Origin of the sequence: Flavobacterium aquaticum (genome assembly GCF_003259835.1) — a bacterium.
Classification (GTDB): Bacteria; Bacteroidota; Bacteroidia; order Flavobacteriales; family Flavobacteriaceae; genus Flavobacterium; species Flavobacterium aquaticum.
On record NZ_QLMI01000005.1, the window covers coordinates 230,687 to 288,269 of the forward strand.

Below are 57,583 nucleotides of genomic sequence, written 5' to 3' on the forward strand. Positions count from 1 at the left end.
TATATAATTTGTATTTAAGGATATAATTTACACTTTTAAAAGTGTGTAAGCTATTTCACTGCTATCATTGAGATTTCAATATTTACATTTTTTGGTAAACACGCTACTTGTACGGTTTCTCTAGCTGGTGCTGTTGCTTCATCAAAGTAACTTCCGTAAACAGCGTTAATTCGTGTAAAATCGCCCATGTTCATGATGAAAATGGTGGTTTTAATTACGTTTTCAAACGTCATGTCGGCTGCTGCTAAAACGGCTTTCATGTTTTCCATCACTTGTTTGGTTTCGGTTTCAATATTGTCTAAAACCAACTCCATAGTAGCTGGGTTTAAGGCAATTTGCCCTGAAGTATATAAGGTGTTGCCAACTAAAACCGCTTGGTTGTAAGGTCCAATAGGAGCTGGCGCTTTGTCGGTATAAATAATTTTTTTCATGTTGTAGATTTATTATTGTCTGAAAACTCGGTCTGGTAATTGACGTTTGTCGTATTTAATATCGCTTAAGATTGAAGATGAAATTCCTATGAAAAAGCCCCAGTAAGTATTAGTTCCAAATGGAACCCAGTTGAAACTCATTCTCCAACTTTCTAAATCTCTTTCAAAACGGAATTGTGTAAACGTAACTCCTTTTTGTACAAAATCATATCCAGATGAAAACCCAACTTTCCATCTTGGCGCTAATTCAATATTTCCAGATGCCATTAAAGAGTGAGAAGCAATTTCGTCTTGTCGGTTTGAATTGTTATAATTTATAGAATAGGCAATTCTTAAATCCCAAGGTAGTTTTGTATTGTACCATTCAGAATTTTTTTCTTTTTTATCGCCTTCTTTATCTTTTCCAAACAAACTCTGGCGATTATCACTTAAATCAGCTCCAACGCCAAATAAATCATCTTCACGACCTCCATTTTGAACATTTTGATCAGAAGTATTACTTTTTTTATCGCCATCAGAACTTGAAAAACTATAGTTTAAAGTTAAATTGGCACGAGGTAATCTCAATAAACTTCCTCCGTTATCAATATTAAATTTTTCTATTCTTTTTCCTGAATTATCAATAGCATAAGGGTCAAGTACAGCGGCAAAGTTGATGTTCATTTTTTGTTTAAACAATTGTGTTCCACCACTAACTGAAATTTCTTTTAATTTTAATGAATCGGCAGTAAAATCGTAACGTGTAGAAAAGTTTAAATTGTTTAAAAGCATTACTTTTTTAGTTTCACCTTTCTTACTGTTTTTATCTTTTACCTTAGCTTCAAATGTATTGCTTAAGGATAAATTCATTGTATTGGAAACATTATTTGAAGGCGAACCAAAAAGACCTCCGTCAAATTTCGTATAATCATCAAAATTAATTCCAGTTGCATCTAAAGCATAGCGTTCAAAATATTGATCAAAACTTGGCGTAAAACCATATGAAATATTAGGTCTCATTACATGACGAATAGCTTCAATTTTCTTGTCTTCTCCAAAATTGAATGTTCCGTAAATTGTGGTACCAATACCGGCATTAAAATTATAAGTTCTATAAGATTCAAATCCTTTTTGATCTACAGTAACTACTTTATTTTCTGTAGCACTGTAAAACTTTTCAATTGTGTTAAAAGTCCATACTTCATTATAATTAGCACTTGCTGAAATACTAAAATATTTAAAAACTTTAAAGTTAGTACTAATAGGAATAGAGTGTTGAAAACCTGATCGTGCATCTCTAAACATTTGAGGTTTAAAGAATAAAGAATCTGTAGTACGAATTCTATTTTCACCTCTAATATTATATTGAAAACTAATGTTTTTAATAATTCCTTTTTTAACTCCATCTCTTGATGCAAAAGGGAAAACACGATCAACACTTGCTTGAAATGTTGGAAGTGTCATATCTATCTGTTGCGTATTTGTGTTTTGAGAGTGCGTAGCAGACATAGACATATTTACCTGCGGAACCGTTTGAAAGGTCTTTGAATAGGAAACAGAAGAACTTAAGTTATTATTAACCGTTGACCCAATATTATTCAGATTAACAGATTGTCTAAAATATTGACTACTTCCTAAATTTACCGAAGCCGAAAATCTCGAATTTGGCGAAGCTTTTGAATCTTGGTTATGCGACCATTGAATGTTGTATTGCCTTGATTTTGAATAATCTGGAAATCCTTTTTCACTTTGAATGTTATTTTCAAATCTAACATTAGCTCTACCGTTAAATTTGTAGCGTTTGGCATAACTGGTTTCGGCTCGTAAACCATAACTACCATTTGTGTAATAATCTCCTAGAACTGCTAAATCGTAATAATCGCTTAGTGCAAAATAATAACCTCCGTTTTGTAAAAAGTAACCTTGTTGATTATTTTGTCCTGGCGTTGGCATAATAAATCCAGAGGTACTTTTCTCTGTCATTGGAAAATAACCAAAAGGCAACCAAATAGGAGTAGGAACATCAGCAATATACATTTGAGTAGAACTAATTACTACTTTTTTCTTTGGAACAAATTTTACTCTTTTAACCAAAAAGTAATATTCAGGATCTTCAATATTTGTAGACGTAGTCATACGTGCATTCTTCATGAAATAAACCGAATCATTTTCTTTTTTTGAAATTTCAGCCTTTATGAACAATTCGCCTTGTTGCGTTCTCGAATTCCAAACTTTAGCTCTTTTTGATTTGGTATGAAAAATAATCGAATCAGGTTCAACCACATTTTCCCCTTGTTTAAAAACAGGTCTTTGAATGTAATTCCCTGCAGAATCTTTTAATCGGCCAGCATAAACTAGGTTTTTTTCGTAGTCTAAAACTATCCGTCCTGCTTTAAGTTCAAAATCGGTATAATAAATTTCGGCTTCATCATGAAGGGTAACTGTTTTTTTCTTTTGGTCTAGCTTTTCATAATCTTTAGCTTTCATGTTTACAACACCATCTAAAAAAGGTTTTTTCTTTTTTATAGTGTCTTTAGTGGTAGCAGTAGAATCTTTTACTTTTTCAATGTCAGATTTTGATAAAGTAACCGTATTTGGTATGGGAGTTTCTTGAGAAAAAACGAAAGTAGTTCCTAATGTTAGAAAAATTACTGAAAAAACGATATGAATTAACTTGGTATGCAATGCTTTTAATAGTATTTTTGTAAAAATTTGGCTCACTTTTTGAAGTGTCAAACTTACATATATTTTTTTGCAAAAATAATGTTTTAATAAAATTATAACTTATAAACTTATCAATTGTTTTATGCCATCTAAAAAAAACACTAAATATCTGTCTTTACTGGTTTTATTTTTCACTTTCAGCTTTGCATTTGCTCAGAATACTTCTAAATTTAAGGTGGTTTTAGATGCGGGTCATGGTGGAGAAGATCCAGGAGCAATAAAAAACGGAATAAAAGAGAAAGATATTGTTTTAGATGTTGTGTTAAAAATTGGAAAGATTTTAGAAAAAAACAATAACATTGAAGTGGTTTACACTAGAAAAACAGATGTTTTTATCGGATTAAAAGAACGTGCTAATATTGCTAATAGAGCAAAGGCTAATTTATTTATTTCAGTACATTGCAACGGTGTAAAAAGTACAGCCGCAAAAGGAACAGAAACTTTTGTTATGGGTATGTCACGAACTGATACGAATTTAGATATCGCTAAAAAAGAAAATGGAGTTATCTTTTTAGAGAAAGATTACAACGAAAAGTATAAAGGATTTGATCCAAATAATCCAGAAACATTGTTGGGTTTAAAAATTTTACAAGAAGAATTTTTAGATCAAAGTATTAGTTTAGCATCTGAAATTGAGAAGAACTTTGTTAAAAATAACAATCGCTTTTCAAGAGGTGTAAAACAGCAACCTATTTGGGTTTTAGATGCTACAGTTATGCCTGGAGTATTGATAGAATTAGGCTTTGTTTCGCACCCAGTTGAAGGTAAATATTTAAGTTCTGAAAGTGGAAAAGAAGAAATGTCGGAATCGATTTCAAAAGCGATTTTAACGTATAAAAATAATTTTTTCAATGCTAATTCTGTTGCTGAAATAGAAACTGTAGTTATAACTAAAGCTTCAAATGATAATAATTTAAGTATTGAAAATGAGATAAATAAAACAAAATCAGCTAAAACGTATTATAAAGTTCAAATTTCAGCTGGAACAAAAAAATTAGATACAAAACCATCAAATTTTAAAGGTTTAAAAAATATTACAGTTGAAAAAGATAAAAAATTATACAAGTATTTTTACGGAGAAGAAACTGATTATAATGCTTGTAAGAAAAAATTAGAAGAAGCAAAGAAAAAAGGATATACTTCAGCTTATATAGTAACCTTTACGAATTAATTATCAATTGCATATGTTTAAGAGAATTGTTTTTGTAGTGATTGCATTGAGTGTTTTTTCTGGATACAGTCAAAACCAAAAATTTAAAGTAGTATTAGATGCTGGTCATGGTGGAAAAGATTATGGCGCTGTTTATCACGGTAATATTGAAAAAAATATAGCCTTGAAGACTGTTTTGCGAGTTGGTGCTATTTTAGAAAAAGACCCACAAATTGATGTTGTTTATACTAGAAAAACAGATGTCTTTATCGAATTACAACAACGCGCTAATATTGCCAATAAATCAAAAGGAAGCATTTTTGTTTCCATGCATTGTAACGCAAATAAAAATCAAGCAGCGTCTGGAAATGAAACTTATGTAATGGGTATTACTCGTAATGCTTCCAACTTAGAAGTAGCTAAAAATGAGAACGAGGTAGTTACTTTGGAAACCGATTATAAGATTAAATATGATGGTTTTGATCCAAATTCGCCCGAATCAGTTATCGGAATTTCTATTTTGCAAGAAGAACATCTTGATCAAAGTATAGAGTTAGCTGGAAGAGTTCAGGAATTTTTCACTAAAAAAACCGACAATAAAAATAGAGGTGTAAAGCAAGCTGGATTCTTAGTATTACGTCAAATTACAATGCCAAGAGTTCTAGTTGAAATGGGATTTGTATCAAATAAAGAAGAAGGAGAATTTTTAAATTCAGAAGAAGGTCAAGAAAAATTAGCTGAAGCTATTGCAGGTGCTATTATGGATTATAAAAATGAATTTTTCAGTCCTTCTAATAATGATAATAAAGAAGAGGATAAACAAGAAGTAATTGTTAAAGAAACACCTAAAAAAGAAATTCCTGTAAAAACCCCTGAAAAAATGGTTGATAAAGGAATTGTGTTTAAAATTCAAATTTCTGCTAGTACTAAAAAATTAGATACAACACCATCAAATTTTAAAGGGTTAAGTCCAATTTCAGTAGAACCAGCTGGTAGTTTATATAAATATTTTTATGCTTCAGAAAAAAGTTATGACGAAATCAAACAAAAACTGGAGATTGCCAAACAAAAAGGATATTCTACTGCCTTTATTGTAGCTTATAAAGATGGAATAAAAATAAGCGTAACCGATGCAATAAAATAAAATAAAAGTTTATTTTTGTTAAAAATTATTAAGCTTTGAAACTAACAAGAGAAATCAAAACCGCCGTCCTCGTTATTGTATCTATATTATTATTTATATGGGGATATAATTTTTTAAAAGGAAAAGACTTATTTGAAACTAGTACTCGAGTTTACGTTGTATATGATAATGTAGCCGGACTTGTAAATTCTGCACCTGTAACTTTGAACGGATTAGCTATTGGTAAAGTAAATTCAATCGACATTCAGCCTGATGGAAAGTTATTGGTAGAAATGCAGATTAATACAGATTTTCCAATTTCTAAATCAAGTGTAGCTGAAATTTACGATTCGGGATTAGTAGGAGGGAGACAAATTGCTATCAAACCAAATTTTCAAGATAAAGATTACATTAAAACTGGTGATTACCTAAAAGCTAGTAGCAAATTAGGTTTAACAGATGCTTTGGCTCAACAATTAGAGCCTCTACAATATAAAGTTCAAAAACTATTAGACAATGCAGATGTTTTGTTTTCTAATGTAAACGATATTTTAGACGAAAAAACAAAGCAAAATTTAAAAAGTAGTATTTCTGAATTGCACAAAACACTTTCTGAATTTAGCGAAATTTCTAACAATCTTAATGGTTTAGTAGCTGATAACAAGCCTAAACTAAATTCGATGTTAACAAACTTTGATAAAACATCATCTAATTTAGAAAAAATGTCTGACTCACTTGCAAAAGCTAACTTGGGTCAAACCGTTAAAAATTTAGAAAAAACATTAGCAAGTGTTGATAAAATCATGGGTGACATCGAAAAAGGAAACGGAACCATGGGTAAACTAATGAAAGATGAAACCATGTACAATAATTTTTCTAAAGCTTCAAGCGAGCTAGAATTATTATTGCAAGACCTTCGCTTAAATCCAACACGTTATGTAAATGTTTCTCTTTTTGGTAAAAAGAACAAGCCATACGTAGCGCCAGTAAACGATACAATTAAAAAGTAAATTTTATACGATGCAATTTTTAGATAATATTTTCTTCGCATTGCTTTTAGCAATTGGTATTGGTTATTTTGCAATTAATGTAAAAAAACTAATTCGTAATATTAAATTAGGACAAGATATAGATCGTAGCGATAATTCTTCTGAACGTTGGAAGAACATGACTATGGTTGCTTTGGGCCAATCTAAAATGGTAAAGCGTCCCGTTGCAGGATTTTTACACATTATAGTATATGTTGGATTCGTAATTATCAACATCGAAGTAATTGAAATTATCATTGATGGACTTTTCGGAACTCATAGAGTTTTATCTTTCATGGGAGGATTTTACGATGTGTTAATTGGTTCTTTTGAAATTCTAGCTTTCTTAGTTTTAATTACCGTTATTATCTTTTGGATTAGAAGAAATGTTACCAAATTAGGTCGTTTTGCTAGTTCTGACTTAGATGGAAAACCAAGAAATGATGCTAATTACATCTTATATTTTGAAGTAGTGTTAATGACGTTATTCTTATTAATGAATGCGGCTGATTTTCATTTACAAAATTTAGGAATTGGTCATTATAATCAAGCAGGAAGTTTCCCGATTTCTCAATTTGTTGCTCCAATGTTCAACGGAATGAGTGAAGGTTTGGTTGTAATTATCGAAAGAGCCGCTTGGTGGTTACACATTGCCGGAATTCTAGTTTTCTTAAACTATTTATATTTCTCTAAACATTTACATATTTTATTAGCTTTCCCTAATACTTTCTTTGCTGATTTAAACGCGAAAGGGAAATTAAACAATTTAGAAAGTGTTACAAACGAAGTAAAATTAATGATGGATCCAAGTGCTGATCCATTCGCAGCGCCAGCAAATCCTGATGCTGTTCCAGCTAAGTTTGGTGCTTCTGATGTTCAAGATTTAAATTGGGTACAATTATTAAATGCTTATAGTTGTACGGAGTGTGGTCGTTGTACATCTTCTTGTCCGGCGAATCAAACAGGTAAAAAATTATCGCCTCGTAAGATTATGATGGATACGCGTGATCGTTTAGAGGAAGTAGGAAGAAATATCGATTTAAATAAAGGTGTTTTTGTTGATGATGGAAAATCATTATTAAATGATTACATTACTCCAGAAGAATTATGGGCTTGTACAACTTGTAATGCTTGTGTAGAAGAATGTCCAATTAATATCAGTCCGTTATCAATTATTATCGATATGCGTCGTTACTTAGTAATGGAACAAAGTGCTGCTCCAATGGAACTAAACAATATGATGAGTAATATTGAAAACAATGGTGCTCCTTGGCCTTATAATCAAATGGATCGTTTAAATTGGGTAAACGAATAATTTTACATTAACTATCATAAATAGTATATAATATGTCTGAAAATTTAATTGTACCAACAATGGCCCAAATGATGGCCGAAGGAAAACAACCTGAAATTTTATTTTGGGTAGGTTCTGCTGGTAGTTTCGATGACAGAGCAAAAAAAATCTCAAGAGCTTTCGTTAAAATTTTAAATAGAGCAAATGTAAATTTTGCAGTTTTAGGTACCGAAGAAAGTTGTACAGGAGATGTTGCGAAAAGAGCTGGAAATGAATTTTTATTTCAAATGCAAGCATTAATGAATATTGAATTGCTTAATGCTTACGAAGTGAAGAAAATTGTAACCTGCGATCCACATTCTTTTAACTGTTTAAAAAATGAGTATCCTAGTTTAGGTGGAAATTATGAAGTTTTGCATCATACACAATTTATTCAACAACTTTTAAAAGAAGGACGTATTGATTTTAATAAAGATACATACAAAGGAAGCCGTATAACGTTTCACGATCCTTGCTATTTAGGTAGAGCAAACAATGAATATCAAGCTCCAAGAGACATTTTATCTCAAACAAATGCCAATATTGTTGAAATGAAACGAAGCAAAAGTGCTGCGTTATGTTGCGGAGCTGGTGGCGCTCAAATGTTCAAAGAGCCTGAAAAAGGAAATATGGATATTAATGTTTTAAGAACTCAAGATGCTCTTGAAACTACTCCAAATATTATAGCTACAGGTTGTCCATATTGCAATACCATGATGACTGATGGAGTAAAATTTGCACACAAAGAAAACGAAGTTAAAGTGTTAGATATTGCAGAAATAATTGCAAATGCACAAAATTTATAATTCAAAACAAAACATGAAAAAACTTGTATTATTACTTATCCTTGTTGGAAACGTTGCTTTTGCACAAAAACTTACAAAAGAACAACTAATCGATAAAATGTCTGATGTTGGTTGTGAATGTGCTACAAAACAACAAGTTACTAAAGAAAATTTAGAAATAACATTAGGACTTTGTATTCTTGAAGCTTTAAATAAATACGAAAAAGATGTTGAAAGACATTATGGTAAAAATGTCATCACTAATGACAAAAAAATGGAAGAATTAGGTTATGATATTGGATTAAAAATGGGAGCTAAATGTCCATCAGTTTTTATGAATATGGTGGATGAAGAATCAGATACAAATGGTGAAGAAGTAGTTGAAGAAATTCCTGATGCAGTACTTACAGGAAAAATATCAGAAATTAAATCAGAGCAATTTTTAACTTTTGTTGTTAAAGAAGATTCAGGAAAAAACAATCAATTTATTTTATTAAGTAGTTTTGATAATGCCTTTTTATTAACAGACAAAGTGCTAAAAGTTTCTGATGCTGTTGATGTTACGTATTATGAAATGGATTTATTTGATGCTAAACTAGGTAAATTTGTTTCGTTTAAAATTGTTACTGATATCGTAAAAAAATAAACATGTTTGTACCCTTCGATACTTTACCTGAAGAATCAAAAATTTGGATTTATCAATCTAATAGAAAATTTTCTGATGAAGAAATTCAAGATATTGAAAAGGACTTAACTTCTTTTTTAGAAAATTGGACTGCGCATGGACAAAACCTTGAAGCTTCTTTTGTAACGCGTTATAATCGTTTTATAATTATTGCTGTAAATCAAGAAGTTCAAGCTGCAACGGGTTGTTCAATAGATGCTTCGGTACAATTTATTCAAAACTTAGAGCAAAAATACAATGTAGATTTATTGGATAAAATGAACGTTACTTTTAAAGTAGGCGATCACGTTGCTTTTAAACCTCTTATTGAGTTTAAAAAAATGGCAAAAGAAAAAGCGGTTTCAGAAAACACAATTGTCTTCAATAATTTACTTAATACATTAGGTGAGTGGCAAGATTTTTGGGAGGTTCCTGCTAGTGAAAGTTGGCATAACAGATTTTTTTAGCTTCATTTTTCAAAATATCTCATGGATAGCGATATATTTTTATTAAGCATTTCAGGACATGATAAACCTGGATTGACATCATCATTAACAGCTGTTTTAGCAGAATATGATGCCAATGTTCTCGATATCGGTCAAGCTAACATTCACGATACACTTTCATTAGGAATTTTGTTCCAAATCAAATCGGGAAAAAAATCGGCTGCCGTTTTAAAAGATATTTTATTCAAATCCTATGAATTAGGAATTAAAGCCAAATTCAAACCAATTCCTCTTGATGAATACGAAAAATGGGTCAATCTTCAAGGAAAAGATCGTTATATTGTAACACTTTTAGGAGAAAAATTAACAGCCGAACAAATTTCTCAAGTAACGAAAGTAATCTCTGAAAAGAACTTAAATATTGATGCTATTAAGCGATTGACAGGAAGAGTTTCATTAGTAAAAGAAGATGATTATCCAAGATCTTCTATCCAATTATCCATTCGTGGTGAAATAAAAGATAAATCTGAATTTACCGAAAAATTCATGGCTATTTCGTCTGAATTAAATTTAGATATCGCCTTTCAAGAAGACAATATTTTTAGAAGAAATAGACGTCTCGTTTGCTTTGACATGGATTCGACTCTAATCCAAACTGAAGTAATTGATGAACTTGCCGAACTTGCTGGTGTTGGCGAACAAGTAAAAGCCATTACCGAATCTGCTATGCAAGGCGAAATTGATTTTCAAGAAAGCTTCAAGCAAAGAATGCTTCTTTTAAAAGGTTTAAGTGAAGAAGTTCTAGAAGAAGTTGCTGTAAATTTACCTATAACTAAAGGAGCAAGGAGATTAATTGATACTCTAAAATCATACGGATTTAAAACCGCCATTCTTTCTGGTGGATTTACTTATTTTGGAAAATATCTTCAAAAAGAATTAGGAATCGATTACGTTTATGCTAACGAATTAGAAATCAAAGACGGAGTTCTTACTGGTGGATATCTTGGCGAAATTGTAGATGGTAACAAAAAAGCAGAATATCTTAAAGAAATCGCTCGCAAAGAAGGAATCGATATCAATCAAACCATTGCTGTTGGTGATGGTGCAAATGATTTACCTATGTTAAATCTAGCTGGTTTAGGAATTGCTTTTCATGCGAAACCTAAAGTAAAAGATAATGCACAAAGTTCTATTTCAAGCATTGGTTTAGATGGTGTTTTATATTTGTTAGGCTATCACGACCGTCATATCGATTTGATAGATTAATTTCTTGAAAATTAAGTTTTCCATTAGTTAACAACTTTCTTCATAAAATAAACCTAAAACGCTTTATTTTAAAGTTAAGATGTAGTATTTTGGCATGGATTTAGTTCTAAGTTAAAAAATCAAACTAAAATTTATGCAAAGAGTGCTCACACTACTGTTTTCGGTAGTTTTCATACATATATCATTTTCCCAAAATAAAACCAAACCTGTTTTAACTGCTAAAAAAGTAGTTTCACAACAAGTTTGGGTTGACAGTATTTACAACCAATTTTCGTTTGAAGAAAAAGTAGGGCAGTTGTTTATGGTTGCCGCTTATTCAAACAAAGACGAAGCTCATAACAAATCCATCGATAAATTAGTTGAAGAATATAAAATTGGAGGATTAATTTTCTTTCAAGGCGGACCAGTACGTCAGGCGAAATTAACGAATCGTTTTCAAGCAAAAGCAAAAGTACCTTTGTTCATCGGAATTGATGCCGAATGGGGTTTAAGCATGCGATTAGATTCTACCTATCGTTATCCTTGGAACATGACGCTTGGAGCTGTTCAAGACATGAAATTGATTGAAAAAGCTGGAAATCAAATGGCAAAACAATCAAAACGAATGGGAATTCATTTCAATTTTGCTCCTGTTGTGGATATCAATACTAATCCAAAAAATCCCATTATTGGTAATCGTTCGTTTGGGGAAACAAAAGAAAATGTTACCGCCAGAGCTATCGCATTAATGAAAGGTTTACAAGACGAAGGCGTTTATGCAACAGCGAAACATTTTCCAGGACATGGCGATACTTCAACCGATTCGCATCATACTTTACCCGTTGTAAATTTTGATAAAAATCGATTGAATGACGTGGAGCTTTATCCTTATAAAGAGTTGATTAAAAACGGATTAACAAGTGTAATGGTAGCGCATTTGAATGTGCCAAGTTTAGAACCTAGAGCGAATTATCCAACCTCAATTTCGTATGCTGTTGTAACTGATTTGTTAAAAAAAGAATTGCAATTTGAAGGTTTAATTTTTACCGATGCCTTGAATATGAAAGGTGCAAGTAATTTTAAAAAACCTGGCGACATTGATTTAGAAGCTTTTTTAGCTGGAAATGACGTTTTGTTGTTTGCTGAAAATGTTCCGGTTGCGATTAAGAAATTCAAAGAAGCGTATGATTCAGGTATAATTACAGATGAACGTTTGATGTATTCTGTTAAAAAGATTTTAGCTCACAAATACAAATCTAATTTAAATAACTATCAACCCATCGTTTTAGATAATTTATATCAAGATTTGAATGCAGTTGAATATGACGCATTGAACTATAAATTATACGAAAATGCAGTAACTGTAATCAAAAATCATGTTAAATTAGTTCCTGTTCGCGATATTGAAAAAGAAAAAATTGCGTATATCAAACTAGGAAATGACAAATCAGACACTTTTTTATTGAACTTAAGAAATTATGCTTCTGTAAGTGAAATTACAAATAAGAATTTAGATTCAGTTTTAGTACAATTGCAAGATTATACGAAAGTAATTATTGGGTATCACAAACAAGATGGCGCATGGAGAAATCACAATTTGAATTTCAAAGAAATGCTTTGGATAAACCAAATTGCCAAGCAAAACGAAGTGATTTTAACTTGTTTTACAAAGCCATATTCATTGACTAATTTAAAGAATTTTGAAGATATTGAAACCATCATCGTTGCCTATCAAAATAATGATATTGCGCAAACGATTGCCCCTCAAATTATCTTTGGAGCAATGGGAGCAAAAGGAAAATTACCAGTTTCTATTGACGATGAATTCAAAGTAAATGAAGGAATAGAAACTTTAGAAATCAAACGTTTAGGATTTACAATTCCTGAAAATGTGGGGATGAATTCTAAAGTTTTAATAAAAATTGATTCGATTGCTAATCATGCTATTTCTAAGAAAATGACACCTGGACTTCAAGTGGTTGTAGCTCGAAAAGGAAAAGTTATTTATCAAAAATCTTTTGGAAATCATACTTATGAATCGAGCCAAAAAGTTAGTAATTCAGATGTTTATGATATTGCTTCCTTGACTAAAATTGTAGCTACTTTACCTAACGTAATGCAAGAATTTGACAAAGGACATTTAACTTTAGAAACTAAGTTAAAATCCATGTTACCAATGGCTAAAAATTCTAATAAAGCCAATGCAACAGTTTTAGATATGTTAACGCATCAAGCTCGTTTTCAACCTTGGATTCCTTTTTATAAAGCTACATTAGACAGTCTGAACCGTCCAAGTACTCATTTTTACAGAAGTGAATTTTCTGATGAATTTCCAATTCACGTTGCTGATAAATTATATTTGAGAAAGGATTATAATGATACGATTGTAAAAACAATTTTAGACAGCGAATTATTGCCAAAAAAACAATACAAATACAGTGATTTCTCTTTTATTTTATTCAAAGAATATTTAGAATATCACAATAAAAAATCGCTTGAAGATTTAGCACACGCTAATTTTTTTGAGCCTTTAGGAGCCAATACCATAATGTATAATCCGTTGCGAAAAATGAATGCAAATAGAATTATTCCAACGGAAAACGACACCTATTTCAGACATCAACTAGTTCAAGGATATGTTCACGATATGGCTGCCGCGATGCAAGGTGGAATTTCAGGACATGCTGGTTTGTTTTCTAATGCTTTAGATGTTGCAAAAGTGATGCAAATGTATCTCCAAAAAGGAAGTTATGGCGGAAAAACCTATATTTCCGAAAACACTTTTAATATGTTCAATACCTGTTATTTCTGTAAAGATGGAAATAGAAGAGGGGTTGGTTTCGATAAACCGCAATTAGGAAATGAAGGTCCAACTTGTGGTTGCGTTTCACTAACGAGTTTCGGACACACCGGTTTTACTGGAACTATGACTTGGGCTGATCCAGAAAAAGAAATTGTATACGTTTTCTTATCAAATAGAACATATCCAGATTCAAACGCTGCGAATAAATTATCAAAAGAAAATATCAGAGAAAATATTCAAAAAGTAATTTACGAAGCGATTGTTGAGTAATTTTTGTAAATTTAATTCTCTAATTTCAAAAAACGAACCATGACATCAGAAGCAACAACAGTAGAGCAATACATCAACGAAGCTCCAGAAGATAGAAGAGAAGCATTACACAAACTAAGAAATATAATTTTAGAAAATCTTCCAGAAGGATTTAAAGAAGGAATGGGTTATGGCATGGCTGGTTATGTGGTGCCGCATTCAATTTATCCTCAAGGTTATCATTGTAATCCAAAACAAGCGTTGCCTTTTATGGGATTTGCAAGTCAAAAAAACAGCATCAATTTCTATCATATGGGAATATATGCTAAGCCTGAGTTGTACGATTGGTTTGTAACGGAATATCCAAAACATTCGAAACAAAAATTAGATATTGGAAAAAGTTGTTTGCGTATCAAAAAACCTGAAAATATTCCATTTGAATTGATTGGTGAGTTGGTAAAAAAAATCTCAGTACAAGATTGGATAGCTACTTACGAAGCGGCTTTTAAAAAATAATTTTTAACAAATGTTTTAGAATTGCCAACGTTAGAAGTGGTAATTTTATTTCAAAATTTATATAAATGAAAATTGCTATAGTTTGTTATCCTACATTTGGAGGAAGTGGTGTTGTGGCAACCGAATTAGGTTTGGAATTAGCCAAAAGAGGACACGAAATTCACTTCATTACATACAGTCAACCTGTCCGTTTGGCTTTATTGAATCCTAATGTACACTACCACGAAGTTCACGTTCCAGAATATCCGTTGTTTCACTATCAACCTTATGAATTAGCGCTTTCAAGCAAATTGGTTGACATGGTAAAATTGTTCAAAATTGATGTTTTACATGTGCATTATGCTATTCCACACGCTTATGCGGGTTACATGGCAAAACAAATGTTAGCAGATGAAGGAATTCATATTCCAATGGTCACCACGCTTCATGGAACCGATATTACTTTAGTTGGAAACCATCCATTTTATAAGCCAGCTGTAAGTTTTAGTATTAATAAGTCGGATGTAGTGACGAGCGTTTCTCAAAGTTTGAAAGACGATACGTATCGTTTATTTGATATTAAAAACGAGATAGATGTTATTCCAAATTTCATTGAATTAAATAAAGAGAAATTAAAAGAAAACATTCCGTGTCATCGTTCTTTAATGGCGCCTGATAATGAAAAGATTATTACACATATTTCGAATTTTAGAAAAGTAAAACGTATCGAAGATATTGTGAGAATCTTTTTTGAGATTCAGAAAGAAGTACCATCCAAATTAATGATGGTTGGAGAAGGTCCAGAAAAAGAAGGAGCAGAGCAATTGTGCGAGCAATTAGGAATTCAAAACAAAGTTATTTTCTTTGGAAACAGTAATGAAATTGATAAGATTTTATGCTTTTCAGATTTATTCTTACTACCATCGGAAACTGAAAGTTTTGGTTTAGCTGCTTTAGAAGCAATGGCATGCGGAGTTCCTGTAATTTCAAGTAATTCAGGTGGTTTACCAGAAGTAAATAAAGATGGTTTTTCGGGTTATCTAAGTGATGTTGGTGATGTTGCTAAAATGAGTAGCGATGCAATTTCACTTTTAAAAGATGAAAATAAGTTGGCTCAATTTAAAGTAAATGCTTTAGCAACGGCTAAACTTTTTGATATTCATAATATTGTACCTTTATATGAACAGGTTTATTTAAAAGCCATAAATTCTAAAAAATGATCAAATTTTTACCTTTTTTATTACTAATGTTATCTTGTAGCAGTAATGCACCTAAAGAAGTTTTAGATACCACATATACCATTATTTTTAAAAGTGAAATGGGCGGGTCTGAAAAAGCAGGTCATTTGTTAATTCAGGATAATGAAACCTATATTCAATTTATTGAGTCACTAAAATTAGATGAATCGCAATATGCTAATTTCTTAAAAGTAGATTTTAAGAAAAAAAATGTTTTGGTTTTATATCAGGGTCAAAAAAATTCAGGAGGTTATACGATTGATATAGAATCTGTTAGTAATAATGATAATACAATAGTTGTTAAGAAAAGTGAAATTGGACCCAAAAAAGGAGAAATGGCAACAACTGTAATGACAGCTCCTTATTGTGTAGCTTTAATTCCAAAAGGAAATAAATTAATTATAGAATAAAAAAAAGTCCCGATTTAATCGGGACTTTTTAATTAATCAAATTTGTATCTAATTCCTAATCCTAAATCTGGACCAAAACCATCTCTAAATTCTGTGTAATCACCTCCAAAATAAATTTCTGGTCTAAAATCTAAAGATAATTGTAATGGAATTTCTTTAAAGTTATATTCAATTCCAATATCACCAGCAGCTAATACAAAACTTCCGCTGTCTTTGAAATCGTTTTTATTGTAACTCCAACTTCCAACACCAGCTCCAACACCAGCATACCAGTTAAAACCTCCTTCAATGTTCCATACCCATTGGTATAAACCAACTAATTTAAAAGCATCAACATCTTTACTGTTTCTCCAACCTAAATCGAATTCTAAACGATTATTAGAATCTAAACCTCTCTGATAAGAAATTTCTCCACCAAAACCGTCGTTGTCACCTAAACGCAACCCTAATGCGTTCTTAGAAATGTCCTGAGCCTGTGCGCTGAATGCTAAGCCTAGTAGCATAATAGCAGATAAAATTACTTTTTTCATATAAATCTGTTTTTACAAATATAGCCAATTCTTCACAAATACTATGCCAATTTAATTTATAATGTAAGTGTCTAAAAATTCTTCTTGTGTTTGTGTATTTGTTGGAGGAACTCCAAATTCATCTGCAATAAAACTATTAATATTATATGAAGATACAGTATTTGTATAGACAACCCCAATTCCATCTGCTAAATATTGAGTTGAAACTAAGACATCTTGCGCAGCTAAAGCTGTAATAGTTTGTGGTGATCCTAAAACTGTAATGACTGTAGTTATACTTACGTTTAGTTTAATTTTAGTTGATTTAACATTAGAATAGGTAACACCATTAGTTGCAAAAGTAGAAAGAGTTTCTCCTCCATAACTTTGTAAAGAATAGTTAATAGTTAAAGGATAACCATTTACAGTTTCATTAATTGAACCTGTAACTGCCGAACTATTTAAAGCTTGGTTATTTGAGGCATTACTATTAAAAATAACAAAATCATCTAAGGATAAATCAAGATTAATCGGTAAGTTTTGACCTGGCGCTAAAGATAAATCGCCCGATAAAAGTAATTTTGAATCACTTTTTCTAACACCATTATTTCGTAGTGATGAGGAATAAAATCCAGTAGCTACATCATCTCTTGTTTGAAACTTTTTATAGGTTTTAGTATTAAAAACAACATCACCTGAAATATATAAAGAATCTCTTGAAAGTGTTCCTTCGCTATCTACATCATAAGTCCAGTAGTTATTATTGTTTAACGGAATTTCAAAATTAGTTCCATTATTTCCATTTTCATCATCACTTGAACACGATAGGAATAATATAGAACTACATAAAATTGTTAAAAGAATGCTTTTTTTCATGTTATTTTGGGTTAGATTAATATGCTAATTTACTGTTTTAACTTAAATTATTAAAAATATTTATTTAAAAATTCGATTTGTTTTTTATTTCCACTGTTTTTTAAATAATCATTACATTTGTTACAAGATGTTTTATAAACTCAGATAATACTTAGCTATGGCAGGAAATACTTTTGGAAAATTGTTGAAATTAACCACTTTTGGAGAATCACATGGAGAAGCTTTAGGCGGAATACTAGACGGTTGTCCTGCTGGAATTACTTTAGATTTTGAGTTTATTCAAGCAGAAATGCAAAGAAGAAAACCAGGTCAATCTTCTATTGTTACCCAAAGAAAAGAAGAAGATGAAGTGCAATTTTTATCAGGAATTTTTGAAGGGAAAACTACCGGAACTCCAATTGGTTTTATTATTCCAAATAACAATCAAAAATCTGATGATTATTCACATATAAAGGATACTTATAGACCCAGTCATGCTGATTATGTTTATGAACAAAAATACGGTATTCGCGATTATCGTGGAGGAGGAAGAAGTTCAGCTCGCGAAACAGCAAGTAGAGTAGTAGGTGGAGCTATTGCAAAGCAAATTATTTCCGAAATCAAAATTAACGCATTTGTTTCATCTGTAGGCGAAATTTTCATCGATAAACCTTATCAAGATTTAGATTTTTCAAAGATTGAAAGTAACGCTGTTCGTTGTCCTGATTTGGCTACAGCCGAAAAAATGGAAAATTATATCAAAGTAATTAAAAAGCAAGGAGATACTATTGGAGGAACAATTACTTGTGTCATTCAAAATGTTCCAATAGGTTTGGGCGAACCTGTTTTTGATAAATTACATGCCGAATTAGGAAAAGCAATGCTCTCAATAAATGCAGTAAAAGGATTTGAATTTGGTAGCGGATTTTGTGGCGCTAAAATGAAAGGAAGCGAGCACAACGATTCATATAACCCAGATGGAACTACAAAGAGCAATCTTTCAGGAGGAATTCAAGGCGGAATCTCAAATGGAATGGATATTTACTTCCGAGTAGCATTTAAACCCGTTGCAACATTAATTCAAAAGCAAGAAGTTTTAACCAATCAAGGTGAAATTATTGAGCAACAAGGAAAAGGTCGACATGATCCATGTGTAGTTCCAAGAGCTGTTCCTATTGTGGAAGCAATGGCAGCTTTAGTAATTGCAGATTATTTTTTATTAAATAAATAAGAAAAGATGCATTTTTATTTATGCATAGTTTGTTGTAAGTATATTTTAAAATACAACCCTGTAAAATTAATACTTTACAGGTTTTTTTGTGGAGCAGAGTAGAGGCGATTCGAACTTTTTTAAGGATGATCTGAGACAATTATATTTGATATTTCTAAAATTCCAATGATAAAATCAATTGAAAACAAGAGGAATTTGCCTTGGTCACAAACCGTTTTCTTATAGCTTAACCATAAATTAATATTAAAAAACATTATTACTTCTAAATTTTGCAGTTTTTTTTATGATTAACCCAACTATTAATCTGTTTCTTTAAAATAAGTAAAGGTAAAATTCTAAAATTCTTTTTGCTAAATTTTTTTTATAACATTTTAATATTTTTTTAACTTTTTTTCGAAACATGATTTATATCATATTAAAGGATGTTTTTGTCCTTTAATTTTGACCTATAAAATGATAGTAACGAAACTATTATTGAAACCAATATTTAAAACTAATTTTTTCTACCATGAGTAATTTTATTAAAAAAGTTTTGGTATTATGTGTGGCTTGTGCAGCAAGTATCGCATGTAAACAGAACGGTGACTCAACAACCAACTATGCCGATATTTCAGTTGGTGACGAAATGATTGCAGAATTAACAGCTCCTCCATTTGTGCCAAAACCTGTTGGAGATCGTCCTGCTAAAAAATTAATAGTAAACATGGAAATCAAAGAAATCGAAGGTGAAATGGCCGACGGTGTTAAGTATGTTTACTGGACTTTTGGAGGTAGTGTTCCAGGAAGTTTTATTAGAACTAGAGTAGGTGATGAAGTTGAATTTACCTTAAAAAATCACCCAGACAACAAATTACCTCACAACATCGATTTACATGCCGTTACTGGTCCAGGTGGTGGCGCAGCTTCATCTTTAGTAGCACCAGGACATGAAAAAACTTTTAATTTTAAATGCATCAATCCAGGATTATATGTGTACCACTGTGCTACAGCTCCTGTAGGGATGCACATTGCAAACGGAATGTACGGATTAATTTTGGTGGAACCAGAAGGTGGTTTACCTCCAGTAGATAAAGAATACTACGTAATGCAAGGTGATTTTTATACGAAAGGAAAATACGGAGAACCTGGAATGCAACCTTTTGACATGACAAAAGCAGTAGACGAACATGCCGATTATGTGGTGTTTAATGGAAAAGTTGGTGCTTTAACAGGGGACAAAGCTTTAACAGCTAAAGTAGGTGAAACGGTTAGAATTTACATGGGAAATGGTGGACCAAATTTAGTTTCCTCTTTCCACGTTATTGGAGAAATTTTTGATAAAGTTCACATTGAAGGTGGTGATATGATTAATAAAAATGTTCAAACAACTTTAATTCCTGCCGGTGGTTCTGCTATTGTGGAGTTTAAAGTAGATGTTCCAGGAACTTTCATTTTAGTAGATCACTCAATCTTCAGAGCGTTCAATAAAGGAGCTTTGGGAATGTTAAAAGTAGAAGGTGCTGAGAATGCTAAAATTTATTCAGGTACAACCCAAGAAGGAATTTATCATCCAGAAGGTGGAACGATTCAAAACATGCCAAAATCAGCTAATGGAAAAGATGTTGTGGTAAATAAAACACTTGCACAACAAATTACAGATGGTAAAAATATTTATGGAAGAACTTGTTTCGCTTGTCACCAATCTGAAGGTCAAGGTATTCCAGCGGCTTTCCCACCATTGTCTAAATCTGATTTCTTAAATGCAGATCCAAATAGAGCTATCAATGCAGTTCTTCACGGATTAAGTGGCGAAATCACTGTAAATGGTAAAAAATACAATTCTGTAATGACTAGTCAAAACCTTACGGATCAAGAAATTTCAGATGTTTTAACTTATGTATACAACAGTTGGGGTAACAATAAAACAAAAGTAACTCCGGAAATGGTTAAAACACAAAGAGCAAAACCAGCTCCAAAAACCAATAAAGATATACACTAACACATTTTAAATTAATCATGGAAACTCAATTTATAAAACGATTTCACTACTGCCTAATTTTATTATTTTGGGTTTCCATTTCTCTTTCTCAGGTGCCCAAAGATATGGTAACCATTGGAGCAGGAAGTTACGTTCCGTTATATGGAACAACAGATAAGAAACCAGTGAACATCAAATCTTTTTTGTTGGATGTGTATCCGGTAACGAATCAACAATATTTAGAATTTTTGAAAAAAAATCCGAACTACAGAAAATCAAAAATCAAACGCCTATTTGCCAATACAACTTATTTATCAGAGTGGAGTAGCGATTTAAGTTTCGGACAATTAAATCCAAATGCGCCTGTAACTAACGTTTCTTGGTTTTCAGCTAAAGAATACTGCGAATGTCAAGGTAAAAGATTAGCCACTTTAGATGAATGGGAATATGTAGCCATGGCCGATGAAAAACGAAAAGACGCTCGTTCAAGAGAAGAATTCAATAAATACATCTTGAGTTGGTACGAAAAAAACAAAACTTATAACAATTCCGTAGGGAAAACATTTAAGAATTACTGGGGTGTTTACGATATGCACGGTTTGGTTTGGGAATGGACTTTCGATTTCAATAGCATTTTTTTATCAGGAGAATCTAGAAAAGATAAAGATACCGATAAAGATTTGTTTTGCGGAAGCGGTTCTGTCAATGCCACCGATTTAATGAATTATGCCGCTTTTATGCGTTACGCTTTCAGAGGCAGTATAAAAGCAAACTATACTACAAAAAATTTAGGTTTCCGATGTGCCAAAAACATCGCTAATTGAGTTTTCAATTAAAAAATTGAGTCATGAAAAAGATAATTTTATTCGTAATTGCTTCCCTTTTATTAATCGGATGCAATTCAAAAGAGGAAAAACAAGACATAAAAGATAAACCAATAACCGATTTATCAATTTACAACTTGCCTGAAAAATGGACCAATCAAGACGGAAAAGATATTGAATTGAAAGAATTAAGAGGAAAAGTTCTTGTTATGGTGATGATTTACACTTCATGTAAAGCGGCTTGTCCAAGATTAGTTGCTGATATGCGAAATATTGAAGCCAAAATCCCAGAAAAATACAAAGACAAAGTCCAATTGGTTTTAGTAAGTATTGATCCAACGGTTGATACTCCAAAACGATTAAAAGATTTCTCTATCGAAAATAAAATGACAGGAAATCAATGGGTTTTCTTGCGTTCAAATGAAGAAAACACCAGAGAATTTGCAGCAGTTCTAGCCGTAAATTATAAAAAAATATCTCCGATAGATTTCTCACATTCCAATATCATTAGTGTATTTAATGCAGAAGGTGAACTAGCATTCCAACAAGAAGGCTTAGGGGTTAGTTACGATAAAACGGTTTCAAAAATCAAAGATGAAGCGGCAAAAATATAGTAGTGGCTTCCCAAAAAATCAATACAACATGAAACTTCAAAATAAAATGTTAGTTGCGGTTGCTTTTGCAATTTCAACTGTAGGTTCTTTTGCTCAAGAGTTAGATGTCAACCTACAAATACGACCTCGTTTTGAATACCGAAATGGTTTCAAAGAATTAATGAAAGACGATTTTTATCCCACTTCATTTGTTTCCCAACGCTCAAGAATGAATTTTTTTTACAAACAAGAAAAATTTAAAGCCAATGTATCGTTTCAAAACGTAAAAGTTTGGGGTGATGTGGCTACAACTTCTCCGTCGGATAAAAACGGAGTAGCGTTATTCGAATCTTGGATTTCGTATGATTTCAATACGAATTGGACAGCAAAATTCGGTCGACAAGTACTTTCTTATGATAATCAAAGAATTATGGGCGGAATCGATTGGTTGCAACAAGGTCAAAGTCACGATGCAGTTTTGATTACCAATAAGAAAAATGGCTACCAATTGGATTTCGGAGCAGCGTTAAATAATAACAACGAAGCCTTATACGAATCTGCTTATGTGACGAACTATAAAAACATGCAGTTCATTTGGTTCAACCAAAAATTTTCAAAACTAAGTTTAAGCTTTTTAGCATTGAATAATGGCTACCAATATGAAAATTTGGTAGAAAATAAATTTCAAGTTGCCTATTTACAAACTCTCGGAACTTATGGAAAATGGGATGCTTCAAAATTTTATGGTGATTTCGGTTTGTATGCTCAAACAGGTGAAGCTGCCATCACTAATGATAAAGTTGCTGTTGGTGCGTATTATGCGGGATTTAATTTGGGATATAAATTCACCAATCCTTTCAAAGCCGAATTAGGTTTCGAATATTTATCTGGAAAAGATCAAAATGATACCGATACTAAAATAAAATCGTTCACGCCTTTATTTGGAACCAATCATGGATTCAATGGTTTAATGGATTATTTCTACGTTGGGAATCATAAAAATTCGGTTGGATTACAAGATTTTTATACCAAATTTATTTACGACAAGAATAAATGGCAAGTAACGTTAGCTCCACATCTTTTTTATAGTGCTACTTCAGTTTACAACATGGCTACTTTAGAAGAACAAGATAGCTATTTAGGTACAGAAATCGATTTAACAGCTATTTATAAAATGGATAAAAACTTTGTAATTTCTGGAGGTGTTTCAAAAATGTTTGCTAGCAACACTATGGAAATTTTAAAAGGTGGAAATAACAACAATTGTAACAATTGGGCATGGGTAATGGTTTCATTTAATCCGCAATTGTTTACCTACAAAAAATAGATTAATTATAAATGGGTTATTTTTAATTAAAAAAGGACTGCTAATTATTTTAGCAGTCCTTTTACTTTAAAAAGAGTCGCTCTGTTTACCAAAACGACTCCGTTTAAAGAACCTAATTAACTAATAAAACTTATCTTGTAAAACAATGGCACTTGGAAACAAAATATTATTTTCTAAATGAATGTGCGCATGTAAATCCGCTTCAAATTCTTGTAACATTTGATAAGTTACTTTGTAAGTGTTGCAAGCATCAGCTGGCGGTGTATAATTGTTTGATAATTCTACAATTTTTTCAAATCGTTCACCTTCATTTTCATGTTCTTCCATCATCATCGCAATAGGATTGGCCACAGAACCAAATCCGGGATTGTTGATTGGAGTATTATTTCGATTAGCTTCTACCATTTTTTTGATAAAAGGAAACAGAATTAACTCTTCTTTTTTCATGTGTTGCGTTAATTCGTCGGCGCTTCTTTTGAATAGTTTTTTAATTTCAAAAAGTTCTGGATGTTGAGCACCGTGAACTTGTTCCAATTTAAGTAAAAACGATAGTAATTGTGGAATTTTTTCTTCCACATAACGATGGTGTTTTTTCTCAATATAATCAATCAACAAATCCAATTCCCAAGATTTAAAATCGATTCCTTGACTGTTGTTGTTTGCCGTAACACGTTCTAATTCGTCTAAAAGCGCATATTTATCAATGCCTTTTTTTGCACATACTTCATCGATTGTTCGGTTTCCTTTACAACAAAAATCGATACCTAACTGACTGAAAACACCCGCAGTTCTGTAATCATCTGCTACTATGTTTCCCACTGTTTTGTTTGAATCTATAACCATATTTTTATATTTAATTTAATAAAAGACAAATTTATCCTTAATTTAATTTCTATTGTATGATTTGAATCATAACGAATGTTTTTTTTTGGCAGTTATTTTGTATTTAATTAAAGGATAAAAACATCCTTTATAATTTCTAACTAATATCTAAAATATGTTATCAAAATCACAAGCACGAGCATTTTTTTTAGGTGGAACCGTAGTAACGTTTTTAGTCTTTATCGGCTTAACTATTTACTCGTTCATGCCTAAAAATGATCAAACTTATCATGATAAGATTGATGCAAAAGTTATTCGAGGAAAAGAAATCTGGGAATCGAATAATTGTATGGGTTGTCATACCATACTTGGAGAAGGAGGCTACTATGCTCCAGAACTTACTAAAGTAATCGAAAGAAGAGGAGAAGGCTATGTAAAAGCCGTTTTACAATCGCCAGTTCCTTGGGGACCAAAAGGCAGAAAAATGGTAAAATACGAAATGAACGATGCCGATGCCGAAGCCATGATTGCTTACTTCAAATGGATTGGAAATATTGATTTGAATGGTTTTGACCGCGTGGTTTCACCTTTAGCTAAAGACAAATAATCCAAAATATAGAGTTATGAAATATAAATCACAAAAAGTAGCGTATTGGTTCTTTGGATTATGCATGTTATTATTTGCATTACAAATTATCTATGGTTTTATTATGGGCTTTGCCCGAATTGGAATGGATGGTCTTCACGATTTTATTCCGTTCAATACAGCAAGAGCTGTTCACACGAATTTATTAGTAGTTTGGTTATTAACCGGTTTTATGGGAGCCGCTTATTATATCATTCCTGAAGAAGCGCAAAGAGAATTAGTCAATGTAAAATTGGCTTATGTACAGTTGATTTCCTTGGCGGTTGTCGGCGTTTTAGCAATCGTTGGGTATCACTTTAATATTTGGGAAGGTAGAAAATTCCTTGAAATTCCAAGAGAATTAGATGTTTTAGTTGTAATCAATGTCTTACTGTTCTTAGGATTAATCCTCACCACTTTATACAAAGCAGAAAGACGAACCACAACTTCATTAGTTTTAACAATGGGATTGGTTTTCGCAGCATTATTATACTTACCTGGTATGATTTGGTTCGATAGCCAAGTTACCGATTCATTCTTCCGTTGGTGGGTAGTGCATTTATGGGTTGAAGGTGTATGGGAACTAATCATGGGAGGTATTTTATCATACTTATTAATCAAACTTACTGGTGTTGACCGAGAAGTTATTGAGAAATGGTTATACGTAATTGTTGGTTTGACATTCCTTTCAGGTTTATTAGGAACAGGTCACCATTACTACTACATCGGAGTGAATAAAATTTGGTTAATCGTAGGTGGAATTTTCTCTGCACTAGAACCATTAGCGTTCTTAGCAATGGCATTATTTGCAGTGTACATGTACCGAAAAGGAGAAAAATCACATCCAAACAAAATTGCGTTATTCTGGACGATCGGTGCTTCTATTGTATCTTTCATTGGAGCTGGATTGTTAGGATTTGCGCACACTTTACCACAAACCAACATTTATACTCACGGAACTTTAGTAACAGCAATGCACGGTCACTACGCTTTCTGGGGCGCTTACGCGATGATTGTTTTAGCGATTATTAGCTATGCTTTACCAAACATTACTGGAAGAAAATTATACGACAGCACAAGAGGTCACATGGCATTTTGGTTGTCTAATATCGGAATGTTAGGAATGACAGTAGCTTTCGGTGTAGCAGGTGTTGCCCAAGTGTACATGGAACGTAAAATGAAAATGGATTTTATGGATGTTCAAAACGAAATCAGTATTCACTTTGTCGTATTGTTGCTTTGTGCTACATTATTTACAACCGGAATTACCTTATACATTTTAGAGTTTATCAAATACGGTAAACCTACAGATGAAGCTCTTATAAAAGAATAGTTATTAATTATTTTAGGTTAGAATTATACAATTAATAACCAGCCGAGACCAATTGCTCAGAGTTGTCGCTGCCCGCTTTTGGTTTCGGTTTTTTCAAAAATAAATTGCCATGATAGTAGCAGAAAAAACCATATTTTATAAAGCAGTAGGTTCAGAAATTGAAATTTTCAATCAAATCAACCAATTGCGCTTACCTTTATTATTAAAAGGTCCAACAGGCTCTGGAAAGTCCCGTTTTATCGAATATATGGCGAATGAAGTTAACAAAACATTAGTCACCGTAAGTTGTCACGAAGAAACTTCAGCAACCGATTTAATTGGACGCTTCATTATCAAAGGAGCCGAAACCATTTGGATTGACGGACCTTTATCCATAGCTGTAAAAAACGGTTACATTTTATATTTAGATGAGGTTGCCGAAGCACGTCCAGATGTCATCGTAGCCATTCACTCCTTAACCGATCACAGAAGAGAACTTTTCATTGATAAATTAGGAGAAACCATCAAAGCGCATCCTGATTTTCTATTAGTTGCTTCATTTAATCCAGGATATCAAAAAGGATTTAAAGAATTGAAACCTTCTACTCGTCAACGATTTGTTGCACTTTCATTCGATTATCCAAATCCAAAAATCGAAGCCGAAATTTTAATTAATGAAACCGGAATTCAAGCAGATATCGCTCAAAAGTTAGTCGCAATCGGAACAAAAATTAGAAATCTTACCGAGTTAGGGCTAACCGAAACTGTTTCCACCCGTTTATTAGTGGACGCCGCGAAACTTATCAATAACGGATTACCAAAACGATTAGCCGTTCACGTTGCCGTTGTTGAACCTTTAACAGATGAGCAAGAAACCATTCAAGCTTTAAACGATTTGTGCGATTTAATGATTTAAAGATTTGAGATATGGGCTTAGAATTAGACGAAATTATCTATAAAAAAGTACTCAAGTACTTTAAAAATAAACGACTCAATGATGCCGAAATTCTGAGCCGTCAAATCAACTTATCTGACATCAAACCGCGATTGACGCTTTTTGCGAGAGCGATTTGTGGTGCGCCAATCGATATTTTTCCAGCCGAACGAGAAGGCGGTTACAAAAACAAAAACTTTTTTCTTCCAATAAATTGTTCACTTTTCCCAACAAAAGAAGAAAATCTGAAATTCTATTTTTTCAGAACGGTGTATTTGAGCATTCAAAAACAACTGAATTTCAATTGGGATAACCAAGATAATTCAACTGAACTTTCTTTAGAAAAAGCTTTTGAAACAGCGCCATTAGTCATTGGAAAAATGTTTGAAAATTATCCATCTATGCAAGAGTTTTATTATGATGCGGTACCAAAATTACCCGTTAATAAAAAAGACCAATCTATTGATTATTCTTGGTTGTATGGAAAGTGGATGAAAAACACACCCGAAATTGAATCCGAAAATGTATTGCAAAATTTCGATGACAATACTAAAAAAATAAAAAACAATGTCGTAGCCGAAACCACACTTCATGCGAAAGCCGTTGAAGAAATTGAATCGCTTACTATCGACAAAAAACAACAAGAAGATTATGTGTTAATGCACAGTTTTGAGAAAATTGAAACTGTAGAAGAATTCAACGGAAATTGGCGCGATTTTGATGGAAAAGACGATTTAAAAGACCATCAAGAAGCCTTGGAAGAAATGAACATGAAGTTTACGGTTCGTGTGGATGATATGGTACATTCTGTATATCAAGCCGATTTTGTTGAAAATACTTCCATTGCCGAAAGTGCTGAGGTAGATGAAAAAGGCTTTCATTTAAAATATGATGAGTGGGATTTCAAAAAACGAAATTACTTGACTAATTTCTGTAAAGTGTATCCAAAAACCCAACTCAAAACTCACGAGACTTATTATAAAAATACGATGGCGAAGTACAAAACCACTTTAAATGGTTTACGAAAAATGCTTACCAGCGTAAATAATAAAATGCAACAACAACGAAGACAATTACAAGGTGACGCTTTCGATTTAGACGCGTTAACCGATTTATATACCGACATTCATTCTGGAAAATCGCCAGACGAACGCATTTATTTATCTCAAAGAAAGAAAAACAAAGACATTGCGATTTTAGTTTTGTTAGATATTAGTCTTTCAAGCGATGGTTATGCCGCAGGAAATCGAGTGATTGATGTAGAAAAAGAAGTTTCCATTTTATTTGGCGAAATTCTGCACGAGTTCGACATTGATTTTGCGATTGACGGATTTTATTCCAAAACCAGAAATTTCACGACTTATCTCACTTTGAAAGATTTCAACGAAAGTTGGAACAAAGCCAAACATAAAATTGGAGCTGTTGAGCCTAATGGTTATACTCGAATTGGTCCCGCATTACGTCACGCTGGCGCACGAATGGATCAATTGGATGCCAAAAACAAATGGATTATCGTGCTTTCAGATGGAAAACCAAACGATTACGATAAATATGAAGGACAACACGGCATTCAAGATATCAAACAAGCGTTGCGAGAATTAAATGAACGAAAAATCAATTCGTATGCCTTAGCCATTGAAGCGCAAGCCAAATATTATTTACCGCAAATGTTCGGTCAAAATCATTATCAAATATTAACGTCTCCTGAAGCTTTACTAAAATCATTGGTAAAACTGTACGAGAAAATCAAACATCAATAAAATGGCAACATCAGAAACACATACAAACGTGATTGAAGGACATCCCATTCATACTTATTTCGTAGAAACCGATTTGATTCATCAATTATTAGAAGAATTAAATGTCATTAATCCAAAAGAAGAATTTCAGAAATTTTACAATGTATTTAATCATTTAGCAACTGTTGAACGACGCTTTGAACGAAAAGAAAATCAATTATTTCCGTTTTTAGAACAAAAAGGTTGGACAGGACCATCTCGCAATATGTGGTCGTTTCACGATACGATTAGAGAAATGTTTCGCATTGTTAGAAAAAATTTGGAAGACCAAGATTTCACTTCAGCCAAATACAATACCAATTTAATCTCTCAAAATTTATATCGTTTACTAGAAGTAGAAGAAAACGTGTTGTTTCCAAATGCTTTAGAAATGCTATCTGATGAAGATTGGATTAAAATGAGAAAAGGAGAAGATGAAATAGGTTGGATGTTATCAGAAGCGCCACCAAAATTCCCAAAAGAATCCGAATACATTCATCCTTCTCAAGATACAGAACGCAGAACCGATGTGGTTTTCAACGAAAATGCAGCGCATTACGATGAAGGCTTCATGACAATTGAACAAGTAAATCTACTTTTCAAAACCTTACCTATCGATTTAACTTATGTTGATGAAAACGATAAAGTAATTTTCTACAATCGAGGTGAAGAACGCGTTTTTCCAAGAAGTGCCGGAATTATTGGTAGGGAAGTTCGTTTTTGTCATCCGCCTAAAAGTGTAGATACCGTTTTGCAAATTTTAGAAGCGTTTAGAAAAGGCGAGCAAAACGAAGCTTCTTTCTGGATTAACTACAAAGAACGTCTGATTTACATTCGCTATTTCGCAGTTAGAGATACTCAAAAACGATATAAAGGCGTAATCGAAATGTCGCAAGATATTACCGATATCAAACAAATTAATGGCGAAAAACGATTGTTGGAATGGAATAATTAATAGAAAGAGTTATGAGAATTATAGGTACTATTTTATTCAGCATTTTTATCATCTTTATTTTTTCGTGTGAAACTGTTGAGCATCATCATGTTCCAAAAACCGCAAATGAAGCTTTGAAAGAATTGATGGAAGGAAATCAGCGTTATGTTAATAATGTACCGATGCATAATGATTTTATTGATGAAGCACATCATTCAGAAAAAGACCAACATCCGCACACTTTTGTGTTGTCTTGTATCGATTCTCGTGTACCACCTGAAATTGTTTTTGATCAAGGAATTGGAAATTTATTTGTAGCTCGTGTAGCTGGAAATATTGAAGATCCAAACATTTTAGGAAGTATGGAATATGCTGTTAAAGTAAAAGGAACAAAATTGTTGGTGGTGTTAGGACATTCCAATTGTGGTGCGGTTCAAGGTGCAATTGATAATGTGAATTTGGGACATCTAACCCAGTTAACCAATCAAATCAAAGTGGCATTTAGTCATCACAGAACGTATCCATTACCCGAGCATTTATCAAATGAAACAGGTCGATTGAACGTGCTATCCACCATAGATCACATTCTCTCTTCAAGCAAAATTATTAGAGAGTTGGTCCATCAAAAGAAAATAAAAATAGTAGGAACATTTTACGATTTACACACAGGTAAAGTTGAATTATTACAATCATGAACAATACAAAATCAATATATTATCCGCCTGGAGGCATTTTAATTTGGATTATCATTTATTTGGAACTCATCACATTCGGAATGGCAATTTTAGCATTAGCATATTACGGTTCGGAAGAGCGTGAATTGTTTCACAACAGTAGTCTAAAACTGAACAAAACAATTGGAATAATAAATACGATTCTGTTGTTAACCAGCGGCTTTTTTGTAGCCAAAGGGATTTACTTTTTTAAAGCCGCTAACATCAAAAAGACGTTGTTTTATTTCAATTGTGCAATGGTTGGAGGTCTTGGATTTTTAGTTTTAAAATCATTCGAATATTACGAAAAATTACAAGCCGGATTGCACATGGATTACAATTCTTTTTTTAGATTTTATTGGTTATTAACGGGTTTTCATTTTATACATGTTTTGGTGGGATTAGTAATTTTATTAGTCATTACATTTTCCATCAAGAAAAAACAAACCGAAGCATCCTTTGAAGACATCGAAGCAAGCGTCAGTTTTTGGCACATGTGCGATTTAATTTGGTTGCTTTTATTCCCAGTACTTTATTTACTTTTTTAAATGTAAGATTATGAAAGATACGATTTCTTCTACGTTTATTTTGTTGTTGGCACTGACTATAATTGCTGCTTTTTTAGCATTAAATGTAAGTGCAGAAATTATGGCAACAACGGTTGTGACTTTAGCTTTGATTAAGTTTTGGTTGGTAGCTTTTCAGTTTATGGAATTAAAAAAAGCGCATCCTTTTTGGAAATATTTGATATTAGGTTTTGGTGGTTTAATGGGAATTATTTTAGTGATTTTAGTTTAAATTCTTCTAATTTTCAAAGCATGATAATAATCATATATTAATCTGAAGGATTGTATTTTATTTGTCACTATTTATTTTGGTAAGAGATAAATCGAACACAAAAATTAACCAAGAAAACAATATGACTTTACAAAAAAACGTACACACTTTTCACATTCCTGTTATGGGATTGGCTTTCACTATTGATAGTCCGGTGCGAGTGGCACAATACGGAATTGATTCTGTAATCTCTATCATGGATGATGATTTGATTGAAAAAATGACCGCTTTTTATGCCGAAAAATTCAAACAACCTTATGAAGAAATCTCACAAAAAGTTGAAGATTTTAGGGCCAAAAGAATTACCAATTATTTGAATTTACTCGATACAGTTGTCACTCAAAAATTCGAAAGTTTCAAATCAGAATTGATTGAAAAAAGAACGCAATTAGAAGATTTTATCTCCATTTTGCCAACAACTTCCGAATTGAAAATCAAATTAGAGCATTTAATTGATTCAGGAAAAACCAATATGATGGAATTGAAAGCAATCTTAGACCATCATTTTGCACCAGGTAGTATTGATGTGAACATCATGACAAAAATTGATAAAGATAATTTTAGTGATGACGAACAATTACCTGTAATTTATAACGATGCCCATGCTGCTTTACGTGGTTTTGTAAACAGTACCACAAATTCATCCGTAGTTTTTTCTGCTGGAATGAATCCAAGATTGTATAGTTACATGGAAACTTTTGATGCTTTTTATCCAAATACAAACGGACAATTTCATAAGAAAATTATTTTGAAAGTAAGTGATTTCCGTTCGGCGATGATTCAAGGAAATTTTCTAGCTAAGAAAGGACTTTGGGTTTCCGAATATCGAATCGAATCAGGTTTAAATTGTGGAGGTCACGCTTTTGCTACTGATGGTTTTTTATTAGGCCCAATTTTAGAAGAATTCAAAAAGAAAAAAGAAGAATTAATTCAATCAGCCTATTCACTATTTACAAATGCTTTAGCATCAAAAAATAAAATAGTTCCAAACGAACCACCTGTTTTAAAAATCACAGTACAAGGAGGCGTTGGAACAGCAGAAGAACATAAGTTTTTATTAGACCATTATCAAGTGGATGCTGTGGGTTGGGGTTCACCATTTCTTCTAGTTCCAGAAGCTACTTCAGTTGATGCGGAAACTAGAAAATTATTAGCCGATGCTAAAGAAAAAGATTTGTATTTGAGTAACATTTCACCTTTAGGAGTTCCTTTCAACACAATTAAAGGAATGACAAATGATTTCTTTAAAAGCCAACGCATTGCTTCAGGAAAAGCAGGAAGTTCTTGTCCAAAGAAATATTTAGCTTTAAGTAAAGAATACAAAAAAGAAGGCACTTGTACCGCTTCAAAAAAACATCAAGACAAGAAATTGGAAGAGTTAGAAGCAAAACGTGATGTCATTTCGTTCGAAACTTACACGAAAGAATACAATTCAATCACAGAAAAATCATGTTTGTGTGTGGGATTAGCAAATGCAAGTCATATCGAATTAGGAATTCCAATCAAAGGTCAAGCGCAAGGTGTTGTGGTTTGTCCTGGTCCAAACATGGCTTATTTTTCTAGAGAATTTTCATTAAAAGAGATGATTCAGCACATTTACGGCAAGAAAGAAATCGAAAATCATACCGATAGACCTAATATGTTTGTAAAAGAATTAGGCTTGTATGTTTCGTATTTGACTAACCAAATAAATGAAGCTTTCGAGATAACTCCACAACAAATCAAAAAATGGGAAACTTTTAAAGCAAATCTTTTAAATGGAATAGACTATTATAAATCAATTTTTCAAGAAAAGAATTCAAAAATTCAAAATGATATTTTACAATTGGAATTACAATTAAACAAATTAGAATTTAATACAATTTCTGTTTAAAATATAATTACTTAATACTGAGGGTTATTTAATTTTTATAAGTAGGTTTTTGCAAAAGGCTGTTTCCAAAAAATGGAAACAGCCTTTTTTGTTCAACAATTGTTAATAATAAAGATAAAAATATCCTTTTTTATGATTGTAATCATACTTTTAAAGCACTCAATTTCAGAAATTTGTAGTAATAATTTTAATATTAAAATATCATGAACAAATCAATTTTACTTGTTTTATCTCTTGCTGTAGCTGTAGCATGCGGTAAAAAAGAAGCATCTGCCGAGGATAATTATCAACCTGCTGAAGGTGAAGCAACAACAGAAGCAGCCGCTGATCCGGCTTCGTATGATCCAAAACGTGGCGAAGGAAAATACGACACTGTTGAATTAGGCGCAACATTAGACCAAGCAATGGCTTCTAAAGGGGAAGAAGTTGCTGGTGTAAAATGTACATCATGTCATAAAATGACTGATGAAAAATTAGTGGGTCCAGGTTGGAAAGGCGTAACTGAAAGAAGAACACCTCAATGGATTATGAACTTTATAACTAATCCAGATCCTATGATTGACAAAGATCCTGAAGTGCAAGCACAATTGGAAATTTGTTTGGTTCGTATGCCTAATCAAGGTATTTCAGACGATGAAGCTAGAGGAATTCTAGAGTATATGCGTAAAAATGACGGTGTAAAATAAACGTAAAAAGGTATTGTGTTAAGTGAAAGTAATGCGATACCTTAATTTAACTACATATATCATGAAAAATAAATTTGTACAGGCAATTTTAGTAATTGCCTTGGGAAGTGCGTTTGTGACTTCTTGTAAGCCAAAAAGCTCAGGAGATGCTGTAAGTGGCGACGCTGCTGAGAAAGCGTATGTTGCACCAGGAAAATACGATGAGTTTTACAATTTCGTTTCAGGTGGTTTTAGTGGACAATTAAGTGTTTATGGATTACCAAGCGGACGTTTATTCAGAGTTATTCCTGTATTTTCGGTTGACCCAGAAAAAGGTTGGGGATACAGCGAAGAAACAAAACCAATGTTAAACACTTCTCACGGATTTGTGCCTTGGGACGATTTACACCACACCGAAATGTCTCAAACTAACGGTGAAGTTGATGGTCGTTGGGTTTTTGGGAATGCTAACAATACCCCACGTATTGCTAGAATTGATTTAAAAACATTTAAAACGGCTGAAATTATCGAGCTTCCAAACAGTGGAGGTAATCACTCTTCTCCATTCATTACAGAAAATACAGAATATGTGGTAGCGGGTACTCGTTTTAGTGTTCCTGCCGATTATTCTAATGGAGACGTTCCAATCAATACTTATAAAGAAAATTACAAAGGACATATCAGTTTTGTAAGTGTTGATAAAAAATCGGGAGAAATGGATTTGGCTTTCCAAATTGTAACTCCAGGTGTAAATTTTGACCTTTCGCATGCTGGTAAAGGAAAATCTCACGGATGGTTCTTTTTCTCTTGCTACAATACAGAACAAGCCAACACATTGTTAGAAGTAAATGCTTCTCAAAAAGATAAAGACTTTATCATGGCTGTGAACTGGAAAAAAGCAGAAGAGTACATCAAAGCAGGAAAAGGTAAAAAACAGAAAGTGAAATATGCGCACAACACTTGGGATGAGCATACACACTCTGCTAAATCTGTTATGAAAGATGAAGTATTGGTTTTAGATGCTTCTGAATTAAAAGATATTTGTTATATGATTCCTTGTCCAAAATCACCTCACGGTTGTGACGTTGACCCAACAGGAGAATTCATCGTAGGTTCTGGTAAATTAGCAGCTTTAATTCCTGTATTTAGTTTTGATAAATTACAAGCAGCTATAAAAGGGAAAAAATTTGAAGGCGACTATGGAGGAATTCCAGTTGTGAAATACGAAGCAGCTTTACATGGTGAAGTTCAAAAACCAGGTTTAGGTCCATTACACACTGAATTTGACGGAAAAGGAAATGCTTATACGACTTTCTTCGTTTCTTCTGAAGTAGTGAAATGGGATATCAAAACCTTAAAAGTATTAGACCGCGTTGCAACTTATTATTCAGTAGGTCACTTATGTATTCCTGGTGGAGATAGTAAAAAACCATTTGGAAAATACTTAGTAGCGTACAACAAAATTACAAAAGACCGTTATTTACCAACAGGTCCAGAGTTAGCGCAATCAGCACAAATATTTGATATTAGTGGCGATAAAATGAAACTAATTTTAGATTTCCCAACTATCGGAGAACCGCATTATGCACAAGCAGCTCCAGCAGATTTAATTCGAAACAATGGGCAGTTGAAATTCTATAAATTAGAAGATAATAAACATCCATACGCTGCAAAAGGTGAAAAAGAAGCGAAAGTGGTTAGAGAAGGAAACAAAGTGCATGTGTACATGACATCTATCCGATCTCACTTTGCTCCTGATAATATTGAAGGTGTTTTCCTTGGTGATGAAGTATATTTCCACGTAACCAACTTAGAACAAGATTGGGATGTACCTCACGGATTTGCTGTGAAAGGTGCTAACAATGGTGAATTATTAATTATGCCAGGAGAAACTACTACATTAAAATGGATTCCAGATAGAGTAGGAACGTTCCCATTCTACTGTACCGACTTCTGTAGTGCATTACACCAAGAAATGCAAGGATACATTAGAGTATCTCCAAAAGGTTCAAATGTTCCATTACAATTTAGTTTAGGAACAAACGTACCAGCAACAAAATAAATTTTTAACAAAAGGGACAAAGTAACTTTTGTCCCTTTTTTAAACTCAATTGTATGGAAACTACAAAACTTGCTTTAGTTTCAAAAATCTTTTTATTTATTATCGCAGGATTGTTTATAGGTTCTTTATTTGTTCCTATGTGGCAAATCGATTTAGATGCGCCTCAATATCCTGAAGGTTTGGTGCTAAAATTACATGCTAATAAAATTGGTGGCGATGTAGAAATCATTAACGGTTTAAATCACTACATCGGAATGGCAACTTTACATACCGAGAATTTTATCGAATTTAAAATTTTGCCTTACATCATTGGTGCTTTCGCTTTGATTTCTTTAGCTTTAATTTTTATCAATAACAGAAAATTCGTACTAGCTTTTTTCGGAACCTTTATACTTTTCGTTATCTTAGCAGGAGTAGATTTTTACCGATGGAATTACGAATACGGACACAATTTAGATCCAAATGCCGCAATTAAAGTTCCTGGAATGGCCTATCAACCACCGTTAATTGGATACAAACAATTATTGAATTTTGGAGCCTATTCAGTTCCAGATATTGGAGGATGGTTTTTAATTGCAGCTGGTGCAATGTTATTTTACATTGTATTTAGAGAATTCAATTTATTCAAAAGAAAACAAACTATTTAGTTATGAAGAAGATTGTACTTTTATTTTCGTCGCTTTTTATTATTTCTTGCGTTTCTAATGAACCAAAACCTATCAAATTAAATGTAGATACTTGCGAGTTTTGCAAGATGACCATTTCAAACGGAAAATTTGGTGCCGAATTATTGACCAAAAAAGGTCGCTACTACAAGTTTGATGATTTGTCTTGCATGTTGTTATACGCAAAAGAAAATACGAATGTGCAAGTACAATCTTTCTTTGTTAACGATTATGCAAAAGACAATACTTTAATTCCAGCCGAGCAATGTTTTTACTTGCGTGGAGGTTCTATAAATTCTCCTATGCGAGGTAATTTTGCAGCGTTTGCATCTGATAAAGACCAAGACAATTTTCAAAAACAACTTAATGCCAAAACGTTAACTTGGGAACAAGTTTTCACAATGTATTAATGAAAAAAATTAGTTTCATAGTATTCCTTTTGTTTTTTTCAATTGGGAAAGCAGCTATTATTCAGGTAGGAGCTAACTTTCCAGTGAAGAAAATCAAGCAAGCCCTTGCAGTAGCAAAAGATGGCGATACGATTCTTGTACATTCGGGCATTTATAAAGAGGGAACGATTTTAATCAATAAAAAGATATATTTTATTGGAAAGAACTTCCCTGTTTTAGATGGTCAGAATAAAAAAGAAGTGTTGTCCATCAACGCCAATGATGTAGTGGTAAAAGGATTTAAAGTTATAAATTCAGGTCACGCCGCGTTAAATGATCCTTGTGGTATTCGTGTTTATGATAAAAATAACGTCACAATTCAGGGTAATATTCTCGATAATAATTTCTTTGGAATTTACCTTCAAAACAGTACAAATTGTATCGTTAAAAATAACGTAATTAAAGCTTACGGTAAAGCCGAACAGTTAATCGGAAACGGAATTCACTGCTGGAAAAGTAATAATTTACAAATCATCGGAAACAAAATCACAGGTCATCGTGACGGCATTTATTTCGAATTTGTAACTCAATCTGTCATTTGGAGAAATATTGCAAACAATAACATTCGTTACGGATTGCATTTTATGTTTTCTAATGACGATGCTTACATAACCAATGTTTTCAAAAACAATGGAGCAGGAGTAGCCGTAATGTTTACTAAAAACGTAAAAATGTTTAATAACTATTTCGAGGAAAATTGGGGCGATTCAGCTTATGGATTATTACTGAAAGAAATCGCAGATAGTTATATTTTCAACAATCGATTTGCTCGAAATACTTCTGGTATTTACATGGAAGGAACGTCTCGAATCAAAGTTGAGAAAAATAGTTTCGAATCGAATGGTTGGGGAATGAAAATCCAAGCGAGTTGCATGGAAAATGAAATTGTGAATAATAATTTTCTAAAAAACACTTTCGATATCAGTACCAATGGAAGTTTGGTTTTAAATACGTTCAATGCGAATTATTGGGACAAATATGAAGGTTACGATTTGGACAAAGATGGAATGGGCGATGTTCCGTATCATCCGCTGAGTTTATTCGCTGTATTAACTGAAAACACGCCTTCCGCCATGTTGCTGTATCGGAGTTTTATGATTACGCTGTTAGATAAATCTGAAAAAGTATTACCCAGTATAACACCTGATAATTTTGTAGATAATAAGCCTTTAATGAAGTCACTGCCGCTATGATTGAGATAAAAGAATTACAGAAAAAGTTTGGAAAATTTGAAGTTTTAAAAGACATCAATCTTTCTTGTAAAAAAGGAGAATGTATCGCTTTAATTGGTCCGAATGGTTGTGGAAAAACCACTTTGATAAAATCGGTTTTAGGCATGGTTTTGCCTGATTCGGGTACGATTCATTTTAATGGAAATTCCGTTTTAGGTGAGTATTTGTATCGTGAAAAAATTGGATATATGCCACAAATTGGAAGATATCCAGATAATATGACGATTGGTCAAATTATCGAAATGATAAAAAAGATTCGAAATTCATCAGATAATTTGGATGAAGATTTGTTGCACGCTTTCGAATTAGAAAAAATGTTTGATAAGCAAATGCGCACTTTATCTGGTGGAACTACGCAAAAAGTAAGTGCTGTTTTAGCTTTTCTTTTTAATCCAGATGTATTGATTTTAGACGAACCTACAGCAGGTTTAGATCCGTTAGCGGCTGAGGTTTTGAAAGAAAAAATCATCAAAGAGAAAGAAAAAGGAAAATTGATTTTGATTACATCGCATTTACTAAGTGAATTGGACGATTTAATTACCGAAATCATTTTTATGCAAGAAGGGAAAGTACATTTTCATCAAAAAGTGGAAGAATTAAAAACGACTACTGGCGAAGAGAAGATTTCAAAAGCAATTGCTAAAATTTTAAAGAACAAACAAAATGAACCGAATCATTAAAATTATATTATCCGACATTATCCGAAACAAAATCGTTTTGGCTTACACGCTGATTTTGTCTATTCTATCTTGGAGTTCTTTTGCATTAGAAGACAATTCTTCAAAAGGATTACTAACGATTTTAAACGTAATTTTATTCACGGTTCCGTTGGTTTCCATTTTATTTGCTACGATTTATTTGTACAACAGTGCTGAATTTATTGAGCTTTTACTAAGTCAACCTATCAAAAGAAAAAAGATTTGGTTGAGTTTGTTTTTCGGATTATCTACAGCGATGGTTTTTGCGTTTTTTATTGGGGCAGGAATTCCGTTGTTAGTCAATTCTCCTGATAGTATCGGTTTTATGATGTTGCTCAATGGTTGTTTGATTTCAGTCATCTTTGTCGCATTGGCATTTTTGAGTTCGATTTTAACCCGAGATAAAGCAAAAGGAATTGGTTTAGCGATAATGATTTGGTTGTATTTCGCGCTATTATTTGACGGAATGGTTTTGTTTTTACTTTTCCAATTAGCTGAATATCCAATCGAGAACATGATGGTTGGTATCACCGCTTTTAGTCCGATTGACTTAGCTCGAATTCAAATTCTTTTGCATTTAGATGTTTCCGCTATGATGGGATATACTGGAGCAATTTTTAAAGATTTCTTTGGGACTTCGGTTGGATTAATGGTTTCATTTGTGCTATTGAGTTTGTGGGCGATTGTTCCGTTTTTCATTTCGATGCGAAAATTCAATAAAAAAGACTTGTAATTGTTATTTAATCAAATTACAAAATGAAAACAGATATTAGAAATAGAAAGGATATTGAACTTTTAGTCGATACCTTTTATGATAAAATTAAAACTGATGCAGTTATCGGTTTTCTGTTTACGGAAATTGCCCAGGTAAATTGGGAAACTCATTTACCCAGAATGTACGATTTTTGGGAAAACATCTTGTTCTACACCGGAAATTACAACGGAAGTCCCATGCAAGTACACAAAGATTTACACAGTAAATGTCCTATGAATCCAGAACATTTTCAACATTGGGTAATCGTATTCACCACAACCGTTGATGAATTATTTGAAGGCGAAAAAGCCATTGAAATCAAAGAAAGAGCACTCAATATAGCCAATGTTATCATGTATAAAACGTTAGCGTAATGTATCATCATTTTTTATTAGTCATTCATTTATTGGCGGCAACCGTTTGGATTGGGGGGCATCTTATTTTGGCTACTCGCTATTTACCTGAAGCGATAAAAACTAAGGATTTAGAGAAACTTAAAACATTTAAAGATAAATTTGAACCTATCGGAATGCCTTCTTTAATTACGCTTGTGATTACCGGAATTTTAATGGCGTACGATTATGATGTTACTTTTACCAAATGGTTTTCTTTCTCAAACGGAATTGAAAAAGTAATTTCCATTAAACTTATTTTGTTTATTACTTCTTTAACATTAGCCATTTCTGCCCAACTTTTTATTTTTCCAAAACTTACACCTAAAAGATACCATTACGTTACGATTCTTATCATAGTAGTAACTCTGATTGCAATTTCAATGTTGGTTTTAGGATCTTTAATCCGATTAGGAGGGTTATAAAATAAAAAGCGTAAACTGTTAAAGTCTACGCTTTTTACCTTTATAAAAGATGAATTAATAATTGTTTTTTATTTTGGAAGTAAAACGTCGCCAATTACATGGATAATACCATTTGATGTTTCAATGGAAGCCACAATTTCAGAACCGTTTACGAATGTTTTTCCGTCTTTTTTAGTGATTTTCACTTTTCCACCAAATACCATATCAAACTCTTGTCCGTCTTGCATATATTCTGCTTTCAACGAACCTACATACGTATGATAGCCTAAAATGTTTTCTAAATCGCCTTTTTTCTCAGATTTTAATAATCCTTCTACGGTTCCAGCAGGTAATTTATCAAATGCAGCATTGGTTGGTGCAAATACAGTAAAAGGACCAGCATTACTTAAAGAAGTTACTAATCCTGCAGCTTTTACTGCCGTAACTAAAGTGGTGTGATCTTTGCTTCCAATTGCAGTTTGCACAATGTTTGGATTTGATGTTGCATCTACTACATTTTCTTGTCCTCCAGTTGGTACTTCTGTAGATTCTGATGTTGGTTCTGATGCTGTTTCTTCGCCTTGTTTACATCCAAAGGTGATTAGTAAACTGGCTAACAATAAAGTTTTAATGGAATTTTTCATAATTTGAATAATTTATACACACAAAGTACTTGATTATCTGCTCATTATTTTATGCGTAGAATCATAAAAAATACTTTTTTATCCTTTTTTTGTAAAAAAAGATGTCCATAAAATACTAGCGAAAAGAAGTATGGCAATTCCGAACAAGGCTTCATTAATAAAAGGAATTAATGTATAACTAAAAGACGCAACACCTTGAATTCCTAACACAACTTCATTCAAAACAACGCCAATGCTAAATAATACTAGTCCTAAAACGGTTTTCTTATTCACTGCTATAAAATCATTCACATAAATATAAAACAATAGAAAAAGCGAAATAATAGCTAACAAAATCAGATGTAAATAAGCAATTATTATAGGTCTAAAACCAAAGGCTAATTTACTAATTGCAGGAACGGTGGAACCTAATTGTAATAGGAACTTCGCACTCAAAGCAAAACTGATAAATAAAATCAGATATTTTAAATAATTTGGAAGATTTACGAAGATGGATTTATTTTCTTTAAAAATAGTTTTAAATAGTAAATACCAAACAACTACTTGAACAATTGCCGAAATAGCAGTTAAAATATAAATTAGTAGTGGTAAATCTAACCAAAGCGTTGATAGAAAATACCCTGCAATACAGGACCAAAATAACCAAATAAACGATTGCGAATAAATGCGATTTGAGTTTGATGTTATTTTTAAATAATCCAATAACAATCCCATACAAGCAAAGAAAAACCAACCATTGTATTGAAAATGCAAGTAGTAATAAATAGAAGCTAAATATTCATTCTGATGGATGTTTTTAGTTGCCATCATATAAGCCAAAGCAAAAGTTCCCAAAGACGAAATCACATTAAAAAATAATGCTGCTTTGAACCATTTTGTTGCTACAGAAGAAGTTTCAATTTGTTTGCAATCTTTAAAGAAAGAATAAGCAAACCAATAAGAAACAAAAATAGAAAGGGTTGAAAAAGTAATCGAAATTGCTCCATAACCTTGCATAATAAAGGAAATTAGCATTACATAAGAGCAAATTAAATTCCCAATTAATATAAGATTGTATTTTTTAAATGTGATTTTATTGAGTGTATCGTGTTTTTGTAAAAAAGCGACTAGTAACGTCATTAAAGTATGGGTTACCCAACCTGCAAAAGCAAAATGAGAATGCGAATGTTGTACACTTTTTTGATCGAGAAGTGGAAATTCAAAAAGAATCTTGTAACGCATTAGAAGTCCTAATAATGCAACAAGCATTAGATTAAGAATCGAAAACCGAATCCAAAAAGTTGTTTTAAACGACATCAGTAATATAATTTGTGATTAATAATTTCCACTTTATTCGTTTTGCTCATTCTTGAAAGTTCTCGAATCACCGTTTCCACACGTAAACCTGTAAAGTTGGCAATTTCTTGTCTTGTAAATTCTACCAATTCTTTTTTAGGACAATCGGGGTTTTTGTGGGCATTTAAAAAAGCTAAAATTCGAAACTCCGGTTTTTGATTTACAATGTCTTTTGTAGTTTTTGCTTTGGTGTGAATTCGAGTCGCCATTAAATTCAAGAATTGTTTCTGAATAAAAGGATATTCTTCTAAAATTTTCAAAAACTTCTCCTTCGAAATTTTTATTATTTTCGAATCTTTAAAGGCTACGGCAGTCGAAGGATACAGTTCATCAATAAACAAAGGTGGTTCTCCAAAGCTCTGACCATTTTTAAAATAGCCTTGAGTAAATTCTTTTCCTTCGTCATTAGAATTGTACATTCTAACACAACCTTCAATAATTTGATAATAAAAATTCGCAGATTCTTCCTCGTGAAAAATGATTTCATTTTTCTTGTACTCCTTGGCAATAGCGCCCCAAGTAAATAATAAATCTAAATCTATCTGCATAAGGGGGTTATGTTATAGGTTTCAGTTATTTTAGAAAAGCACAAATTAATTTCAATAAAAGTAATAAAAATATGACTGAAATCATATTAAACCATAATTTATTTGGTGTAAATTTGTCCTATGAAACAATTACTAATCATATTAACCGCGTTAATGTTCCTGAAGCCAATACTTCCGGTTTTAGAGTATGCCGTGAATTATGATTACATTGTAACTAACCTTTGTGAGAACAAATCCAAACCCGAATTAAAATGTAACGGTAAGTGTCACTTGGCAAAACAATTGGCAAAAGCTTCCGAAAGCAGTTCTGAAAATTCTTCTGAAAAAAAGATATCTTTCGAACAAACTGAAATTGTATTTTTTCAGGAAATTCAACCTATAGAAATTAGACAAATTTATTTTTTAAATAAAACTTCTATTGGTAACAATTATTCTAACCTTTACTTTCACTTGAATGATTGTGCCTTCTTTCATCCACCCACATTTATTTCTTAATTAAATATTGGTTTTTGTTAGTTCATTTACTGAATTAACCCACTCAACTTATATCATAATTTCTCTGAAAATCACATTTCAGATGCAATTACAATCACTTTAATTAAAAAAATATAATGAAAATTTCAATAAAATATATTGTAGCCATTTTTGCTATGGCCTTAACTTTCGTGTCTTGTTCAAACGATGATGAAACTGCTGTAAATGAATTAGAAGGAATTACTAAATTTAAAGAAATCACTAACGATACACATACAATTGAATTGTATTCTCATATGGGAAGTCTAGAACAAGGATACAATGAAATTAGCCTACGAATCAAAGAAAACGCAACCAATAATTATATAAAAAATGCAGAAGTGAGTTGGGCTCCACTAATGCATATGACTATGATGACGCATTCATGTCCCTATTCTGCAGTAGAAAAAGTAACTGAAAACGGAACTTTATACAAAGGCTATATCATGTTTCAAATGGCTCAAAATGAAACCGAATACTGGGATTTAAAAATCGATTACACTATAAATGGTGTAGATTATACAGTTACAGATGTAATTGACGTGCCTGCTTCTGCAAAACGTAAAGTAAATACATTTACAGGTTCAGATGGTGTTAAGTATTTATTGGCTTACATTGAGCCTCATCATCCAAAAGTAGCGGTTAACGATATGAAAGTTGGTGTTTGGAAAATGCAAAACATGATGACGTTCCCAGTTGTTGATGGTTATACCGTAAAAATCGACCCAAGAATGCCAAGTATGGGAAATCATACCTCTCCAAATAACGTTCATGCGACTCAAACTTTAGCAGGTGGATTATACGATGGGAAATTATCGTTAACTATGACAGGTTATTGGAAAATCAACTTACAATTAGCTAACGCTGAAGGAACTATCTTAAAAGGAGAAGAAATCACAGAAACAGTTATTGCTAGTAGTATTTTCTTCGAAATCGAATTTTAATTTTTACTTATAAAAAAGGTCATTATAGTGTCATAACGACCTTTTTTAAAACTTTTATATCATGAAAAAATTAATAGTATTTTTTCTGTCACTTTCGTTTTGTTTTACTTTTAGTCAAGAAGCGGATTCTCTTAAAACCAAAGAACTTAAAGAAGTTTTGGTAGTGGGTACAAAAGCAGCTTTGCACGAAAAACAAACCAAAACACTTGCTACTTTAGACGAATTTCTTCAAAAATCAACTAAAGTAGATTTAATCAAAAGAGGTGCTTATGCTTGGGAACCCATCATCAACGGAATGGCAACCGAGCGAACCGTTGTTACCATCGACGGAATGCGAATCTTTGGTGCTTGTACCGATAAAATGGATCCAGTAACTTCCTATGTTGAAGTATCAAATTTGTCAGAAGCTACCATTTCTTCTGGACAACAAGGCAGTTGTCATGGAAATACAATTGGTGGTTCGATTGATTTAAAAAGAAGCCAACGTCAATTTACCAATGCGGGTTGGGAATTCTTCGTGAATTCAGGTTATGAAACGAATAATCGTCAGAAAATCATAGGTTCTGCCATCAATTATGCTGATAGTTTATTTTATGTGGATACCGATGTAATGTTTCGAGATGCCGAAAATTATAAAGCAGGAAATGATAAAGAAATTCGGTTTTCACAGTTCAGAAAATTGAATCTTTCCGCAACTTCGGGTTACCGATTGACGCCTAATAAAAACATTGAAGCTTCAGTAATTTTTGATAGAGCTACCGATGTTGGATATCCTGCATTACCGATGGATGTTTCTTTGGCGGAAGCTTTGATTACTTCGATAAAATTCAATTACAAACCAAGTTTTGATTCAATCGATAATTGGGAAACCAAACTCTATTTCAATACGATTACGCACACCATGGACGACACCAAACGCCCTGATGTTCCTATTCACATGGACATGCCAGGTTGGAGTGATACCTTTGGTTTTTATTCCAAAGTAAACGGGAAATACAAAAAACATCAATTTTTAGCCAATTTGAATTCGTTTTACAATCGTTCCGTTGCCGAAATGACGATGTATCCGTCTGATCCAAACGAAAACTTAATGTTTATGTACACTTGGCCTGATGTTCGTACCTTGTACACTGGAATTTATTTGGAAGATAATTTCGAAATCAACTGTCATTCTAATGTAAAAGTCAATACGAATTTAGGTTTTCATAATAACAATGTTGCGAGTGATTTCGGTTTGCAAAGTTTACAGATTTTCTATCCAGAAATGGAAGCTTCAAAATCTCGATTCCTAAAAAGTTTTTCCACTAATTATTTCTATAACAAGGACGGAATTTCGTATGGATTCGGAATGGGGTATGGCGAACGCGCTCCATCAGTTTCAGAAGGTTATGGTTTTTATTTGTTCAACAGTTTTGACGGATTTGATTACATCGGGAATCCCAATTTAAAAAACGAGAAATCATTAGAAGGAAATGCTAATATTGGATTCAAAAATTCGAAATGGCAAACCAAAATATCAGCATCGTATTTTCACATTTACGATTATATCATCGGAATTCCTGATGCTTCGGTAGCGCCTATGACTATTGGTGCTAATGGAATAAAAGTGTATACCGCTTTAGATTATGCGACTATTTTATCTTCCGATTTTACGGTAAGTTATCAATTATCAGATTTCTGGATTTGGAAAGGACAATTCGTATATAACTTAGGAAAAGACAATGAGAATAACGGTTTGCCTTTTATGAGTCCGTTTAATTACATGACTTCTGTCGGATTTAGACCAGGAAAATTCAGTTCGGAATTACAACTAAAAGGAAATGCTACACAAACTCAATACAATGCTTTTTATGGAGAAGACAAAACACCAGATTATGCGATTGTAAATGCCAATTTTGGATATAAATTCACTTTTGAGAAATCAAAAATGATGCTAAATATGGGTGTTGAAAACATGTTCGATGCCAATTATACTACTTATACCGATTGGAAAAATCTTCCAAGAATGGGACGAAATATCTTTATTAATTTGATGTTTCAGTTTTAAAAATACTACAAATTAGAAGAATTGGTTTTATAGCGATTTCAAGAAAGTTTCTCCTGACTTAATTCCCAAAGCTAATTCTTCTAAATTCGTGGTTTCTAGCATATGCGCTAGTTCATTACGAATACTTTTAAATTTATCATGCACTGGACAAGGATGTGTTTCAGAACATTGCGATAATCCTAATCCACAACCATGGAAAACGGCATCGCCATCAATGGCATCTACAATTTCAACTAAGAAAGTCTTTTTAATTCTTTTTATCGGAATATAAAATCCACCATTTACCCCTTTTACCGATTCGATAATCCCAGCTTTTACAAGTATTTGTAAAATTTTAGCTGTAAACGCTTGTGGCGAATCGATTTCTTTAGCGATATCAACAAAACCTACCTTTTTTTCTTCTAAGGAATGTTTGGCAATAAATATGGTAGCTTTTATAGCATAATTGCATGATTTTGAAAACATAAGCAATGATAAATTTGAAAGTATTAAGGGTCAAATATACAATGGAATTATGATATTTTACCTGATTTTTATCATCCTATTTTTTAGGATAAATTTATTCCTCAATCTTTAATTCATTTTTCTTCCAAGATTGAATAAACAGATATATGAAAAAACTCGCCATACTGAACATTAAAATCGTTCCAAAAATGATGAAAAGTAAAACCCAATTTCCACTAGAACTACTCATTTTACTGAAGCTTTCCGAAGTTAATCCAGCTTGCCAAATCGCGCGTTGAACGCCCATTCCAATTAAGGAAATTAGAAAAAGTAATAAGGTAACTTGTACCATCCAAAACGCAATGCTTCCATACAATCGCCATTTTACTGAGTTGAAAGTAGGTTTAATAAAGTAAAAAACACCAGCCAAAATAATCATCGTATTGATACCGATAGTAGTTCCCATCGCATGCGCCACCGTGATATGCGTTCCGTGCGTGTATAAGTTGATGGCTGGAATCGACATGAATAAGGCGAGGGTTAAGTTTAGCGTTACCCAATAATCAGAAGCCATTAAAAAGCGATAAGGGAAAAAGTAGTAAAATTGTTTGTTTTCTTTGATTTGTTGACTCCATTTGTAGAAAATACGAATTAAAATAATCCATTCGGTCATGCTCACCGCATAAGCAATGTAATGAATGTATTTTTCTGTTGGAAGTAAGTAAATATGATGTCCCCAATTGAACATCAAATTAAACATTCCTAGAAAATACATCGCAAAAGACAGTTTTTGATAGGACGATTTTTCATCTCCACTTATTTTTTCCATCAAATAAAAAGCAACACCATAAATGATTTGATTAATAGCTCCCACGAGCGAACCATTTACTTTCCACTGAATCGTCATATCGGCAATAAAATGTTGTCTGAAATAAGGAAAAATCCACAAATAGTTTTCGATGAAAGTGAAAATAAAGAAGATAATTCCAGTAAGCCACATCCAATAATACACAGGCCATTTTACAGAAAATCCAATTTGATGCAGATAGAAAACTAAGAAAATAATAAAAGAGAGAAAAATCGGTAAAGCCCAAACAGGATTGAATTCCCAATATTCTCTTCCGCCAAAATCACCTGTAAAATAGCTGTAGAAAATTCCAAGTAAAGCAATTACCCAAAGTGAAAAATGAAAATATTGTAAAAAAGTACCAAAACGTGTGGTTTTCATTTTCGCAATAATTAAAGTCAGAAAACCTAATCCTGCAGTTATAATCCCCAAATAAGCGCTACTCACATGAAGCGGACGAAGCGATAAAAATCCCATAACACCTGATTTTGGTTGGGTAATACGATAACTTTCGGAAGCTAAATGTCCAAAAAACAAACCTAATACAAACAGCACTAGGGCTATTCTGATGAGCCAAATTCCAAAATTCTTCATTTCTTTTCTAAACTAAAAGTTCCTATTATTTCAGGTTGGTAATCTTGCGGATTTGATGTTCCTGTGGCATCTACATTTTTTAAGAAGTGTAAAAGGCCATTCATTTCGTCATCAGAAATTTCAAAAGCAGGCATTTGTTTTACTCCCGATTTTATAATACCTTTAATATACGCTTCATTGTTAGCAGTTCTAGAATACAAATTTGTTAAATCCGGACCCAAATAACCGCCTAAACCATATAATTGATGACACGTATGGCAGTTGTTTTTCTGCCAAACCAATCGACCTTCGGCTACTAAATGAAGTTCTTTTTTAGAATAGGGGGTTGGGCTAAAAAGCGGAATGGCATAAATCCAAATGCTAAACGCTAGAAAACAAACGAAAAGCACCAAAAAAATGCGTTTTGGATGGACAAATAAGTTCAGCATTACGAAATAGTTTTTTCTTTTTTAACCGATTTTACTCGGTATCTTTTGGGTAAACAATCTTTTAAAATAATTTCTGCGGTTTGAATCAAATTATAAGTTTCACATAAAAACGGATGCGAATCATAATTTTTGAACTTCATTTTGAAGCGTTTGCTCATTTCGGTAACCATTTCATATACTTTTTCAGTATTTTTTCCCGAAGTGTACAAAGCATCGTATTTCATGAAATGTTGTAGTTGGTTTTTGAATTGCAAAATCTGGTCGTGATGAATGTTTTTATAACGAATTGGCGTAATTTCAGATTTATTCAATTTAATCGCATCTATTGATGAAATCAAATGATTCGCTAAATCATGCGCATAAACAATCGCTTCTAATAATGAATTTGAAGCCAATCGATTGGCACCATGAAGTCCGGTGTGCGAACATTCTCCTATAGCGAACAATTGTTTGATAGAAGTTGCTCCCGTTTCATCCACGACAATTCCGCCACATTGATAATGCGCTGCCGGAGTTATCGGAATTAAATCTTTTGAAACATCAATGCCATTTTCAAAACAATAGTTGTAAACCTTTGGAAATTTTGTTTTAAATGTGTCTATCGGCAAATGTGTAACATCCAGCCAAACGTGTTGCGAATGTTCTTTTTTCATTTGATCCGAAATGGCTTTCGAAACAATATCTCGTGTCGCTAATTCGCCATCAGGATGATATTGAAAAACAAAACGCTCCATTTTTTGATTCAAAATATGAGCTCCAAATCCTCGAATGGCTTCAGTAATTAAGAAAGCCTGACTTTTATTAGGTTCGTAAAGTGCTGTGGGATGAAATTGAATGTATTTCATTTTATCCAATTTAGCGCCCGCTCGATATGCCATTGCTACACCATCACCCGTAGAAACAAACGGATTTGAAGTCACACCAAACACTTGCCCAGAACCTCCAGTAGCTAAAACGGTTGCTTTTGCTACGATGGATGTCACTTCGCTTTTTTCATCAAATCCAATGATTCCGATGCATTTTTGATTGTCTAGTAATACATCTGTGGCAAAAAAGGAAGTTTTGATGGTAATATTCGGTAAATTCTGAACGACTTGAATCAACTTGGTTTCAATTTCTAAACCAGTTTTGTCTTTGTGGTGTACAATTCGGTTTTGGGAGTGACCGCCTTCTAATCCTAAATCCAATTCGCCTGAATTATTCTTATCTAATTCCACGCCCCATTGAATCAATTCTTGTAATCGGGCAGGAGCTTCTGTAATTACGTGTTCGACTACTTTTTTATCGCAAATGCCTTTTCCAGCAAGTAAAGTGTCTTGAATATGTTGTTGGTAACTGTCTTTGATAAAATCGTGTACAACGGCAATTCCGCCTTGAGCGTAATAGGTATTGCACTCGTCAATGGAAGTTTTGCTAAGTAAGGTAATTTGTAGGTTCGGATTTTGTTCACTGAGATATTTCGCAAGAGATAATCCCGCTAATCCTGTGCCTACTATGAGTATATCGGTTTCTAAATTTTGCATGATGTTTTAGTTTAGCGCTAACATTCTTTGAATTGGAAGTAAAGCTTTTTCGATGATTTCGTTGTCCAAATGCACTTCTGGACTTTCATCTTGTAAACATTGATAGAGTTTTTCTAAAGTGTTGACTTTCATAAACGCACACTCGCTGCACGCGCAAGTATTGTCTTCTTTTGAAGGTGCTGGGATTAATGTTTTGGTTGGATTATCCAATTGCATTTGGTGTAAAATTCCCGCTTCTGTGGCTACGATAAAAGTGTCGTTTGGACTGTTTTTTACATGATTCAACATGCCTGAAGTCGAACCTATGTAATGTGCTACTTTCAAAATATGCGTTTCCGATTCAGGATGTGCGATGATGGTAGCGGTAGGATGCTTTTTATATAAATCGATTAATTTTTCTAAAGAAAACGCTTCGTGAACAATGCAAGAACCTTCCCATAAAACCATATCACGACCTGTTTCAGCAATTAAATATTTTCCTAAATTTTTATCGGGAGCAAACACAATAGGTTGGTCTTCTGGAATGGATGCAATCACTTTTTTAGCATTGGAAGAAGTACAAACAATATCGGTTAAGGTTTTAACTTCGGCTGTGCAATTGATGTAAGTAACAACGGTATGATTCGGATATTTTTCTAAGAAATTCTTGAATTCATCTGGCGGACAACCATCGGCAAGGGAACAACCTGCTTTTACATCGGGAACGATTACTTTTTTATTTGGATTGACAATTTTAGCCGTTTCTGCCATGAAATAAACGCCAGCAAAAACGATAATATCCGCATCAACTTGCGATGCTTTTCTCGATAATTCTAAACTATCACCCACAAAATCAGCAATTTCTTGAATGGCTTCTTCTTGATAATAATGCGCCAGAATTACCGCATTTTTTCTTTTCTTCAATTCAAGAATTTTCTCTTTTAAATCCGAAGTTGTTTTCATTAGAGGATATTTTTATCTTTTATTTAATTAAATTTTTTAAAGCTTAAGGAAAGTCTCTCCGGTGTTGAATTCACTAATTAAATCCAAAAGAGAAGTTTCTTTCAGCGTTTTCTTCAAATTTTCACGTAATGGCTTGTACTTATGATGAAAGGGACACGGTTGTTTGTCGGAACAATCATGAAGTCCTAAACTGCATCGGTCAAATAAGTCATTTCCGTCGATAGCTTTTACGAGCTGTTCTAACTTAATGTGTTTCAATTGTACCTTTTCGATTTCAAAACCACCGCCATTTCCTTTAATCGATTTTATGATGTCGGCTTTTACCAAACGTTGTAAAATCTTAGCTGTAAAAGGTTCTGGTGATTCAATTTTTCTGGCAATGTCTCTAATACCGCAACGCTTGCCAGCAGACGATTCTGAGGCAATGTAAATGGTAGCTCGTATGGCATATTCACAGGTTTTTGAAAACATAGATAAAATTTACACAAAGTTAGGGATTTTAAATCATCGAAATATGATTTTAGTCATATTCTGATGGATATCCTTTTCCGAAATGGATTGCGAATCGGGTAGTGGTGCAATCGTGTTTTGATAATTTCTGAAATTTTGAATGTAATAGTTTTTATCATAACCTAATTCTAATAAAACGTCTTGCATAGCAACAATATCCTCTGGATTCAATAAAGAGGAATGATAAGTAGTTCGGATTTCAAATGGAATGGAACTTGCTTGAAGCAATTCAAAACAACTTAGAAATTGAACATAAAAATCCGATTTTGTAATCGCAAAAAACTTCTCTTTCGGACCTTTAAAATCCAAAGCCACATAATCGATGAAATTTTCTTCTATTAGTTTTTCTAGTACTTTGGGCTGACTTCCATTGGTGTCTATTTTTATTAAAAATCCTAAACTTTTCACTAATTTTATGAATGGGATAATGTCTTTATGTATCAAACATTCGCCACCGCTAAAAACTACGGCATCCAACAAATTTCTTCTCGATTTTAAAAACGAAATGATTTCGGAAAAGTAAAAAGCCCCTTTTCCGAAAACTATTTCGGGATTGTAACAATAATCACACTTCATATTACACCCCGCAAACCATAGGATACAAGCCGATTTATCGGGATAATCTAAAAGTGTGAAGGGTGTAAAACTATGAATGGCTTTTTTGTTCAGAAAATCAAGATTTACATTCTCTAAAGTGGGTTCGTTGTTTGTGTTCACCTTTTTTTCCAATATTAAAACTTTCTACGGGTCTGTGATAGCCCATTACTCGTGTATAAACCAAACATTTGGTTCTTTTTTCATTGTGTTGAAGCAAGGCTTCAGTGGTTTGTGTTTGCATAAGATGTTGTATTTAAGGTTGCTAATAATTCTTCATCGCATTTAGGACAATATTCGTGTTCGCCATTCAAATAACCGTGTTTCGGACAAACGCTGAAAACTGGAGTCACCGTGATGTAAGGTAATTTGAAATTCGTAATTACTTTTTTAATGAAATTACGACACGCTTCTACCGAACTTAGTTTTTCGTTCATATACAAGTGTAGAACCGTTCCTCCAGTGTACTGACATTGTAAATTGTCTTGTAATAGCAGAGCTTCAAACGGATCTTCGGTGTAATCAACTGGTAATTGTGAACTGTTTGTATAGTAAATATTTTCACCTTCACCCGCTTGAATTATGTCGGAATATCGTTTCTTGTCTTCTTTAGCAAAACGATAAGTAGTTCCTTCTGCCGGAGTGGCTTCTAAGTTGTATAAATTGCCTGTTTCTTCTTGATAAGCTCTCATTTTGGTTCGAATGTGTTCCAAAATTTCAGTTGCGAATGCCATTCCGTAGTCAGAAACAATATCTTCTTTTCCATTGGTGAAATTTTGAATCATTTCGTTAATTCCGTTCACACCAATTGTTGAAAAGTGATTTCTGAAATGAGGCAAATAACGTTTGGTATAGGGAAACAATCCTCTATCGTACATTTCCTGAATAAAAACGCGTTTTTTCTCTAATGTCGCTTTCGAAATTTCTAACAAACGATCTAAATCGGAATATAATTTGGCTTTATTACCTTTGTTTAAGTAACCTAATCGAGCCATGTTGATAGTCACCACGCCGATACTTCCTGTCATTTCCGCACTTCCGAATAAACCATTTCCTCTTTTTAATAATTCGCGTAAATCGAGTTGTAAACGGCAGCACATACTTCGTACGGCATTCGGTTTGTAAGCATTTGGATTTTCAACTTTATTGCCGTTTTCATCATAAGTGTATTGACTACCAATGAAATTTTGGAAATAAGACGAACCAATTTTCGCGGTATTTTCGAAAAGAATATCGGTGTTTTCTCCGTACCAATCAAACTCTTCGGTAATATTAACCGTTGGAATAGGGAAGGTGAACGGTTGTCCATGCGCATCACCTTCGGTCATAACCGTATAATAGGCTTTGTTGATGAGATTCATTTCTTTTTGAAAATGTTCGTAACGCATTTCGGTAATGTCTGAAACGCCTCTTTCTTTGGCTCTTTTTATAAAATCTTCTGAAGTAATTCCCTTGAAAAGATGCTGTTCGTTTCGTGTTGGGATTTGCTCTTTTAAGTCGTCAGGAACCACCCAATCTAAAGTAATATTCGTAAACGGCGATTGTCCCCATCGTGCAGGCACATTCAAATTGTAAACAAAACTTCGAATCGCTTTTAAAACATCTTCATACGATAAATTATCTTTGAAAACATAAGGAGCTAAATAGGTGTCAAACGAACTAAAAGCTTGAGCACCGGCCCATTCGCTTTGTAAAATTCCAAGAAAATTCGCCATCTGTCCTAATGCTTCTCTAAAATGATTCGGAGGACGACTTTCCACTCGACCACGAACGCCGTTAAAACCTTCATTCAATAAAACACGTAAACTCCAACCGGCACAATAACCCGTTAAGCAATCTAAGTCGTGAATGTGAATATCGCCATTACGATGTGCGTAGCCTTCTTCTTTCGAATAGACTTTGTCTAACCAATAATTTGCAATGATTTTTCCCGCGACATTATTTACTAAACCTGCATTAGAATATGAAGTATTAGCGTTGGCATTGATGCGCCAATCCGTTTGGTTAGTGTATTCTTCTATGGTTTGGGTGCTGTCGACATAAGTGGTGTCATCATTTAATCCTAAAACGTGTTCGCGCTGCAGTTTTCGGGTGTGACGGAACAACATGAAAGAACGCATCACTTCATAATGACCATATTCGAAAAGCGTTTTTTCAATTTTATCTTGGATATCTTCTACTGCCCAAGTGTCTTCGTGCGATAACAATTGGAACACGGTTTCAATTACTTTTAGATTTAAAGTTTCGCTTACACTGGCAAAAGCTTTTGTAATGGCTTCTTCTATTTTGAAAGGTTCAAAGGGTAAATACGTGCCATTTCGTTTGATTACAAATTTGTCCATAATGCAGAATTTTTATTGTGGTATGGAACAAATTTAAATATTAAAAAGACTTTTTAGTCTTGTTTGAATAAATAGTAATCAACAAATTATAATGTATTTTTGTTGATAAGTTGTTTTGATAAATAGAAGGTTAAATTTTAGTTATTGGAAATAAAAAAACCTGTAAAATTAATACTTTACAGGTTTTTTTGTGGAGCAGAGTGGAGGTGAATTGAACTTATTTAAAGAGGATTTAAAACTTTTACTTAATAAAATAGTAATTTTATCATTAGACTAATCAATAATTTTGTGGGTGATTTAAATACATTTAAGTGGCCAAAAATGACCAAAACATGTCTTGATGTAGCCTTGTGAGATATAACCGATTTGGTAGATAATAGGGTATCTTAATTAAGTCTAACTAAGTAAATTAAATAGTTGTATTGCTAATAAAGATATTGAGAAATTACAATTGATTAAAAATTTCTGAAATATTGTAGGGATGAGAATTTATTAAAGATAAAAGCCATTTTTTGGAGGTTACTATTTATTTCTATTGTATCTATACCCAGAAGTCATATCTCAACAAAGTTTATGGATGAAGTATTTCGCAATCCTAATCTCTACATAGAAATTGAGGAGAAAACTGCAAAAGCTATTGGAGCTGAATATATTCCAGATTTAGAAGTTTAGAGTTTATGCACAACTACCTGAAGGCTACGACCTACAATTATAAATTAGTACACTTTCTATTTTAGATTACATTTATGTAGTACTACATAGTCCAAGTTATTGAGAAAAACACAAAGAGTTTTAAAAATAGATTTTCCTCGAGTACCCTATCCAAAAGACTGAGGAACGTTTTGGAATCTAGAGGAATTAGATAGTGAGTTAAGTCAAATTCACTTAATGGAAATTGACGTTGTAGAAAAGTATTTACACAATATTCTGAAGATGGCAATAATGTTGTTACAAAACCAAAATTTGTTATTGATGATGACCACTAAGCTATGAATTCGGTAATCATTAGATTTTGAACATATTTACTATGCTTCCGAGCCAAAAATCTACTTGTTTTTTATAAAATCGTGTTTAATTTTGGTGTTCAGGAATATAACAAATTGATTATTTATGTTTCTATAACAAAATTATAAATTACAATTAGATTAAGCTAAGAATTATTTTAATAACTATAAAAAAATGAGCTAGAAAGACCTCTAGCTCATTAAAACTACAAAAGTTTTGTCCCCAAATCAAATTATAGAAAACTATAACCTAAATTTTAAATTAAAAGAGAGGCATCGATATAAAAACTACCCCCTAATTAGTTATGATTTTTTGTAATCAAAAAAAATATCTAGCCTCTCTTAAAAAAATATTCACTATTAAAAGAGAGGCTTCGATTAAATTGCGCCCCCAATCAAACTACTAATGGAATAGCTTGTATCTAGCCTCTCTTTATCAAATAGAAATTACAGTTTAACAATTATGAATTCACTTCTTCTGTTTTTTTGATGTTGTTCTTCGCTACAGTTAGATTGGTTTGTAGGTTCGCAACCACAATCGTTTACTAGTTGTGATTCTCCGTAACCTTTACCTGTTAGTCTATTTTTTGCGATGCCGTTTTTTACTAACCATGCGATGGTTGATTTAGCTCTTCTGTCTGATAATGCTTCGTTGTATTTAGCGGTTTGACGACAATCGGTATGAGAACGAACATCGATGTGCATGTTTGGATATTGTTTCATTACTTCCACGATTTTTGCTAATTCCACCGCTGCATCTGGTCGAATATTTGATTTGTCCAAATCGAAGTAAATTATATCAATACCTAAAGCTTTTCTTAAATCGTCACCAGGTTTCATAGGTTTCTCTGTTAGTTCTAAGGTGATTTTAGATTCTGTGATTCCTGGTTTGTTTGGAATAATAGCGGTTATCTCATTGGTGTTGTAATTTGGTTTTTCTACTCTAATTTTTAATTTGGTATCACATTCTACTGTTCCAAAATCGTACTTTCCATTGGCGTCAGAAGTAACGGTTTTAAGTTTATTTCCGCTATTGTCAAATAAAGTTACAGTTGCTGATACAATAGGTTCTTGAGAGTCAAAATCTACAATAATTCCTTTTAATTGTTGTTCACAATCTTTAGGAATTGAAGCCGTTTCTAAAAATTTGTAAATATCATCGTATCCTAAATTGTCTTCTTTTCTGTTAGAGGATACAAACCCTCTTTTCGATTTAGTATCAATAATAAAAGCAAAATCATCCATAGAACTATTTACAGGTTCTCCCACGTTTTTGATACTTCCAACAGTTCCATCATCTTTCAATTCGGTAACAAATACATCTAATCCGCCAAGTCCAGGATGTCCGTCCGAGGCAAAGTATAATTCGTTATCCTTTGAGATAAAAGGGAATGTTTCTCTAGCTTCAGTATTGATTTTGTTTCCTAAATTCACAGGAGTTCCAAAGCTACCATCTGCATTAATACTTACTTTAAAAATATCAGAAACACCAAGAGTTCCTGGCATATCAGAGGCAAAATACAACGTTTTTTCATCAGCACTTAAAGCGGGATGTGCTACACTGTAATTGTTATTATTGAATGGGAGTTCTTCAATGTTTGTCCATTTATCACCTTCTTTTTTAGCTCTATAAATTTTTAAAAGAATGGTTTGTTCTGAATTTTTACCTTTTTTTCCGTTAAGATAATTGTTTCGGGTAAAATACATGGTGTTTCCATCTTTTGTAAAAGCAGGGGTAGACTCATGATATTTTGAAGCTACACTTTTAGAGAATTT

56 protein-coding genes are annotated in these 57,583 nt (G+C 32.8%); 38 read left to right on the forward strand and 18 right to left on the reverse strand.

Translation table 11 applies throughout. The features are described from left to right. Nucleotides 1–50: 50 nt before the first annotated feature. Nucleotides 51–431 carry a RidA family protein gene (locus B0I03_RS09665; protein WP_111567224.1) on the reverse strand — a complete coding sequence of 127 codons (381 nt, stop codon included), beginning with the start codon at nt 429–431 and terminating at the stop codon, nt 51–53. A gap of 12 nt (nt 432–443) precedes the next feature. After that, on the reverse strand, nt 444–3,146 hold the full coding sequence (locus B0I03_RS09670) for a putative LPS assembly protein LptD (RefSeq protein ID WP_111567225.1): 2,703 nt from the start codon (nt 3,144–3,146) through the stop codon (nt 444–446). 70 nt (nt 3,147–3,216) lie between these two features. Here B0I03_RS09670 and B0I03_RS09675 point away from each other — a divergent pair, with 70 nt between their 5' ends. From B0I03_RS09675 to B0I03_RS09730, 12 genes are all read left to right on the forward strand, one after another. Next, a complete protein-coding gene (locus B0I03_RS09675; RefSeq protein WP_111567226.1) occupies nt 3,217–4,305 on the forward strand; it encodes an N-acetylmuramoyl-L-alanine amidase family protein in 1,089 nt (362 codons plus the stop codon). A 13-nt stretch (nt 4,306–4,318) separates the two neighbouring features. Continuing rightward, complete coding sequence (locus tag B0I03_RS09680) at nt 4,319–5,428, forward strand: N-acetylmuramoyl-L-alanine amidase family protein (RefSeq protein ID WP_111567227.1); 1,110 nt, start codon at nt 4,319–4,321, stop codon at nt 5,426–5,428. Nucleotides 5,429–5,463: 35 nt separating this feature from the next. Further along, the gene (locus B0I03_RS09685; protein WP_111567228.1) at nt 5,464–6,417 is read left to right on the forward strand and encodes an MlaD family protein; all 954 of its coding nucleotides are present in this window, start codon (nt 5,464–5,466) and stop codon (nt 6,415–6,417) included. Nucleotides 6,418–6,427: 10 nt separating this feature from the next. Continuing rightward, on the forward strand, nt 6,428–7,750 hold the full coding sequence (locus B0I03_RS09690) for a (Fe-S)-binding protein (protein ID WP_111567229.1): 1,323 nt from the start codon (nt 6,428–6,430) through the stop codon (nt 7,748–7,750). Nucleotides 7,751–7,782: 32 nt separating this feature from the next. Beyond that, the gene (locus B0I03_RS09695; RefSeq protein WP_111567230.1) at nt 7,783–8,574 is read left to right on the forward strand and encodes a (Fe-S)-binding protein; all 792 of its coding nucleotides are present in this window, start codon (nt 7,783–7,785) and stop codon (nt 8,572–8,574) included. 13 nt (nt 8,575–8,587) lie between these two features. Beyond that, nucleotides 8,588–9,199 (forward strand): hypothetical protein, encoded by a 612-nt coding sequence (locus B0I03_RS09700; RefSeq protein WP_146603289.1) that lies wholly within the window; start codon nt 8,588–8,590, stop codon nt 9,197–9,199. A 2-nt stretch (nt 9,200–9,201) separates the two neighbouring features. Continuing rightward, a complete protein-coding gene (locus tag B0I03_RS09705) occupies nt 9,202–9,684 on the forward strand; it encodes an ABC transporter ATPase (RefSeq protein ID WP_111567232.1) in 483 nt (160 codons plus the stop codon). Nucleotides 9,685–9,705: 21 nt separating this feature from the next. Then, nucleotides 9,706–10,929 carry a phosphoserine phosphatase SerB gene (gene serB, locus B0I03_RS09710; protein WP_111567233.1) on the forward strand — a complete coding sequence of 408 codons (1,224 nt, stop codon included), beginning with the start codon at nt 9,706–9,708 and terminating at the stop codon, nt 10,927–10,929. A 133-nt stretch (nt 10,930–11,062) separates the two neighbouring features. Then, the gene (locus B0I03_RS09715; RefSeq protein ID WP_111567234.1) at nt 11,063–13,981 is read left to right on the forward strand and encodes a glycoside hydrolase family 3 N-terminal domain-containing protein; all 2,919 of its coding nucleotides are present in this window, start codon (nt 11,063–11,065) and stop codon (nt 13,979–13,981) included. 39 nt (nt 13,982–14,020) lie between these two features. Next, nucleotides 14,021–14,476, forward strand: a complete 456-nt coding sequence (locus B0I03_RS09720; RefSeq protein ID WP_111567235.1) for a DUF1801 domain-containing protein — start codon at nt 14,021–14,023, stop codon at nt 14,474–14,476. 65 nt (nt 14,477–14,541) lie between these two features. Further along, nucleotides 14,542–15,675: an N-acetyl-alpha-D-glucosaminyl L-malate synthase BshA gene (gene bshA, locus B0I03_RS09725; RefSeq protein WP_111567236.1), complete on the forward strand. Its 1,134-nt coding sequence runs from the start codon at nt 14,542–14,544 to the stop codon at nt 15,673–15,675. Then, the gene (locus B0I03_RS09730) at nt 15,672–16,103 is read left to right on the forward strand and encodes a protease complex subunit PrcB family protein (protein ID WP_111567237.1); all 432 of its coding nucleotides are present in this window, start codon (nt 15,672–15,674) and stop codon (nt 16,101–16,103) included. The genes bshA and B0I03_RS09730 overlap by 4 nt, the downstream gene beginning before the upstream one ends. 32 nt (nt 16,104–16,135) lie before the next feature. On the opposite strand, the gene B0I03_RS09735 is transcribed toward B0I03_RS09730, so the two are convergent. Both B0I03_RS09735 and B0I03_RS09740 read right to left on the reverse strand, forming a co-directional pair. Continuing rightward, a complete protein-coding gene (locus B0I03_RS09735) occupies nt 16,136–16,633 on the reverse strand; it encodes a hypothetical protein (RefSeq protein WP_111567238.1) in 498 nt (165 codons plus the stop codon). A 51-nt stretch (nt 16,634–16,684) separates the two neighbouring features. Then, nucleotides 16,685–17,488 carry a hypothetical protein gene (locus tag B0I03_RS09740; protein ID WP_111567239.1) on the reverse strand — a complete coding sequence of 268 codons (804 nt, stop codon included), beginning with the start codon at nt 17,486–17,488 and terminating at the stop codon, nt 16,685–16,687. Between the two features lie 157 nt (nt 17,489–17,645). On the opposite strand from B0I03_RS09740, the gene aroC reads away from it, so the two are divergent. The 5 genes from aroC to B0I03_RS09765 all read left to right on the forward strand — a co-directional run bounded on the left by aroC (nt 17,646) and on the right by B0I03_RS09765 (nt 23,399). Beyond that, the gene (gene aroC / locus B0I03_RS09745) at nt 17,646–18,698 is read left to right on the forward strand and encodes a chorismate synthase (protein ID WP_111567240.1); all 1,053 of its coding nucleotides are present in this window, start codon (nt 17,646–17,648) and stop codon (nt 18,696–18,698) included. Nucleotides 18,699–19,206: 508 nt separating this feature from the next. Further along, nucleotides 19,207–20,676, forward strand: a complete 1,470-nt coding sequence (gene nirK / locus B0I03_RS09750) for a copper-containing nitrite reductase (RefSeq protein WP_111567241.1) — start codon at nt 19,207–19,209, stop codon at nt 20,674–20,676. Between the two features lie 17 nt (nt 20,677–20,693). Further along, a complete protein-coding gene (locus B0I03_RS09755) occupies nt 20,694–21,479 on the forward strand; it encodes a formylglycine-generating enzyme family protein (RefSeq protein WP_245903002.1) in 786 nt (261 codons plus the stop codon). 23 nt (nt 21,480–21,502) lie between these two features. After that, nucleotides 21,503–22,093: an SCO family protein gene (locus B0I03_RS09760; RefSeq protein ID WP_111567243.1), complete on the forward strand. Its 591-nt coding sequence runs from the start codon at nt 21,503–21,505 to the stop codon at nt 22,091–22,093. After that, nucleotides 22,074–23,399: an alginate export family protein gene (locus B0I03_RS09765; RefSeq protein ID WP_245903004.1), complete on the forward strand. Its 1,326-nt coding sequence runs from the start codon at nt 22,074–22,076 to the stop codon at nt 23,397–23,399. Before B0I03_RS09760 ends, B0I03_RS09765 begins: the two co-directional genes overlap by 20 nt. Before the next feature lie 120 nt (nt 23,400–23,519). Here the strand turns inward: B0I03_RS09765 and ric are convergent, their stop codons facing one another. Beyond that, nucleotides 23,520–24,242: an iron-sulfur cluster repair di-iron protein gene (gene ric, locus B0I03_RS09770; RefSeq protein WP_111567244.1), complete on the reverse strand. Its 723-nt coding sequence runs from the start codon at nt 24,240–24,242 to the stop codon at nt 23,520–23,522. A gap of 154 nt (nt 24,243–24,396) precedes the next feature. On the opposite strand from ric, the gene B0I03_RS09775 reads away from it, so the two are divergent. The 18 genes from B0I03_RS09775 (at nt 24,397) to B0I03_RS09860 (ending at nt 40,569) form a co-directional block, all read left to right on the forward strand. After that, nucleotides 24,397–24,828: a c-type cytochrome gene (locus B0I03_RS09775; protein ID WP_111567245.1), complete on the forward strand. Its 432-nt coding sequence runs from the start codon at nt 24,397–24,399 to the stop codon at nt 24,826–24,828. Between the two features lie 16 nt (nt 24,829–24,844). Further along, nucleotides 24,845–26,179: a cbb3-type cytochrome c oxidase subunit I gene (locus tag B0I03_RS09780; protein ID WP_111567246.1), complete on the forward strand. Its 1,335-nt coding sequence runs from the start codon at nt 24,845–24,847 to the stop codon at nt 26,177–26,179. 109 nt (nt 26,180–26,288) lie between these two features. Continuing rightward, on the forward strand, nt 26,289–27,074 hold the full coding sequence (locus tag B0I03_RS09785; protein ID WP_111567247.1) for a CbbQ/NirQ/NorQ/GpvN family protein: 786 nt from the start codon (nt 26,289–26,291) through the stop codon (nt 27,072–27,074). Nucleotides 27,075–27,085: 11 nt separating this feature from the next. After that, the gene (locus B0I03_RS09790) at nt 27,086–28,852 is read left to right on the forward strand and encodes a nitric oxide reductase activation protein NorD (protein WP_111567248.1); all 1,767 of its coding nucleotides are present in this window, start codon (nt 27,086–27,088) and stop codon (nt 28,850–28,852) included. Nucleotide 28,853: 1 nt separating this feature from the next. Continuing rightward, nucleotides 28,854–29,825 carry a DUF438 domain-containing protein gene (locus tag B0I03_RS09795; protein WP_111567249.1) on the forward strand — a complete coding sequence of 324 codons (972 nt, stop codon included), beginning with the start codon at nt 28,854–28,856 and terminating at the stop codon, nt 29,823–29,825. Between the two features lie 11 nt (nt 29,826–29,836). Next, nucleotides 29,837–30,499 (forward strand): carbonic anhydrase, encoded by a 663-nt coding sequence (locus B0I03_RS09800; protein WP_111567250.1) that lies wholly within the window; start codon nt 29,837–29,839, stop codon nt 30,497–30,499. After that, on the forward strand, nt 30,496–31,065 hold the full coding sequence (locus B0I03_RS09805; RefSeq protein ID WP_111567251.1) for a cytochrome c oxidase subunit 3: 570 nt from the start codon (nt 30,496–30,498) through the stop codon (nt 31,063–31,065). Before B0I03_RS09800 ends, B0I03_RS09805 begins: the two co-directional genes overlap by 4 nt. A 10-nt stretch (nt 31,066–31,075) precedes the next feature. Then, nucleotides 31,076–31,315, forward strand: a complete 240-nt coding sequence (locus tag B0I03_RS09810) for a cytochrome C oxidase subunit IV family protein (protein ID WP_111567252.1) — start codon at nt 31,076–31,078, stop codon at nt 31,313–31,315. A gap of 121 nt (nt 31,316–31,436) precedes the next feature. After that, nucleotides 31,437–33,227: a hypothetical protein gene (locus B0I03_RS09815; protein ID WP_181452379.1), complete on the forward strand. Its 1,791-nt coding sequence runs from the start codon at nt 31,437–31,439 to the stop codon at nt 33,225–33,227. A 203-nt stretch (nt 33,228–33,430) separates the two neighbouring features. Then, on the forward strand, nt 33,431–33,913 hold the full coding sequence (locus B0I03_RS09820; RefSeq protein ID WP_111567253.1) for a c-type cytochrome: 483 nt from the start codon (nt 33,431–33,433) through the stop codon (nt 33,911–33,913). 61 nt (nt 33,914–33,974) lie between these two features. Next, complete coding sequence (gene nosZ / locus B0I03_RS09825) at nt 33,975–35,954, forward strand: Sec-dependent nitrous-oxide reductase (RefSeq protein WP_111567254.1); 1,980 nt, start codon at nt 33,975–33,977, stop codon at nt 35,952–35,954. A gap of 53 nt (nt 35,955–36,007) precedes the next feature. Beyond that, the gene (locus tag B0I03_RS09830) at nt 36,008–36,601 is read left to right on the forward strand and encodes a hypothetical protein (RefSeq protein ID WP_111567255.1); all 594 of its coding nucleotides are present in this window, start codon (nt 36,008–36,010) and stop codon (nt 36,599–36,601) included. A gap of 2 nt (nt 36,602–36,603) precedes the next feature. Then, nucleotides 36,604–37,029, forward strand: coding sequence for a nitrous oxide reductase accessory protein NosL (locus B0I03_RS09835; RefSeq protein WP_111567256.1), 426 nt, complete (start codon nt 36,604–36,606; stop codon nt 37,027–37,029). Next, on the forward strand, nt 37,029–38,261 hold the full coding sequence (locus B0I03_RS09840; protein WP_111567293.1) for a nitrous oxide reductase family maturation protein NosD: 1,233 nt from the start codon (nt 37,029–37,031) through the stop codon (nt 38,259–38,261). Before B0I03_RS09835 ends, B0I03_RS09840 begins: the two co-directional genes overlap by 1 nt. Further along, nucleotides 38,258–38,980: an ABC transporter ATP-binding protein gene (locus B0I03_RS09845; RefSeq protein ID WP_111567257.1), complete on the forward strand. Its 723-nt coding sequence runs from the start codon at nt 38,258–38,260 to the stop codon at nt 38,978–38,980. The genes B0I03_RS09840 and B0I03_RS09845 overlap by 4 nt, the downstream gene beginning before the upstream one ends. Continuing rightward, on the forward strand, nt 38,964–39,731 hold the full coding sequence (locus tag B0I03_RS09850) for an ABC transporter permease subunit (protein WP_111567258.1): 768 nt from the start codon (nt 38,964–38,966) through the stop codon (nt 39,729–39,731). Before B0I03_RS09845 ends, B0I03_RS09850 begins: the two co-directional genes overlap by 17 nt. A gap of 23 nt (nt 39,732–39,754) precedes the next feature. Then, nucleotides 39,755–40,126, forward strand: a complete 372-nt coding sequence (locus B0I03_RS09855; RefSeq protein WP_111567259.1) for a group III truncated hemoglobin — start codon at nt 39,755–39,757, stop codon at nt 40,124–40,126. Next, a complete protein-coding gene (locus B0I03_RS09860; RefSeq protein WP_111567260.1) occupies nt 40,126–40,569 on the forward strand; it encodes a copper resistance protein CopD in 444 nt (147 codons plus the stop codon). The genes B0I03_RS09855 and B0I03_RS09860 overlap by 1 nt, the downstream gene beginning before the upstream one ends. 68 nt (nt 40,570–40,637) lie before the next feature. On the opposite strand, the gene B0I03_RS09865 is transcribed toward B0I03_RS09860, so the two are convergent. The 3 genes from B0I03_RS09865 to B0I03_RS09875 all read right to left on the reverse strand — a co-directional run bounded on the left by B0I03_RS09865 (nt 40,638) and on the right by B0I03_RS09875 (nt 43,075). Continuing rightward, nucleotides 40,638–41,192 (reverse strand): fasciclin domain-containing protein, encoded by a 555-nt coding sequence (locus tag B0I03_RS09865; RefSeq protein ID WP_111567261.1) that lies wholly within the window; start codon nt 41,190–41,192, stop codon nt 40,638–40,640. Between the two features lie 78 nt (nt 41,193–41,270). Then, the gene (locus B0I03_RS09870) at nt 41,271–42,440 is read right to left on the reverse strand and encodes a hypothetical protein (protein ID WP_111567262.1); all 1,170 of its coding nucleotides are present in this window, start codon (nt 42,438–42,440) and stop codon (nt 41,271–41,273) included. A 47-nt stretch (nt 42,441–42,487) separates the two neighbouring features. Next, nucleotides 42,488–43,075 carry a Crp/Fnr family transcriptional regulator gene (locus B0I03_RS09875; RefSeq protein WP_111567263.1) on the reverse strand — a complete coding sequence of 196 codons (588 nt, stop codon included), beginning with the start codon at nt 43,073–43,075 and terminating at the stop codon, nt 42,488–42,490. Nucleotides 43,076–43,195: 120 nt separating this feature from the next. Between B0I03_RS09875 and B0I03_RS09880 the strand changes: the two genes are divergently transcribed. From B0I03_RS09880 to B0I03_RS09890, 3 genes are all read left to right on the forward strand, one after another. Further along, entirely contained in the window at nt 43,196–43,570 is a 375-nt protein-coding gene (locus B0I03_RS09880; protein WP_111567264.1) for a hypothetical protein, read from the forward strand. A gap of 116 nt (nt 43,571–43,686) precedes the next feature. Continuing rightward, nucleotides 43,687–44,532 (forward strand): hypothetical protein, encoded by an 846-nt coding sequence (locus B0I03_RS09885; RefSeq protein ID WP_111567265.1) that lies wholly within the window; start codon nt 43,687–43,689, stop codon nt 44,530–44,532. 61 nt (nt 44,533–44,593) lie between these two features. Continuing rightward, the gene (locus B0I03_RS09890; protein WP_111567266.1) at nt 44,594–46,579 is read left to right on the forward strand and encodes a TonB-dependent receptor plug domain-containing protein; all 1,986 of its coding nucleotides are present in this window, start codon (nt 44,594–44,596) and stop codon (nt 46,577–46,579) included. 27 nt (nt 46,580–46,606) lie between these two features. Here the strand turns inward: B0I03_RS09890 and B0I03_RS09895 are convergent, their stop codons facing one another. The 10 genes from B0I03_RS09895 to B0I03_RS09940 form a co-directional block, all read right to left on the reverse strand. After that, on the reverse strand, nt 46,607–47,044 hold the full coding sequence (locus B0I03_RS09895; protein WP_111567267.1) for an RrF2 family transcriptional regulator: 438 nt from the start codon (nt 47,042–47,044) through the stop codon (nt 46,607–46,609). Between the two features lie 94 nt (nt 47,045–47,138). Continuing rightward, nucleotides 47,139–48,464 carry a cbb3-type cytochrome c oxidase subunit I gene (locus tag B0I03_RS09900; protein ID WP_111567268.1) on the reverse strand — a complete coding sequence of 442 codons (1,326 nt, stop codon included), beginning with the start codon at nt 48,462–48,464 and terminating at the stop codon, nt 47,139–47,141. Further along, nucleotides 48,461–48,892 (reverse strand): c-type cytochrome, encoded by a 432-nt coding sequence (locus tag B0I03_RS09905; RefSeq protein ID WP_111567269.1) that lies wholly within the window; start codon nt 48,890–48,892, stop codon nt 48,461–48,463. Before B0I03_RS09905 ends, B0I03_RS09900 begins: the two co-directional genes overlap by 4 nt. Beyond that, a complete protein-coding gene (gene nadB, locus B0I03_RS09910; protein ID WP_111567270.1) occupies nt 48,892–50,415 on the reverse strand; it encodes an L-aspartate oxidase in 1,524 nt (507 codons plus the stop codon). Before nadB ends, B0I03_RS09905 begins: the two co-directional genes overlap by 1 nt. A 6-nt stretch (nt 50,416–50,421) precedes the next feature. Further along, on the reverse strand, nt 50,422–51,357 hold the full coding sequence (gene nadA, locus B0I03_RS09915) for a quinolinate synthase NadA (RefSeq protein ID WP_111567271.1): 936 nt from the start codon (nt 51,355–51,357) through the stop codon (nt 50,422–50,424). A gap of 36 nt (nt 51,358–51,393) precedes the next feature. After that, nucleotides 51,394–51,828 (reverse strand): RrF2 family transcriptional regulator, encoded by a 435-nt coding sequence (locus B0I03_RS09920; RefSeq protein ID WP_111567272.1) that lies wholly within the window; start codon nt 51,826–51,828, stop codon nt 51,394–51,396. Nucleotides 51,829–51,861: 33 nt separating this feature from the next. After that, nucleotides 51,862–52,584 (reverse strand): anaerobic ribonucleoside-triphosphate reductase activating protein, encoded by a 723-nt coding sequence (locus B0I03_RS09925; protein WP_245903006.1) that lies wholly within the window; start codon nt 52,582–52,584, stop codon nt 51,862–51,864. After that, nucleotides 52,541–52,705 (reverse strand): anaerobic ribonucleoside-triphosphate reductase, encoded by a 165-nt coding sequence (gene nrdD, locus B0I03_RS13325; protein ID WP_111567273.1) that lies wholly within the window; start codon nt 52,703–52,705, stop codon nt 52,541–52,543. The genes B0I03_RS09925 and nrdD overlap by 44 nt, the downstream gene beginning before the upstream one ends. Continuing rightward, entirely contained in the window at nt 52,686–54,803 is a 2,118-nt protein-coding gene (locus tag B0I03_RS09935) for a ribonucleoside triphosphate reductase (RefSeq protein WP_111567274.1), read from the reverse strand. Before B0I03_RS09935 ends, nrdD begins: the two co-directional genes overlap by 20 nt. 1,451 nt (nt 54,804–56,254) lie before the next feature. Beyond that, nucleotides 56,255–57,583 (reverse strand): OmpA family protein (locus B0I03_RS09940; RefSeq protein WP_111567275.1); only part of this gene is annotated, 1,329 nt, incomplete at its 5' end.

Excerpts from the sequence above, each read along its gene's own strand:
- B0I03_RS09800 (WP_111567250.1), top strand. The coding sequence starts at position 29,837 with ATGAGAATTATAGGTACTATTTTATTCAGCATTTTTATCATCTTTATT.
- B0I03_RS09900 (WP_111567268.1), bottom strand. The coding sequence starts at position 48,464 with ATGAAGAATTTTGGAATTTGGCTCATCAGAATAGCCCTAGTGCTGTTT.
- B0I03_RS09735 (WP_111567238.1), bottom strand. The coding sequence starts at position 16,633 with ATGAAAAAAGTAATTTTATCTGCTATTATGCTACTAGGCTTAGCATTC.
- B0I03_RS09840 (WP_111567293.1), top strand. The coding sequence starts at position 37,029 with ATGAAAAAAATTAGTTTCATAGTATTCCTTTTGTTTTTTTCAATTGGG.
- B0I03_RS09815 (WP_181452379.1), top strand. The coding sequence starts at position 31,437 with ATGACTTTACAAAAAAACGTACACACTTTTCACATTCCTGTTATGGGA.
- B0I03_RS09890 (WP_111567266.1), top strand. The coding sequence starts at position 44,594 with ATGAAAAAATTAATAGTATTTTTTCTGTCACTTTCGTTTTGTTTTACT.
- B0I03_RS09775 (WP_111567245.1), top strand. The coding sequence starts at position 24,397 with ATGTTATCAAAATCACAAGCACGAGCATTTTTTTTAGGTGGAACCGTA.
- B0I03_RS09740 (WP_111567239.1), bottom strand. The coding sequence starts at position 17,488 with ATGAAAAAAAGCATTCTTTTAACAATTTTATGTAGTTCTATATTATTC.
- B0I03_RS09920 (WP_111567272.1), bottom strand. The coding sequence starts at position 51,828 with ATGTTTTCAAAAACCTGTGAATATGCCATACGAGCTACCATTTACATT.
- B0I03_RS09880 (WP_111567264.1), top strand. The coding sequence starts at position 43,196 with ATGAAACAATTACTAATCATATTAACCGCGTTAATGTTCCTGAAGCCA.
- B0I03_RS09865 (WP_111567261.1), bottom strand. The coding sequence starts at position 41,192 with ATGAAAAATTCCATTAAAACTTTATTGTTAGCCAGTTTACTAATCACC.
- B0I03_RS09850 (WP_111567258.1), top strand. The coding sequence starts at position 38,964 with ATGAACCGAATCATTAAAATTATATTATCCGACATTATCCGAAACAAA.
- B0I03_RS09730 (WP_111567237.1), top strand. The coding sequence starts at position 15,672 with ATGATCAAATTTTTACCTTTTTTATTACTAATGTTATCTTGTAGCAGT.
- B0I03_RS09870 (WP_111567262.1), bottom strand. The coding sequence starts at position 42,440 with ATGCTTGTTGCATTATTAGGACTTCTAATGCGTTACAAGATTCTTTTT.
- nadB (WP_111567270.1), bottom strand. The coding sequence starts at position 50,415 with ATGCAAAATTTAGAAACCGATATACTCATAGTAGGCACAGGATTAGCG.
- aroC (WP_111567240.1), top strand. The coding sequence starts at position 17,646 with ATGGCAGGAAATACTTTTGGAAAATTGTTGAAATTAACCACTTTTGGA.
- B0I03_RS09715 (WP_111567234.1), top strand. The coding sequence starts at position 11,063 with ATGCAAAGAGTGCTCACACTACTGTTTTCGGTAGTTTTCATACATATA.
- B0I03_RS09785 (WP_111567247.1), top strand. The coding sequence starts at position 26,289 with ATGATAGTAGCAGAAAAAACCATATTTTATAAAGCAGTAGGTTCAGAA.
- B0I03_RS09860 (WP_111567260.1), top strand. The coding sequence starts at position 40,126 with ATGTATCATCATTTTTTATTAGTCATTCATTTATTGGCGGCAACCGTT.
- B0I03_RS09905 (WP_111567269.1), bottom strand. The coding sequence starts at position 48,892 with ATGCTGAACTTATTTGTCCATCCAAAACGCATTTTTTTGGTGCTTTTC.
- B0I03_RS09755 (WP_245903002.1), top strand. The coding sequence starts at position 20,694 with ATGGAAACTCAATTTATAAAACGATTTCACTACTGCCTAATTTTATTA.
- bshA (WP_111567236.1), top strand. The coding sequence starts at position 14,542 with ATGAAAATTGCTATAGTTTGTTATCCTACATTTGGAGGAAGTGGTGTT.
- B0I03_RS09675 (WP_111567226.1), top strand. The coding sequence starts at position 3,217 with ATGCCATCTAAAAAAAACACTAAATATCTGTCTTTACTGGTTTTATTT.
- nadA (WP_111567271.1), bottom strand. The coding sequence starts at position 51,357 with ATGAAAACAACTTCGGATTTAAAAGAGAAAATTCTTGAATTGAAGAAA.
- B0I03_RS09790 (WP_111567248.1), top strand. The coding sequence starts at position 27,086 with ATGGGCTTAGAATTAGACGAAATTATCTATAAAAAAGTACTCAAGTAC.
- B0I03_RS09795 (WP_111567249.1), top strand. The coding sequence starts at position 28,854 with ATGGCAACATCAGAAACACATACAAACGTGATTGAAGGACATCCCATT.
- serB (WP_111567233.1), top strand. The coding sequence starts at position 9,706 with ATGGATAGCGATATATTTTTATTAAGCATTTCAGGACATGATAAACCT.
- B0I03_RS09780 (WP_111567246.1), top strand. The coding sequence starts at position 24,845 with ATGAAATATAAATCACAAAAAGTAGCGTATTGGTTCTTTGGATTATGC.
- nrdD (WP_111567273.1), bottom strand. The coding sequence starts at position 52,705 with ATGCAAACACAAACCACTGAAGCCTTGCTTCAACACAATGAAAAAAGA.
- B0I03_RS09830 (WP_111567255.1), top strand. The coding sequence starts at position 36,008 with ATGGAAACTACAAAACTTGCTTTAGTTTCAAAAATCTTTTTATTTATT.
- ric (WP_111567244.1), bottom strand. The coding sequence starts at position 24,242 with ATGGTTATAGATTCAAACAAAACAGTGGGAAACATAGTAGCAGATGAT.
- B0I03_RS09695 (WP_111567230.1), top strand. The coding sequence starts at position 7,783 with ATGTCTGAAAATTTAATTGTACCAACAATGGCCCAAATGATGGCCGAA.
- B0I03_RS09855 (WP_111567259.1), top strand. The coding sequence starts at position 39,755 with ATGAAAACAGATATTAGAAATAGAAAGGATATTGAACTTTTAGTCGAT.
- B0I03_RS09665 (WP_111567224.1), bottom strand. The coding sequence starts at position 431 with ATGAAAAAAATTATTTATACCGACAAAGCGCCAGCTCCTATTGGACCT.
- B0I03_RS09845 (WP_111567257.1), top strand. The coding sequence starts at position 38,258 with ATGATTGAGATAAAAGAATTACAGAAAAAGTTTGGAAAATTTGAAGTT.
- B0I03_RS09760 (WP_111567243.1), top strand. The coding sequence starts at position 21,503 with ATGAAAAAGATAATTTTATTCGTAATTGCTTCCCTTTTATTAATCGGA.
- B0I03_RS09765 (WP_245903004.1), top strand. The coding sequence starts at position 22,074 with ATGAAGCGGCAAAAATATAGTAGTGGCTTCCCAAAAAATCAATACAAC.
- B0I03_RS09885 (WP_111567265.1), top strand. The coding sequence starts at position 43,687 with ATGAAAATTTCAATAAAATATATTGTAGCCATTTTTGCTATGGCCTTA.
- B0I03_RS09705 (WP_111567232.1), top strand. The coding sequence starts at position 9,202 with ATGTTTGTACCCTTCGATACTTTACCTGAAGAATCAAAAATTTGGATT.
- B0I03_RS09700 (WP_146603289.1), top strand. The coding sequence starts at position 8,588 with ATGAAAAAACTTGTATTATTACTTATCCTTGTTGGAAACGTTGCTTTT.
- nirK (WP_111567241.1), top strand. The coding sequence starts at position 19,207 with ATGAGTAATTTTATTAAAAAAGTTTTGGTATTATGTGTGGCTTGTGCA.
- B0I03_RS09805 (WP_111567251.1), top strand. The coding sequence starts at position 30,496 with ATGAACAATACAAAATCAATATATTATCCGCCTGGAGGCATTTTAATT.
- nosZ (WP_111567254.1), top strand. The coding sequence starts at position 33,975 with ATGAAAAATAAATTTGTACAGGCAATTTTAGTAATTGCCTTGGGAAGT.
- B0I03_RS09680 (WP_111567227.1), top strand. The coding sequence starts at position 4,319 with ATGTTTAAGAGAATTGTTTTTGTAGTGATTGCATTGAGTGTTTTTTCT.
- B0I03_RS09875 (WP_111567263.1), bottom strand. The coding sequence starts at position 43,075 with ATGCAGATAGATTTAGATTTATTATTTACTTGGGGCGCTATTGCCAAG.
- B0I03_RS09820 (WP_111567253.1), top strand. The coding sequence starts at position 33,431 with ATGAACAAATCAATTTTACTTGTTTTATCTCTTGCTGTAGCTGTAGCA.
- B0I03_RS09810 (WP_111567252.1), top strand. The coding sequence starts at position 31,076 with ATGAAAGATACGATTTCTTCTACGTTTATTTTGTTGTTGGCACTGACT.
- B0I03_RS09935 (WP_111567274.1), bottom strand. The coding sequence starts at position 54,803 with ATGGACAAATTTGTAATCAAACGAAATGGCACGTATTTACCCTTTGAA.
- B0I03_RS09835 (WP_111567256.1), top strand. The coding sequence starts at position 36,604 with ATGAAGAAGATTGTACTTTTATTTTCGTCGCTTTTTATTATTTCTTGC.
- B0I03_RS09895 (WP_111567267.1), bottom strand. The coding sequence starts at position 47,044 with ATGTTTTCAAAATCATGCAATTATGCTATAAAAGCTACCATATTTATT.
- B0I03_RS09690 (WP_111567229.1), top strand. The coding sequence starts at position 6,428 with ATGCAATTTTTAGATAATATTTTCTTCGCATTGCTTTTAGCAATTGGT.
- B0I03_RS09720 (WP_111567235.1), top strand. The coding sequence starts at position 14,021 with ATGACATCAGAAGCAACAACAGTAGAGCAATACATCAACGAAGCTCCA.